56 protein-coding genes and 1 riboswitch are annotated in these 50,718 nt (G+C 73.3%); of the genes, 30 read left to right on the forward strand and 26 right to left on the reverse strand.

Annotated elements, in window-relative coordinates; genetic code table 11:
• Window positions 1-70: 70 nt before the first annotated feature.
• The 5 genes from UO65_RS22270 to hrcA form a co-directional block, all read right to left on the reverse strand.
• Window positions 71-418, reverse strand: coding sequence for a histidine triad nucleotide-binding protein (locus UO65_RS22270; protein ID WP_035285966.1), 348 nt, complete (start codon window positions 416-418; stop codon window positions 71-73).
• 17 nt (window positions 419-435) lie between these two features.
• Entirely contained in the window at window positions 436-1,386 is a 951-nt protein-coding gene (locus tag UO65_RS36900; protein ID WP_035285968.1) for a hypothetical protein, read from the reverse strand.
• A 100-nt stretch (window positions 1,387-1,486) separates the two neighbouring features.
• Complete coding sequence (locus tag UO65_RS22280; RefSeq protein WP_035285970.1) at window positions 1,487-2,221, reverse strand: 16S rRNA (uracil(1498)-N(3))-methyltransferase; 735 nt, start codon at window positions 2,219-2,221, stop codon at window positions 1,487-1,489.
• Window positions 2,218-3,375 (reverse strand): molecular chaperone DnaJ, encoded by a 1,158-nt coding sequence (gene dnaJ, locus UO65_RS22285; protein ID WP_035285972.1) that lies wholly within the window; start codon window positions 3,373-3,375, stop codon window positions 2,218-2,220. Before dnaJ ends, UO65_RS22280 begins: the two co-directional genes overlap by 4 nt.
• A gap of 83 nt (window positions 3,376-3,458) precedes the next feature.
• Window positions 3,459-4,481, reverse strand: a complete 1,023-nt coding sequence (hrcA, locus tag UO65_RS22290; RefSeq protein ID WP_035285974.1) for a heat-inducible transcriptional repressor HrcA — start codon at window positions 4,479-4,481, stop codon at window positions 3,459-3,461.
• A gap of 149 nt (window positions 4,482-4,630) precedes the next feature.
• On the opposite strand from hrcA, the gene UO65_RS22295 reads away from it, so the two are divergent.
• Window positions 4,631-5,527: a bile acid:sodium symporter family protein gene (locus tag UO65_RS22295; protein ID WP_052021577.1), complete on the forward strand. Its 897-nt coding sequence runs from the start codon at window positions 4,631-4,633 to the stop codon at window positions 5,525-5,527.
• Window positions 5,528-5,610: 83 nt separating this feature from the next.
• Here UO65_RS22295 and UO65_RS22300 read toward each other — a convergent pair whose 3' ends face one another.
• Entirely contained in the window at window positions 5,611-6,336 is a 726-nt protein-coding gene (locus tag UO65_RS22300) for an SDR family oxidoreductase (RefSeq protein ID WP_035285976.1), read from the reverse strand.
• Window positions 6,337-6,418: 82 nt separating this feature from the next.
• On the opposite strand from UO65_RS22300, the gene UO65_RS22305 reads away from it, so the two are divergent.
• Window positions 6,419-7,309, forward strand: a complete 891-nt coding sequence (locus UO65_RS22305) for a LysR family transcriptional regulator (RefSeq protein WP_035286056.1) — start codon at window positions 6,419-6,421, stop codon at window positions 7,307-7,309.
• A 39-nt stretch (window positions 7,310-7,348) separates the two neighbouring features.
• Here UO65_RS22305 and UO65_RS22310 read toward each other — a convergent pair whose 3' ends face one another.
• Window positions 7,349-8,554 carry a cytochrome P450 gene (locus UO65_RS22310; RefSeq protein WP_233427796.1) on the reverse strand — a complete coding sequence of 402 codons (1,206 nt, stop codon included), beginning with the start codon at window positions 8,552-8,554 and terminating at the stop codon, window positions 7,349-7,351.
• Between the two features lie 58 nt (window positions 8,555-8,612).
• Here UO65_RS22310 and UO65_RS22315 point away from each other — a divergent pair, with 58 nt between their 5' ends.
• A complete protein-coding gene (locus UO65_RS22315) occupies window positions 8,613-9,230 on the forward strand; it encodes a TetR/AcrR family transcriptional regulator (RefSeq protein ID WP_035285980.1) in 618 nt (205 codons plus the stop codon).
• A gap of 82 nt (window positions 9,231-9,312) precedes the next feature.
• Window positions 9,313-9,714, forward strand: coding sequence for a DUF3052 domain-containing protein (locus UO65_RS22320; protein WP_035285982.1), 402 nt, complete (start codon window positions 9,313-9,315; stop codon window positions 9,712-9,714).
• A 27-nt stretch (window positions 9,715-9,741) separates the two neighbouring features.
• Here the strand turns inward: UO65_RS22320 and hemW are convergent, their stop codons facing one another.
• Entirely contained in the window at window positions 9,742-10,956 is a 1,215-nt protein-coding gene (gene hemW / locus UO65_RS22325; protein WP_233427797.1) for a radical SAM family heme chaperone HemW, read from the reverse strand.
• A 79-nt stretch (window positions 10,957-11,035) separates the two neighbouring features.
• Here hemW and UO65_RS38715 point away from each other — a divergent pair, with 79 nt between their 5' ends.
• The 12 genes from UO65_RS38715 (at window position 11,036) to UO65_RS22385 (ending at window position 20,963) form a co-directional block, all read left to right on the forward strand.
• Window positions 11,036-11,161: a putative leader peptide gene (locus UO65_RS38715; RefSeq protein WP_267880610.1), complete on the forward strand. Its 126-nt coding sequence runs from the start codon at window positions 11,036-11,038 to the stop codon at window positions 11,159-11,161.
• 115 nt (window positions 11,162-11,276) lie between these two features.
• On the forward strand, window positions 11,277-12,971 hold the full coding sequence (locus tag UO65_RS22335; RefSeq protein ID WP_035285986.1) for a nitrite/sulfite reductase: 1,695 nt from the start codon (window positions 11,277-11,279) through the stop codon (window positions 12,969-12,971).
• Window positions 12,968-13,126, forward strand: a complete 159-nt coding sequence (locus tag UO65_RS22340) for a hypothetical protein (RefSeq protein ID WP_035285988.1) — start codon at window positions 12,968-12,970, stop codon at window positions 13,124-13,126. Before UO65_RS22335 ends, UO65_RS22340 begins: the two co-directional genes overlap by 4 nt.
• The gene (locus UO65_RS22345; protein ID WP_035285990.1) at window positions 13,123-13,821 is read left to right on the forward strand and encodes a phosphoadenylyl-sulfate reductase; all 699 of its coding nucleotides are present in this window, start codon (window positions 13,123-13,125) and stop codon (window positions 13,819-13,821) included. The genes UO65_RS22340 and UO65_RS22345 overlap by 4 nt, the downstream gene beginning before the upstream one ends.
• 7 nt (window positions 13,822-13,828) lie before the next feature.
• Entirely contained in the window at window positions 13,829-14,737 is a 909-nt protein-coding gene (cysD, locus tag UO65_RS22350; RefSeq protein WP_035285992.1) for a sulfate adenylyltransferase subunit CysD, read from the forward strand.
• Complete coding sequence (locus UO65_RS22355) at window positions 14,734-16,074, forward strand: sulfate adenylyltransferase subunit 1 (RefSeq protein WP_052021590.1); 1,341 nt, start codon at window positions 14,734-14,736, stop codon at window positions 16,072-16,074. Before cysD ends, UO65_RS22355 begins: the two co-directional genes overlap by 4 nt.
• Window positions 16,075-16,107: 33 nt before the next feature.
• Window positions 16,108-17,178: an ABC transporter substrate-binding protein gene (locus UO65_RS22360; RefSeq protein WP_200873429.1), complete on the forward strand. Its 1,071-nt coding sequence runs from the start codon at window positions 16,108-16,110 to the stop codon at window positions 17,176-17,178.
• A gap of 32 nt (window positions 17,179-17,210) precedes the next feature.
• On the forward strand, window positions 17,211-17,993 hold the full coding sequence (locus UO65_RS22365) for an ABC transporter ATP-binding protein (protein ID WP_035285994.1): 783 nt from the start codon (window positions 17,211-17,213) through the stop codon (window positions 17,991-17,993).
• Window positions 17,983-18,855, forward strand: a complete 873-nt coding sequence (locus UO65_RS22370; protein WP_052021579.1) for an ABC transporter permease — start codon at window positions 17,983-17,985, stop codon at window positions 18,853-18,855. The genes UO65_RS22365 and UO65_RS22370 overlap by 11 nt, the downstream gene beginning before the upstream one ends.
• Window positions 18,856-18,865: 10 nt before the next feature.
• Window positions 18,866-19,597, forward strand: coding sequence for a sirohydrochlorin chelatase (locus UO65_RS22375; RefSeq protein WP_035285996.1), 732 nt, complete (start codon window positions 18,866-18,868; stop codon window positions 19,595-19,597).
• 129 nt (window positions 19,598-19,726) lie between these two features.
• The gene (locus UO65_RS22380; protein ID WP_035285998.1) at window positions 19,727-20,176 is read left to right on the forward strand and encodes a DUF4396 domain-containing protein; all 450 of its coding nucleotides are present in this window, start codon (window positions 19,727-19,729) and stop codon (window positions 20,174-20,176) included.
• A 19-nt stretch (window positions 20,177-20,195) separates the two neighbouring features.
• A complete protein-coding gene (locus UO65_RS22385; protein ID WP_035286000.1) occupies window positions 20,196-20,963 on the forward strand; it encodes an enoyl-CoA hydratase-related protein in 768 nt (255 codons plus the stop codon).
• 286 nt (window positions 20,964-21,249) lie between these two features.
• Here UO65_RS22385 and UO65_RS22390 read toward each other — a convergent pair whose 3' ends face one another.
• Both UO65_RS22390 and UO65_RS22395 read right to left on the reverse strand, forming a co-directional pair.
• Window positions 21,250-22,305: a nitronate monooxygenase gene (locus tag UO65_RS22390; RefSeq protein ID WP_035286002.1), complete on the reverse strand. Its 1,056-nt coding sequence runs from the start codon at window positions 22,303-22,305 to the stop codon at window positions 21,250-21,252.
• A 37-nt stretch (window positions 22,306-22,342) separates the two neighbouring features.
• Window positions 22,343-23,308: a zinc-binding dehydrogenase gene (locus UO65_RS22395; RefSeq protein WP_035286004.1), complete on the reverse strand. Its 966-nt coding sequence runs from the start codon at window positions 23,306-23,308 to the stop codon at window positions 22,343-22,345.
• 67 nt (window positions 23,309-23,375) lie between these two features.
• Here UO65_RS22395 and UO65_RS22400 point away from each other — a divergent pair, with 67 nt between their 5' ends.
• The 3 genes from UO65_RS22400 to UO65_RS22410 are packed head-to-tail and all read left to right on the forward strand — an operon-like array spanning window position 23,376 to window position 24,409.
• The gene (locus UO65_RS22400; protein WP_035286006.1) at window positions 23,376-23,594 is read left to right on the forward strand and encodes a hypothetical protein; all 219 of its coding nucleotides are present in this window, start codon (window positions 23,376-23,378) and stop codon (window positions 23,592-23,594) included.
• Between the two features lie 9 nt (window positions 23,595-23,603).
• The gene (locus tag UO65_RS22405) at window positions 23,604-24,101 is read left to right on the forward strand and encodes a guanyl-specific ribonuclease (RefSeq protein ID WP_035286008.1); all 498 of its coding nucleotides are present in this window, start codon (window positions 23,604-23,606) and stop codon (window positions 24,099-24,101) included.
• Window positions 24,098-24,409, forward strand: a complete 312-nt coding sequence (locus UO65_RS22410; RefSeq protein ID WP_035286010.1) for a barstar family protein — start codon at window positions 24,098-24,100, stop codon at window positions 24,407-24,409. The genes UO65_RS22405 and UO65_RS22410 overlap by 4 nt, the downstream gene beginning before the upstream one ends.
• A gap of 156 nt (window positions 24,410-24,565) precedes the next feature.
• On the opposite strand, the gene UO65_RS22415 is transcribed toward UO65_RS22410, so the two are convergent.
• Both UO65_RS22415 and UO65_RS22420 read right to left on the reverse strand, forming a co-directional pair.
• Entirely contained in the window at window positions 24,566-25,504 is a 939-nt protein-coding gene (locus UO65_RS22415; RefSeq protein WP_035286011.1) for a TIGR04222 domain-containing membrane protein, read from the reverse strand.
• Between the two features lie 78 nt (window positions 25,505-25,582).
• Window positions 25,583-26,401 carry a TIGR04222 domain-containing membrane protein gene (locus UO65_RS22420; RefSeq protein WP_035286013.1) on the reverse strand — a complete coding sequence of 273 codons (819 nt, stop codon included), beginning with the start codon at window positions 26,399-26,401 and terminating at the stop codon, window positions 25,583-25,585.
• A 65-nt stretch (window positions 26,402-26,466) separates the two neighbouring features.
• Here UO65_RS22420 and UO65_RS22425 point away from each other — a divergent pair, with 65 nt between their 5' ends.
• Window positions 26,467-26,898, forward strand: coding sequence for a bifunctional (p)ppGpp synthetase/guanosine-3',5'-bis(diphosphate) 3'-pyrophosphohydrolase (locus UO65_RS22425; RefSeq protein ID WP_035286015.1), 432 nt, complete (start codon window positions 26,467-26,469; stop codon window positions 26,896-26,898).
• On the opposite strand, the gene UO65_RS22430 is transcribed toward UO65_RS22425, so the two are convergent.
• Window positions 26,895-27,263: an MmcQ/YjbR family DNA-binding protein gene (locus UO65_RS22430; protein ID WP_035286017.1), complete on the reverse strand. Its 369-nt coding sequence runs from the start codon at window positions 27,261-27,263 to the stop codon at window positions 26,895-26,897. The genes UO65_RS22425 and UO65_RS22430 overlap by 4 nt on opposite strands.
• A 149-nt stretch (window positions 27,264-27,412) precedes the next feature.
• Here UO65_RS22430 and UO65_RS22435 point away from each other — a divergent pair, with 149 nt between their 5' ends.
• Window positions 27,413-27,808, forward strand: coding sequence for a DUF3224 domain-containing protein (locus tag UO65_RS22435; RefSeq protein ID WP_035286019.1), 396 nt, complete (start codon window positions 27,413-27,415; stop codon window positions 27,806-27,808).
• A 39-nt stretch (window positions 27,809-27,847) separates the two neighbouring features.
• On the opposite strand, the gene lepA is transcribed toward UO65_RS22435, so the two are convergent.
• From lepA to UO65_RS22455, 4 genes are all read right to left on the reverse strand, one after another.
• A complete protein-coding gene (gene lepA, locus UO65_RS22440) occupies window positions 27,848-29,689 on the reverse strand; it encodes a translation elongation factor 4 (RefSeq protein WP_035286021.1) in 1,842 nt (613 codons plus the stop codon).
• A 60-nt stretch (window positions 29,690-29,749) separates the two neighbouring features.
• On the reverse strand, window positions 29,750-30,649 hold the full coding sequence (locus UO65_RS22445) for a transglutaminase family protein (RefSeq protein WP_052021581.1): 900 nt from the start codon (window positions 30,647-30,649) through the stop codon (window positions 29,750-29,752).
• Complete coding sequence (locus UO65_RS22450; RefSeq protein WP_035286023.1) at window positions 30,646-31,593, reverse strand: alpha-E domain-containing protein; 948 nt, start codon at window positions 31,591-31,593, stop codon at window positions 30,646-30,648. The genes UO65_RS22445 and UO65_RS22450 overlap by 4 nt, the downstream gene beginning before the upstream one ends.
• A 72-nt stretch (window positions 31,594-31,665) precedes the next feature.
• On the reverse strand, window positions 31,666-33,300 hold the full coding sequence (locus tag UO65_RS22455) for a circularly permuted type 2 ATP-grasp protein (protein ID WP_052021583.1): 1,635 nt from the start codon (window positions 33,298-33,300) through the stop codon (window positions 31,666-31,668).
• Window positions 33,301-33,399: 99 nt separating this feature from the next.
• Here UO65_RS22455 and UO65_RS22460 point away from each other — a divergent pair, with 99 nt between their 5' ends.
• Both UO65_RS22460 and UO65_RS36060 read left to right on the forward strand, forming a co-directional pair.
• Complete coding sequence (locus tag UO65_RS22460) at window positions 33,400-33,894, forward strand: SigE family RNA polymerase sigma factor (protein ID WP_035286025.1); 495 nt, start codon at window positions 33,400-33,402, stop codon at window positions 33,892-33,894.
• Window positions 33,891-34,844 carry a hypothetical protein gene (locus tag UO65_RS36060; protein ID WP_035286027.1) on the forward strand — a complete coding sequence of 318 codons (954 nt, stop codon included), beginning with the start codon at window positions 33,891-33,893 and terminating at the stop codon, window positions 34,842-34,844. Before UO65_RS22460 ends, UO65_RS36060 begins: the two co-directional genes overlap by 4 nt.
• Here UO65_RS36060 and UO65_RS22470 read toward each other — a convergent pair.
• Entirely contained in the window at window positions 34,841-35,212 is a 372-nt protein-coding gene (locus UO65_RS22470) for a VOC family protein (protein ID WP_035286064.1), read from the reverse strand. The two genes, UO65_RS36060 and UO65_RS22470, sit on opposite strands and share 4 nt — an antisense overlap.
• Before the next feature lie 51 nt (window positions 35,213-35,263).
• Between UO65_RS22470 and UO65_RS22475 the strand changes: the two genes are divergently transcribed.
• The 5 genes from UO65_RS22475 (at window position 35,264) to UO65_RS22495 (ending at window position 38,045) form a co-directional block, all read left to right on the forward strand.
• Complete coding sequence (locus UO65_RS22475) at window positions 35,264-35,695, forward strand: type II toxin-antitoxin system PemK/MazF family toxin (RefSeq protein ID WP_035286029.1); 432 nt, start codon at window positions 35,264-35,266, stop codon at window positions 35,693-35,695.
• 219 nt (window positions 35,696-35,914) lie between these two features.
• Window positions 35,915-36,850, forward strand: coding sequence for an SPFH domain-containing protein (locus UO65_RS22480; protein WP_035286031.1), 936 nt, complete (start codon window positions 35,915-35,917; stop codon window positions 36,848-36,850).
• A gap of 6 nt (window positions 36,851-36,856) precedes the next feature.
• On the forward strand, window positions 36,857-37,081 hold the full coding sequence (locus tag UO65_RS22485) for a type II toxin-antitoxin system antitoxin (protein WP_035286033.1): 225 nt from the start codon (window positions 36,857-36,859) through the stop codon (window positions 37,079-37,081).
• Window positions 37,082-37,205: 124 nt separating this feature from the next.
• On the forward strand, window positions 37,206-37,469 hold the full coding sequence (rpsT, locus tag UO65_RS22490) for a 30S ribosomal protein S20 (RefSeq protein WP_035286034.1): 264 nt from the start codon (window positions 37,206-37,208) through the stop codon (window positions 37,467-37,469).
• 75 nt (window positions 37,470-37,544) lie between these two features.
• Window positions 37,545-38,045 (forward strand): acyl-CoA thioesterase, encoded by a 501-nt coding sequence (locus UO65_RS22495; protein WP_035286036.1) that lies wholly within the window; start codon window positions 37,545-37,547, stop codon window positions 38,043-38,045.
• A 491-nt stretch (window positions 38,046-38,536) separates the two neighbouring features.
• Here UO65_RS22495 and holA read toward each other — a convergent pair whose 3' ends face one another.
• Complete coding sequence (gene holA, locus UO65_RS22500) at window positions 38,537-39,517, reverse strand: DNA polymerase III subunit delta (protein WP_035286038.1); 981 nt, start codon at window positions 39,515-39,517, stop codon at window positions 38,537-38,539.
• 163 nt (window positions 39,518-39,680) lie between these two features.
• Window positions 39,681-39,822, forward strand: a riboswitch (SAM riboswitch).
• A gap of 9 nt (window positions 39,823-39,831) precedes the next feature.
• Here holA and thrC point away from each other — a divergent pair.
• Window positions 39,832-41,103, forward strand: a complete 1,272-nt coding sequence (gene thrC / locus UO65_RS22505; protein ID WP_035286040.1) for a threonine synthase — start codon at window positions 39,832-39,834, stop codon at window positions 41,101-41,103.
• Between the two features lie 111 nt (window positions 41,104-41,214).
• On the opposite strand, the gene UO65_RS22510 is transcribed toward thrC, so the two are convergent.
• The 7 genes from UO65_RS22510 to nadD form a co-directional block, all read right to left on the reverse strand.
• Entirely contained in the window at window positions 41,215-43,542 is a 2,328-nt protein-coding gene (locus tag UO65_RS22510) for a ComEC/Rec2 family competence protein (protein ID WP_233427798.1), read from the reverse strand.
• Between the two features lie 319 nt (window positions 43,543-43,861).
• Window positions 43,862-44,851 (reverse strand): ComEA family DNA-binding protein, encoded by a 990-nt coding sequence (locus UO65_RS34840; RefSeq protein WP_233427799.1) that lies wholly within the window; start codon window positions 44,849-44,851, stop codon window positions 43,862-43,864.
• 144 nt (window positions 44,852-44,995) lie between these two features.
• Complete coding sequence (locus tag UO65_RS22520) at window positions 44,996-45,844, reverse strand: DegV family protein (protein ID WP_035286042.1); 849 nt, start codon at window positions 45,842-45,844, stop codon at window positions 44,996-44,998.
• A 34-nt stretch (window positions 45,845-45,878) separates the two neighbouring features.
• The gene (octT, locus tag UO65_RS22525; protein WP_035286044.1) at window positions 45,879-46,613 is read right to left on the reverse strand and encodes a diglucosylglycerate octanoyltransferase; all 735 of its coding nucleotides are present in this window, start codon (window positions 46,611-46,613) and stop codon (window positions 45,879-45,881) included.
• Window positions 46,614-46,618: 5 nt separating this feature from the next.
• On the reverse strand, window positions 46,619-47,233 hold the full coding sequence (locus UO65_RS22530; RefSeq protein ID WP_035286046.1) for a histidine phosphatase family protein: 615 nt from the start codon (window positions 47,231-47,233) through the stop codon (window positions 46,619-46,621).
• Window positions 47,230-47,613, reverse strand: coding sequence for a ribosome silencing factor (gene rsfS, locus UO65_RS22535; RefSeq protein WP_035286048.1), 384 nt, complete (start codon window positions 47,611-47,613; stop codon window positions 47,230-47,232). The genes UO65_RS22530 and rsfS overlap by 4 nt, the downstream gene beginning before the upstream one ends.
• A gap of 96 nt (window positions 47,614-47,709) precedes the next feature.
• A complete protein-coding gene (gene nadD / locus UO65_RS22540; RefSeq protein WP_035286050.1) occupies window positions 47,710-48,300 on the reverse strand; it encodes a nicotinate-nucleotide adenylyltransferase in 591 nt (196 codons plus the stop codon).
• 116 nt (window positions 48,301-48,416) lie between these two features.
• Here nadD and UO65_RS22545 point away from each other — a divergent pair, with 116 nt between their 5' ends.
• The gene (locus tag UO65_RS22545; protein ID WP_035286052.1) at window positions 48,417-50,507 is read left to right on the forward strand and encodes a RecQ family ATP-dependent DNA helicase; all 2,091 of its coding nucleotides are present in this window, start codon (window positions 48,417-48,419) and stop codon (window positions 50,505-50,507) included.
• The last annotated feature ends 211 nt before the right edge of the window (window positions 50,508-50,718 follow it).

The following is a 50,718-nucleotide window of genomic DNA, read 5'->3' on the forward strand; positions in this document are numbered from 1 at the left end:
TGTCCTCGTCCCGTGCCGCCAGGGGCCGCCTCGGCGCGGCTATCGCGAACACGGACTTTCGAAGCACGGCCTAGCGCCCGAACCCGGCGAGTTGTTCACCGCCGAGGACGTGCAGGTGGGCGTGGAAGACGGTGCGGCAGGCGTCGTCGCCGGTGTTGAAGACGAACCGGAAACCCGACCGGTCGATCCCCTCCACCCTGGCGACCTCGGCACCGGCCCGCAGCACCTCCGAGAGCAGCACCGGGTCGGTGGTGGCCAGTTCCTCGGCGTCCTCGTGGTGGGCCCGGGGCACGACCAGCACGTGCACCCGGGCCTGCGGGTTGATGTCGCGGAAGGCGTAGACGCTGTCATCGGAGTAGACCTCCGTGGAGGGCACCTCACCGGCGATGATCTTGCAGAACAGGCAGTCGGCACTCATGCGCGGCAGACTATCGGTCACCCCAGGAGGGCCTTCCTGGTCGCCAGGGCCACCCGCGCGGCGTCCGCGCAGGTGCTCGCCGACCCGGCCGCGCCCGGGTCCAGGAACGCCTCGACGACCTCGGCCTCGTCGGCGGCCCCCGGCACCGGCCGCACCACCGCGATCGCCGTGCAAAAGCCCTCCTCGGCGTCCTCGACGAGGAACACCTCCTGCCCATCGACCTGCTCCCGGCGCAACTCGGGGTCGTCGCCCAGGCCGAACTCCAGGTCGAGGGAGACGATCAGCAGCGGTCCCTGGGTGCGCCCGGTGTCCTCCCACACGCACAGGTGGGCCAGCGGGACCGACGCCGCCTCCACCCGGGCGAGGCCGGGCACCCCGGTGGCGGTCTCCTCCGGGGTGGCGGCGCAGGCGTCGGCGGTGCGCAGGGTCGCGGTGGGGACCCGGTGGTGCCGGGCGACCTGCCCGGAGGTGACGCGCTCGGCGAGCCCGGCCAGCACGGCGTCCACCGGGTCGCAGATGTCGGTGGCCGGGTCGCCCACCAGTGCCGCGGCCATGACCTGCACCCGCACCCCGTCGCTGAGCCGAAGCAGCTTGCGGCAGAAGTCGTCCTCGTCGAGCACGGTGGTCACCTGGAGCCCGCTGGGCAACTTCCGGACGTCGAAGGTGCCGTCCTCGGGGTAGACGTCGTCCGGGGCGCCGACCGACAGGCCGAACCCGTGCTCGGCGTCGGTGGTGACGTAGACGTAGCAGTTGTCGAAGCCCTCGTTCGACGGCCGTTCGGGCACCCCGTACTTCTTGATCGGGTCGAGGGAGACCAGCGAGCACCAGTCGACCGTCCTCTGGTCGCCGAAGAACGTGCTGCCCGCGAGCGGGTCGCGGTCGACGGGGACGGCGGTGCCCGCGACGGTCGTGGAACACCCCGCGGCCAGGGCGGCCGCGAGGGCGATCAGGGCATGGCGGAACCGCATGGACTACCCCCAGGTGTCTACGTCACCCCGCGCATCGCCGGTCACCGCCTCCGCGTAACAGAGATCTCCGGGCAGACCGCCGCGTTGTGGATTTCCGCCGTCAACCCCAGCGGCCGGTGCGCACGCCCAGGGCGCCGAGGGTGACCGCGGCGGCGGTGGAGGTGCGCAGGACCGACGGGCCCAGGCGGACCGGTCGGGCACCCACCGCCGACAGCGCGTCCAACTCGTCCGGGGTGATGCCGCCCTCGGGGCCGACGACCAGCACCACGTCACCCGAGTCCGGCAGCTCCACGTCGGCCAGGCGGGTGGACAGGCCCGCCTCCAGCACCAGGGTCAGCGCGCTGGAGCCGACCAGGGCCAGGAGCCCGCGCAGCGCGACCGGCTCGCGCACCGGCGGGACCCACGGGCGGCGGGCCTGCTTGGCGGCCTCGCGGGCGGTCTTGCGCCAGCGCTCCAGGGCCTTCGCCCCGCGCGGGCCGTCCTCCCACTTGGTGACGCAGCGGGTGGCCCGCCACGGGACGATGGCGTCGGCGCCCGCCTCGGTGGCCAGCTCGACCGCCAGTTCGCCGCGGTCGCCCTTGGGCAGGGCCTGCACGACGACCACGCGCGGGCTGGGTTGCGGTTCGGTCCAGCGCTCCTGCACGGCCAGGTCCAGGGTGTCGCGGCCCGCCGCCACCACGGTGCAGCGGGCCACGGCGCCCGCGCCGTCGGTGAGCAGCAGCGACTCCCCCGCCCGCAGCCTGCGGACGGCGGCGGCGTGCCTGCCCTCGGGGCCGTCGAGGGTGTGCGCGTCCGCCGCGGGCAGCGCGTCGACCAGGAACAGCGCGAGGGTCACCGGCGGCCGCGGAACTTGGAGAACAGACCGCCGCCCCGCCCGTTCGCCGAGGCCAGGGTGTGCTCCTCCTCGCCGCGCAGGGTCGCCAGCTCGCGCAGCAGCTCGGTCTGCCGGGCGTCGAGGCGGGTGGGGACCTCGACCTCGATGTGCACGTGCAGGTCGCCGCGGCCGTCGACGCGGCCGGTGGAGCGCAGCCGGGGCAGGCCGCGGCCGGGCATGACCAGTTCGGTGTCGGACTGGGTGCCCGGGTCCAGGTCGAGGTCGACGACCCCGTCGAGGGTGTCCAGCGGCAGCGACGCGCCCAAGGCCGCGGTGGTCATCGGGACGCGCAGCGTGCAGTGCAGGTGGGCGCCGTCGCGCTCGAAGGTGTTGTGCGCCAGCTCCTCGACCTCGACGTAGAGGTCACCGGCCGGGCCGCCGCCGGGGCCGACCTCGCCCTGCCCGGACAGCCGCACCCGCATCCCGTCGGCGACCCCGGCCGGGATCTTGACGGTGATGGTGCGCCGCGAGCGGACCCGGCCCTCACCGGCGCACTGGGTGCACGGCTCGGGGATGGTCTCGCCGAGGCCGCGGCAGGTGGGGCAGGCGCGCGCGGTGACGACCTGGCCGAGGAACGACCGCTGCACCGACTGCACCTCGCCGCGCCCGCCGCAGGTGTCGCAGGTGACCGGGGAGGTGCCCGCGACGCAGCCGGAGCCGCGGCACAGGTCGCACAGGATCGCGGTGTCCACGGTGATCTCGCGGCTGATGCCGGAGAAGCACTCCTCCAGCGTCATCTGGATGCGCAGCAGCGCGTCCGAACCCGGCTGCACCCGGCTGCGCGGGCCGCGCCCACCGCCACCGGGGCCGCCCGCCGCGCCGAAGAAGGCGTCCATGATGTCGCCCAGCCCGAAGCCGCCGCCGCCGAACGGGTCGCGCCCGCCGCCCCCGCCGCCGTTGCCCAGCGGGTCGCCGCCCATGTCGACGATCTTGCGCTTCTGCGGGTCGGACAGGACCTCGTAGGCCGCGGTGACCTCGCGGAACCGCGTCTGCGCCGCCTCGTCCGGGTTGACGTCCGGGTGCAGCTCGCGCGCGAGCTTGCGGTAGGCGCGCTTGATCTCGTCGGCGCCCGCGTCCTGGCGCACCCCGAGCGTGCCGTAGTAGTCCCTCGCCACCGTGTCCAGTCCTCCTGCCCCGGCCGATCCGGGGTCACCGTCGCAGTAATCAGTCGATAATCAGTCGAATGCCCGCGGTCCTCTTACTGGCCGAGGATCTCGCCGACGTAGTTGGCCACGGCGCGCACCGCGGCGATGTTCGAGGGGTAGTCCATCCTCGTCGGCCCCACCACGCCCATGCCGCCGAGCAGGGTGGCCCTGGTGCCGTAGCCGATGGACACCACCGAGGTGCTGCGCATCTCCGCGGCCTCGTTCTCCTCGCCGATGCGCACCGTGATGGTGCCGGGGTCGGCGGTCGCGGCCAGCAGCTTGAGCACGACCACCTGTTCCTCCAGGGCCTCCAGCACCTGGCGCAGCGAGTTGGGGAAGTCCGCGGCGTTGCGGGTCAGGTTGGCCGTCCCGCCGAGCACGAGCCGTTCCTCCGGGTGCTCGACGAGCGATTCGACGAGCACGGTGGCGATCCGCACGACCGCGTCGCGCAGCTCCTTCGGCGCCCCCTCGGGCAGCTCGGCGACCTTGGCCGCGGCGTCGGTGAGCTTGCGCCCGGCCAGCGCGGAGTTGACCAGGGCGCGCAGCCGGGCCACCGACTCGTCGGTGACCACGTCGCCCAGGTCGACCATGCGCTGGTCGACCCGGCCGCTGTCGGTGATCAGCACCAGCATCAGCCGGGCCGGGGTGATCGTCACCAGTTCGACGTGGCGCACCGTGGAGGTGGTCAGCGTCGGGTACTGGATCACCGCGACCTGGCGGGTGAGCTGGGCCAGCAGCCGCACGCTGCGCCGCATCACGTCGTCGAGGTCGATCGCGCCCTCGAGGAAGCTCTGGATGGCCTTGCGCTCGGCCGACGTCAGCGGCTTGACCTCGCTGAGCCGGTCGACGAAGAGCCGGTAGCCCTTGTCGGTGGGGATGCGGCCCGCACTGGTGTGCGGCTGGGTGATGTAGCCGTCCTCCTCCAGGGAGGCCATGTCGTTGCGCACCGTCGCGCTGGACACGCCCAGGTTGTGCCGGTCGACGATGGCCTTGGAGGCCACCGGTTCCTGGTGCTGCACGTAGTCGGCGACGATGGCCCGCAGCACCTCGAAGCGCCGCTCGTCCGAGCTGACCACCCGCCACCTCCCTCGTGCGTCCGGTGCGTGTCGGTTCGAGTTTACGGAGGCGGGCGGGGTCGTGGTGGAGTCGGTTGGCCCAAGCGCGATCAGGACCACCGCGCCGGGCACCTTGCGCGGCCGCCCGTTGTGTCTGGATCATCCCCGCCATGGCCTCGTCGACGCTGACCACGGTGTTCCTCCCGATCGCCCTGGCGGTGGTGATGCTGGGCCTGGGGCTGTCGCTGTCGTTGGCCGACTTCGCCAGGGTGGCGCGGGTGCCCAGGGCCGCGCTGCTGGCGCTGGCGGTGCAGGTCCTGCTGCTCCCGGCGCTGGCCCTGGGGCTGGCGGTGGCCTTCGACCTGGCACCGGAACTCGCGGTGGGGCTGATGCTGCTGGCGGCGTCACCGGGCGGGACGACGGCGAACATCTTCAGCCACCTGGCGGGCGGCGACGTGGCGCTCAACGTCACGCTGACGGCGGTGAACTCGGTGCTGGCCGTGGTGACGCTGCCGCTGGTGGTGAACCTGTCGATCGCGGGGTTCCTCGGCGCCGACAGCGCGATCGGCCTGCAACCGGCGAAGACGTTGCAGGTGTTCGCGCTGGTCCTGGTGCCGGTGGCGATCGGGATGGTGGTGAACCGGCGCTTCCCGGGGTTCGCGGCGCGGGCGCGCGGGCCGGTGAAGGTGGCGTCGGTGGTGGTGCTGGTCGGGGTGATCCTGGCCGCGGTGTTCGCCGACCGGGGCAACGTGGGCGGCTACCTGCGCTCGGTCGGGGTGGTCGTGGTGCTGCTGTGCCTGGTGAGCCTGGCCATCGGGTACGCGGTGCCGCTGCTGGCGGGGGTGGCGCGTCCGCAGGCGATCGCGTCGGCGTTCGAGATCGGGCTGCACAACAGCACGCTGGCGATCACCGTGGCGTTGAGCCCGGCGCTGCTGGACAACGCGGCGATGGCGGTGCCCGCGGCGGTGTACGGGGTGGCGATGTTCTTCCCGGCCGGGGCGTTGGCGTGGTGGTTCGCCCGGCGGGGGCGGGCGGTGGCCGCCCGGTCGGAGGAGCAGGGGAGGTGACGCCCCCGCGTTCGGGGTTGTCCCCTCCCCTGCTGCCGCCGGGTGGTCGACGCCGCCGGATCAGGGGCGGGCACCCGGGGTCGTCACCACGGGATCGGGCCGTTCTCGTCGACGTAGGTCCCGGTCGGGCCGTCGTCGGGGATGGTGGCCATCTCCACGGCGATGGCCGCGCCCTGCCGCGGCGTGCGGTGACCCGCGTGGCCGTTGAGGTCGGTGGCCACGTAGCCGGGGCAGACGTTGTTGATCAGGATGCCGGTGCCCGCCAGCTCCCGCACGTACTGCAGGGTGATGGCGTTGAGGTAGGTCTTGGTGGGGGAGTAGGCGGTGTCCGCCGGGCCGGTGCCGTCCTCGCGGCCCGTGGCCTGGAAGGTCAGCGAGCCGACGCTGCTCGACAGGTTGACGACGCGCGGTGACCGGGAGCGGCGCAGCAGCGGCAGCACGGCGTTGGTGACCCGGACGACCCCGTAGACGTTGGTCTCGACGCCGGAGCGCAGCACGTCGATGTCGGCCGCGGTGGCGGGCATGGGCCACGCCCCGGCGGTGGCGGCGTTGTTGACCAGCACGTCGAGGCCGCCCCGCTCGGCGAGCAGCGCCGCGGCGGCGGTGACCGACGCGTCGTCGGTGACGTCCAGCGGCACGCCGAACGCGTCCACCCCGGCCGCGCGCAGCCGCGCCACCGCTTCCTCGCGCCGCCCGGTGTCCCGCGCGCCGACACCGACGGTGAACCCGCGCGCGCCGAGCCCGGCCGCGATCTCGTACCCGATCCCCTTGTTGGCGCCGGTGACCAGCGCGGTCTTCTGTCCGTCCATGCGTTCCATCGTGCTCACGGGTCGTCATCGGACCAACACCGCCGGAGTGGGCCTTCGATACCCCAGGGGTATCGTCGTGGACGTGGACACGCGCGAGCTGCGCTACTTCGTCGCCGTCGCCGAGGAGCTGCACTTCGGCCGGGCCGCCGACCGGTTGGGCATCGCCCAGCCACCGCTGTCGCGGGCGATCTCCCGGCTCGAGCAGCGGCTCGGCGTCGCGCTGCTGGAGCGCACCAGCCGCCGGGTCGCGCTGACCGGCGCGGGCGCGGCGCTGCTGGCCGAGAGCAGGCCGATCCTCGGCGCGCTGGCCGCCGCCGAGCGCCGCACCCGCCAGGCCGCCGCCGAGCAACCGCGGATCACGCTCTCGGTCAAGGCCGGGACCACCGGCGAACTGCTGGCCAAGCTGCTCGACGCCTACGCGGGCGAGCCCGGCTCCGTGCCGGTCGACCTCCTCCTCGGCGACGCCCACCAGCAGGAGGCCCGGCTGCGCGGCGGCGAGGCCGACGTCGCCCTGCTGCACCTGCCCTTCGACGCCACGGCGGGCTTCGAGGTCGAGCCGTTGCTGACCGAGGGCCAGGTGCTCGTCCTGCCCACCTCCCACCCCCTGGCCCGGCGCACCCGGCTGCACATGTCCGAGATCGACGCCCGGACCGACCTGCCGCTGGCCCGCTGGCCCCGGGTCGACGGGACCTACCCCGACGGCCCCGGCGTGGAGATCCGGAACCTGACCCAGCTCTACCAGTTGATCGCGCTGGGCCGGGGCGCGGTGGTGCTCCCGGAGTCCTGCCGCAGCGACTTCACCCACGACCTGGCCACCGTCCCGGTCGTCGACGGCCAACCCGTGACCACGGTGATCGCGTGGCCGTCGATGAGCCGCTCCCGCCCGGTCGCCGACCTGGTGCGGTTGGCGACCGGGCTCTGGCCGCAGTCCGACCAGGACGCGGTCAGGAGCCGGGGGGTGCCGGGTCGGTGATCCGACCCACCGGCGAACGCCCCGGACCGGGACAGGTGCTCAGGGGGAAACCGGCACCGAGGTGGCGCCGCGCAGGTTGATCCGGCCGTTCCAGGTGACGTCACCGGCCAGGGCGAGGTCGGGGAAGCGGCGGACGAGGCGGTCGAAGGCCACCCGGCCCTCCAGGCGGGCCAGGGCCGCGCCCAGGCAGTGGTGGGGGCCCGCGCCGAAGGACACGTGGTGGCGGGCGTTGGGGCGGTCCACGCGGAACTCGTCGGCGTCGGGGCCCCAGAAGCGCTCGTCGCGGTTGGCGGAGGCGAGGCTGGCGATGGCGAAGGTGCCCGCGGGGATCTCCCGGCCGCCCACCTCGGCCGGGCGCAGGGTGACCCGCCTGCTGGACTGGACCGGGCTGTCGTAGCGCAGCATCTCCTCCACCGCGTTGCCGACCAGCCCGGGGTCGGCCTTGAGCGCGGCGTGCTGGGCGGGGTGGCGCAGGAGGGCGACGGCGCCGTTGGAGATCAGGTTGACGGTGGTCTCGTGGCCCGCGACGTAGAGCAGGACCACCTGGGCCACCAGCTCGTCCGGGCTGAGGACCCAGCCGCCGTGCTCGGCCCGGATCAGCGCGGTGAGCAGGTCGTCGCCGGGGTGGGCGCGCTTGTGCTCGATGGCCTCGGCGGTCAGCTCGCACAGCTCGCGGTCGGCCTCGCCGACGCGCTTGGCCAGCTCGGGGTCGGCCATCGGTTCCAGCGAGCGCACCAGCAGGCCGGTCAGCTCGCGCAGCCGGGGGGCGTCGGTGAGCGGCATCCCGAGCATGTCGTTGATCACGGTGAACGGCAGCGGGAAGGCCAGCGCCTCGACCAGGTCGCCCCCGCCGTCGGCGGCGAGCCCGTCCAGGGCGGTGTCGACCAGTTCGGTGATGCGGGGTTCCAGGGCGCCGATCGCCCGGGGGGTGAAGACCTTCTGCACCAGGCCGCGCAGCCGGGTGTGGTCGGGCGGGTCGCGGTCGAGCATGGACATGCCGCCCGCGCGGAAGTCGACCCCGCCCGCGGCCTCGCGCATGGCGTCGCGCACCGGGTGCGGCACGACGTTGCGCTGCTCGACGGACAGGTCGGCCCGCAGCAGGGCGGTGACGTCGCTGTGCCGCGACACCAGCCAGAACCCCATCGGGTGATCCTGGACCGGGTCCTGGTCGCGCAGCTCGCGGTAGTGCGGGTACGGGTCCTCCGCGAAACCGGGGGCGAACGGGTTGAACAGTGCGGTGGTCACCAATTCACCTACTTTGTGTTGGTCACATACACCGTGTATGTCAGTAGGGTCTCAGCGTATGTCGGATGTCAAGAGTCGGCGGGAGCAGTACTCCGACGCGACGCGCGCGGCGCTCATCGCCGCCGCCACCACCAGGTTCGCCACCGAGGGCTACTCCGCGACGGCCTTGGAGGACGTCGCCGCCGACATCCGGGCCACCCGGGGCGCGGTCTACCACCACTTCGGCAACAAGAGGGCCCTGTTCGAGGCGGTGATGGAGGAACTGGCCGCCGCGGCGTTCGAGCAGATCGTGCGCGCCCGCGCGGGCGCCGACTCGCCCTGGGCGGGGGCGGTGGCCGCGCTGGAGGCGTTCCTCGACCGGTGCATGGACCCGGTCTACAGCCGGGTCGTCTGGCAGGAGGGGCCGGTCGCCCTGGGCTGGCGGGCCTGGCAGGCCACCGAGCAGAAGTACGCCTACGGCCAGATCGAGGAGATCCTGCGCGACCTGGTCGGGGACGGGGAGATCGACCCGCTGCCGCTGGGGCCCGCCACCCGGGTCACCTTCTGGGCGCTGGGCGCGGCCGGGCTGGGCCTGGCCGAGGCGGACCCGGCGGAGCGGCCCGCGCTGCGCGCCGACTACGCCGAGGTCGCCCGCAGGCTGCTCGTCGGCCTGCGCTCCAGCGCCGACCCGGTGTGATCGGCCCGTCGTGGTCACCCGGGCCGCGCCCGGTGGCTACCCTCGACTCGGACGCGAACGGCGCGTCCAGGAGAAAGGACCCATGAGCGACGAACGCGCCCTGGCCGAACGCCTGGGCTTCACCCGGGACCAGCAGGCCCTGGAGATCGGCTTCGACGACGACACCGACGCCGCCCTGCGCGACTCCGTGGAGGAGGTGACCGGGCAGGAACTGCTCGACGAGGACTCCGACGAGGAGGCCGACGTGGTCCTGCTCTGGTTCCGCGAGGACGACGGCGACCTGACCGACACCCTGGTCGACGCGGGCTCCCGGCTGGTCGAGGGCGGCACCGTGTGGCTGTTGACGCCCAAGGTGGGCCGGGACGGCTACGTCGAGCCCGGCGACATCACCGAGGCCGCGGACACCGCCGGGTTCAACGCGATGAAGTCCGTCGCCGCCGGGCCCGACTGGTCCGGCACCAAGCTGGCCGCGGGCAGGCACTGAGGACCCCCGCACCCGGCCCCGGCCGGATCAGGTCAGCCTGCGCACCACCGCGTCGGCGAGCAGCCTGCCCCGGTCGGTGAGCACGCAGCGGCCCCCGGCGAGGGCGGTGGGGTCGAGGAGGCCGTCGACGGCGGCCACCCTCGCCTCCTCGGTCGCGGCCGCGTCCAGCGCGGCGACCGGCAGCCCGTCGGCGAGCCTCAGCTCCAGCAGCACGCGCTCGACGCGGCGGTCGTCGGCGGTGAGGACTTCGCGGCCCAGCGCCGGGGACAGCCCGCCCGCCAGCAGCTCCGCGTACCTGGCCGGGTGCTTGGCGTTCCACCAGCGCACCCCGCCGACGTGGCTGTGCGCGCCGGGGCCCGCGCCCCACCAGTCGCCGCCGCGCCAGTAGAGCATGTTGTGCGCGCAGCGGGCCTCCGCGTCGGCGGCCCAGTTGGAGACCTCGTACCAGCGCAGGCCCGCGGCCCCCAGGGCCGCGTCGACCTGCTCGTAGCGGTCGGCCAGCACGTCGTCGTCCGGGGCGGGCAGCTCGCCGCGGCGGATGCGGCGGGCCAGCGCGGTGCCCTCCTCGACGATCAGCGCGTAGGCCGACACGTGGTCGACACCGGACTCCAGCACCGCCTCCAACGACGCCGCGAGGTCCTCCGGGCGTTCGCCGGGGGTGCCGTAGATCAGGTCGAGGTTGACGTGGGCGATGCCCTCGGCGCGCGCCTCGCGGGCGGCGGCGACGGCGCGGCCGGGGGTGTGCGTGCGGTCGAGCACGGTCAGCACGTGCCGGGCGGCGGACTGCATCCCCAGCGACACCCGGGTGTATCCCGCGTCACGCAGCCCGGCGAAGAAGGCGGGCGAGGTGGACTCCGGATTGGACTCGGTGGTGACCTCCGCGCCGTCGGCGAGCCCGAAAGTGGCGCGGATCGCGTCCAGGACCTGAGACAACCCTGCGGCACCGAGCAGTGACGGTGTGCCACCGCCGACGAAGACGGTCTCCGCGCGCGGCGGGCTGCCCAAGATCGTCGCGGCCAGCTCCAGCTCGCGCCGCAGGCCCTCCATCCAGGAGGCGGGCGAGGCGGAAGTCCCCAGCTCACCGGGGGTGTAGGTGTTGAAGTCGCAGTAGCCGCAGCGGGTCGCGCAGAACGGCACGTGGACGTAGACGCCGAAGGGCCGGGCGCCCAGTCCGGCGAGGGCGGCGGGCGGGAGCGCGCCGTCGGGCGGGGCGGGGTCGCCGTCGGGGGGAGCGGAGGGCACGACACCCATCATCGCAGGGCGCGACGTGCGGTTTCGGCCGCCTCGGCGCAAGCACATCGTGCGCCGTCCCAGCATGCGGATGGCTGTGGACCACACCGTGGACGCGTGGCACGCTGAGGACATGTCAGCGACTGAGGTCTTCCTGGTGGTCCGCCGCCACGTGGACCTGCGTCGCGTGTCCAGCGCGCTGTGCCGGGCCACCTGACCTGTCGTCGCCCCAGTTCGCGTTCAGCTGGCGTCGGCGCGCAGGCTGCGTGATCCCAGGCACACACCGGGATTCGTCAGCGGGCGCGCGCGCCCCGACCCGGAGGACAAGCCCGGTGTCTCCCACCACACCGCCGGCCAGTGCCGGCAAGCGAGCACAAACCCGTCGCGGTGAGGGCCAATGGGCCCTCGGCTACCGCGAGCCGCTGAACCCGAACGAACGGTCCAAGAGGGACGACAACCCGCTGAACGTGCGCGAGCGGATCGAGAACATCTACGCGCACAACGGGTTCGACAGCATCGACCCGGGCGACCTGCGCGGCCGGTTCCGCTGGTACGGCCTCTACACCCAGCGCAAGCCCGGGATCGACGGCGGCCGCACGGCCACCCTCGAACCCGAGGAGCTCGACGACGAGTACTTCATGCTGCGCGTGCGCACCGACGGCGGCGCGGTCACCACCGACCAACTGCGCGTCCTCGGCGAGCTGTCCAAGGACTACGCGCGCGACACCGCCGACATCACCGACCGGCAGAACATCCAGTACCACTGGATTCGCGTCGAGGACATGCCGACCATCTGGGCCAGGCTCGAGGGCGCGGGCATGACCACCATGGAGGCCTGCGGCGACAGCCCCCGGGTGATCCTGGGCTCACCGGTCGCCGGGATCGCCGAGGCCGAGGTGCTCGACGGCAGCCCGGCCGTCGACGAGATCAAGCGCCGGTTCATCGGCAACCCGGAGTTCGCCAACCTGCCGCGCAAGTTCAAGTCGGCGGTGTCCGGGCTGCCGGACGTGGCGCACGAGATCCACGACGTCGCCTTCGTCGGCGTGGTCCACCCCGAGCACGGCCCCGGCTTCGACGTCTGGGTCGGCGGCGGCCTCTCGACCAACCCGATGATCGGCCAGCGCCTGGGCGCGTGGGTGCCGCTGGACGAGGTCGCCGACGTCTACGGCGCCGTCATCGGCGTCTTCCGCGACTACGGCTACCGGCGGCTGCGCCACCGCGCGCGCATCAAGTTCCTGGTCAAGGACTGGGGCGTGGAGAAGTTCCGCGAGGTCATGGAGGAGAAGTACCTGGGGCGCAAGCTGATCGACGGCCCCGCCCCGGAGGTCCCCGCCACCCCGTACGACCACGTGGGCGTGCACCGGCAGAAGGACGGCCTGTTCTACGTCGGCGCCGCGCCGGTCGCGGGCCGGGTGTCCGGGACGACGCTGCTGGAGGTCGCGGCGGCGGCCGAGCGGGCCGGGTCGCGGCGGGTGCGGTTCACCCCGCTGCAGAAGCTGGTGGTGCTGGACGTGCCCGAGGCCGAGGTGCCCGCGCTCCAGGCCGCGCTCGCCGACCTCGGCCTGCACACGGACCCCTCGCCGTGGCGGCGCGGGGTGATGGCCTGCACCGGCATCGAGTTCTGCAAGCTGGCGATCGTGGAGACCAAGGGCCGCGCGCTGGACCTGGTGACCAAGCTGGAGACCCGGCTCAAGGACGTCACCGACACCCAGTCGCTGGCGCCGCTCGCGGTGCACATCAACGGCTGCCCCAACTCCTGCGCCCGCATCCAGACCGCCGACATCGGCCTCAAGGGCCAGATCGTCACCGACGACGCGGGCAACCAGGTCGAGGGCTTCCAGGTGCACCTCGGCGGCGGCCTCGGCCTCGACACCGGGTTCGGCCGCAAGCTGCGCGGGCACAAGGTGACCGGCGACGAGCTGCCCGACTACGTCGAGCGGGTCGTGCGCAACTTCGTCGCCGGGCGCGAGCCGGACGAGCGGTTCGCCCAGTGGGTCGCCCGCGCCGACGACGGCGCCCTGAGGTGAGCGGGCGGGCAACCCCGTTCCACTGCCCGTACTGCGGCGAGGAAGACCTTCGGCCGCAGGAGGAACCGCGCTCGGCCTGGCTGTGCGCCGGGTGCCGCCGGGTGTTCGCGGTGGAGTTCCTCGGACTGAACCTGAGCAAGGAGGCCGGTCAGTGACCACCACCGACACGAAGGACCTGCGCGCGCTGGCCGAACGGGCCGAGCACGAGCTGGCCGGGGCGAGCGCCGCGGAAGCGCTTGCGTGGACCACGCAGACGTTCGGCGACCGGTTCATCGTCGCCTCCAACATGCAGGACGCGGTGCTGGTCCACCTGGCCTACCAGCACAAGCGCGACATCGACGTGCTGTTCCTGCAGACGGGCTACCACTTCGCCGAGACCATCGGCACCCGCGACGCGGTGGAGGCGGTCTACCCGGAGCTGCGGATCGTGAACGCCGAGGCCGCGCAGTCCGTGGCCGAGCAGGAGGCGGAGTTCGGGCCGCTGAACAAGACCGACCCCGGCCAGTGCTGCTTCCTGCGCAAGGTGGTGCCGCTGCGGGAGACGCTGTCGCGCTACGACGCGTGGGTGACCGGGGTGCGCCGGGTGGACGCGCCCACCCGGGCGAACACGCCGATCGTGCAGTGGGACGACCGCAACGGGTTGGTGAAGGTCAACCCGATCGCGGCCTGGTCCGACGACGAGTTCAACGGCTTCATCGCCGAGAACGCGATCCTGGAGAACCCGTTGGTGAGCACGGGTTACCTGTCCATCGGCTGCGCGCCGTGCACGGCGAAGCCGCTGCCGGGGCAGGACGCGCGCAGCGGCCGGTGGGCCGGGCAGAGCAAGACCGAGTGCGGATTGCACGGGTGAGGCGGGAATGACCAGCACACAGACACGGCTCGATTCCCTGGACCGGTTGGAGTCCGAGGCGATCCACATCTTCCGCGAGGTCGCGGGCGAGTTCGACCGGCCGGTGATCCTGTTCTCCGGCGGCAAGGACTCCACGGTGCTGCTGCACCTGGCGATCAAGGCGTTCTGGCCCGCGCCGGTGCCGTTCCCGCTGCTGCACGTGGACACCGGGCACAACCTCGCCGAGGTCATCGAGTTCCGCGACCGCACCGTCGAGCGCCACGGCCTGCGCCTGGTGGTGGCGAGCGTGCAGGACTACATCGACGACGGGCGGCTGGAGGAGCGCGCGGACGGCACCCGCAACCCGTTGCAGACCACGCCGCTGCTCGACTCGATCACCGGCAACAGGTTCGACGCGGTGTTCGGCGGCGGGCGCCGCGACGAGGAGCGCGCCCGGGCGAAGGAAAGAATTTTCAGCCTACGCAATTCCTTCGGCCAGTGGGACCCGCGGCGCCAGCGTCCCGAACTGTGGAACCTTTACAACGGCAGGCACCGCCCCGGCGAACATGTCCGCGTGTTCCCGCTGTCGAACTGGACCGAACTCGACGTCTGGCGCTACATCAAGCGCGAGGCGATCGAGCTGCCGTCCATCTACTACGCACACCGTCGCGAGGTGTTCCAGCGCGACGGCATGTGGTTGACCGCGGGCCCGTGGTTCGGTCCCCGGGCCGACGAACCGGTCCGGGAGCTGACCGTGCGCTACCGCACGGTCGGCGACGGCTCCTGCACCGGGGCCGTCGTGTCCGACGCCGCCGACATCGACACCGTCATCGCCGAGGTGTCGGCCAGCAGGCTCACCGAGCGCGGCGCGACCCGCGCCGACGACCGGATGTCGGAGGCGGCCATGGAAGACCGCAAGCGGGAGGGCTACTTCTGATGGACCTGTTGCGCCTGGCGACCGCCGGAAGCGTCGACGACGGCAAGTCCACCCTGGTGGGCCGCCTGCTCTACGACACCAAGTCCGTGCTCGCCGACACCCTCGACGCGGTGCACCGCGCCAGCGTCGACAAGGGACTGAGCACCCCCGACCTGTCGCTGCTGGTGGACGGCCTGCGCTCGGAGCGCGAGCAGGGCATCACCATCGATGTCGCCTACCGCTACTTCGCCACCCCGAACCGCTCGTTCGTCCTGGCCGACACCCCCGGGCACGTGCAGTACACCCGCAACACCGTCACCGGCGCCTCCACCGCGCAGCTTGCGGTGCTGCTGGTCGACGCGCGCAAGGGCGTGCTGGAGCAGACCCGCCGCCACGCCGCGGTGCTGGCGCTGCTGGGCGTGCCGCGGCTGGTGCTGGCGGTGAACAAGGTGGACCTGGTCGGCTACGACGAGGCGGTGTTCGAGGCCATCGCCGCCGAGTTCGCCGAGCACGCCACCGCCCTGGGCTACCCGCTGGGCTCGGTGCTGTCGATCCCGGTGTCGGCGCTGGTCGGCGACAACGTGGTGGACCGCTCCGCGCACACCCCCTGGTACGCCGGGCCGACGCTGCTGGAGCACCTGGAGACCGTCCCGGTGGAGCCGGACCCGCACGACGTGCCGTTCCGCTTCCCGGTGCAGTACGTCATCCGCACCAACACCCCCGAGTTCCCCGACTACCGCGGCTACGCGGGCCAGGTGGCGGCGGGCACGGTCCGCGTCGGCGACGAGGTCGTGGCGCTGCCAGCGGGCCTGCGCACCACCGTGGCGCGCATCGACACCCCGGGCGGTCCGCTGCCCGAGGCCGAGGCGGGCCGCTCGGTGACCCTGGTGCTGGCCGACGAGATCGACATCAGCCGCGGCGACCTGATCGCCCCCTCGGCCGACGCCCCGATCAGCGCCGACGAGTTCGGCGCGACCGTGGCCTGGCTGTCGGACAAGCCGCTGCGCCCCGGCGCCCGCGTGCTGGTCAAGCACGGCGCGCGGACGGTGCCCGCGCTCGTCGGTGGGCTCAGCGCCCGCTTCGACGAGCAGCAGCTGCTGAGCGTGCCGGACCCGGAGTCGTTGGCGCTCAACGAGATCGGCCGCGTCACCATCCGCACCGCCGAGCCCCTGCCGGTCGACGACTACGCCCTCAACCGGCGCACCGGCGCCTTCCTGGTGATCGACCCCGCCGACGGGTCGACCCTGGCGGCGGGCCTGGTCGGGGCACCGCTCCCCGAACTGGAGACCGGGAGCGGCTGTACCGGCGGCGGAGAGGCCGCCACCACAGCCGCAGACCTCGTCTCCCCCGGTCCCTGAACCCCCCCGCAGATCCCCGAAAGGCCCACCACCGTGAGAAGCACCCGCCGCGCTTTCGCAGCCGGTATCGCCGCCCTGTCCTTAGCGTCCCTGGTCGCCGGGTGCTCCCGCGCCGACCGCGGTGACACCTCGGCCGCGGACACCGCGACCGACCAGGGCCCGGCGGCCGAGCTGCGGCTGGGCTACTTCCCCAACGTCACGCACGCCTCCGCGCTGATCGGCCTGGAGAAGGGCTTCTTCGCCAAGGAACTGGGCGGCACCAAGCTGGTTCCGACGAAGTTCAACGACGGTCCCACCGAGGTGGCGGCGTTCCTCGGTGGTTCGCTCGACGCGGGCTTCATCGGCTCCGGCCCGGCCATCAACGCCTTCGCCAAGTCCGACGGCGAGGCCGTGCGGCTGGTGGCGGGCGGCACGTCGGCGGGCGCGCAGCTCGTCACCTCGGCCGACATCACCAAGCCCGAGGACCTCGTCGGCAAGACCGTGGTGACCCCGGCCCTGGGCAACACCCAGGACGTGGCGCTGAAGAAGTGGCTCGTCGACAAGGGCCTCAAGGACAGGGTGCAGGTCACCAACCGGGAGAACGCCCAGACCCTCGACGCGTTCAAGAAGGGCGAGGTGCAGGCCGCGTGGCTGCCCGAGCCGTGGTCGTCGCGGCTGGTGCTCGACGCGGGCGCGAAGGTCCTGCTCGACGAGAAGGAGCTGTGGGCCGACGGCAAGTTCCCGACCACGACCCTGCTGGTGCGCACCCAGTACCTCAAGGAGCACCCGCAGACGGTGCAGGCGCTGCTGCGCGGGCTGCTGACCGCCAACGCCTACGCGGGCAGTGACAGCGCGGACGCCAAGCTCGCGGTGAACAAGCAACTGGAGGCGTTGACCGGCAAGGGCCTCAACGCCGCCGTCATCGACCGCGCGTTCACCTCGATCAGCCTGGACACCGACCCGCTCGCCGCGACCTACCCGCGGCTGGCGAAGGACGCCGTCACCGCGGGCGTCGCCACCGAGGAGACCAAGCTCAACGGCTTCTTCGACCTGGGCGCGCTCAACACCGTCCTGAAAGCCGCGGGCAAGCCGGAGGCCGACGCCGCCGGTCTGGACACGAAGTAAGCCGCAGGACGACGAGGAAGGCAGGCGAACCGATGACCGCCACGCTCCCCACCCACCGCGGGACCGACACCGCCGTGCGGCTCACCGGGGTCCGCAAGACCTTCGGGCAGGGCACCCGCGCGGTGACCGCGCTCGACGGGATCGACCTGCGGGTCGCGCCCGGCGAGTTCGTCTGCCTCCTCGGCGCCTCCGGCTGCGGCAAGACCACCGTGCTCAACCTGATCGCGGGCCTGGACCAGCCCAGCGCGGGCACGATCGAGCTGTCCACCTCCCGGCCCGCGGTGATGTTCCAGGAGGCCGCGCTGATGCCGTGGCTGACCGCCGCGCGCAACGTGGAGCTGCCGCTGCGGCTGGCCGGGGTGAAGAAGGCCGAGCGGGAGACCCGCGCGGCCGAACTGCTCGACCTGGTCCGCCTCTCCGGGGCGGGCGACAAGCGCCCGCACGAGCTGTCCGGCGGGATGCGCCAGCGGGTCGCGCTGGCCAGGGCGCTGGCCTCGGCGCTCAACCGCGAGGGCGACGGCGCCGCGCTGCTGCTGATGGACGAGCCGTTCTCCGCCCTCGACGCCATCACCCGCGACTTCCTGCAGAGCGAGCTGCTGCGGGTGTGGCAGGCCACCGGCACCGCGGTCGTGTTCGTCACCCACGACGTGCGCGAGGCGGTGCGGCTGGGGCAGCGGGTGGTGCTGCTGTCGTCGAAGCCGGGCCGGGTGGTGCAGGAGTGGGCCGTGGCCGACCTCGACGCCCCGGAGGGCGCCCTGGTCACCGAGGAGATCAACGGGCGCCTGCGCGAGGTGATCAGCAGCCATGCCGCATGAGGCGACGGCCCCGGTGGCCGACCACGCCGTCGAGGGCCTCGACGCGCTCGACGCCCCGCCCGAGCAGCCGCGCAGGCGCACCGGGCTGGTCCGGTCGGTGCTCGCCCCGATCGGCGCGCTGGTGCTGTTCGTCGCGGTGTGGCAGGCGCTGTGGGCGGCGGCGATCTGGCCGGAGTACCAGTTGCCCGCCCCGATCGCCGTGTGGGACCAGGTCTGGAAGGTCACCCAGACCGGCCAGGTGTGGGAATTCCTCTGGGTCTCGGTGCACCGGGCGATCATCGGCTTCCTGATCTCGCTGGCCGTGGCGACGCCGCTGGGCCTGCTGCTGGCCAAGGTGGCGATCGTGCGGGCGGCGATCGGCCCGGTCATCTCCGGCCTGCAGAGCCTGCCGTCGGTGGCCTGGGTGCCCGCCGCCGTGCTGTGGTTCGGCACCACCGACGCGGCCATCTACACGGTGGTCCTGCTGGGCGCGGTGCCCTCCATCGCGAACGGGCTGGTGGCGGGCATCGACCAGATCCCGCCGATCCTGCCCCGGGTGGGCAAGGTGCTCGGCGCGGGCCGGGTCGACGCGGCCCGCTACATCCTGCTGCCCGCCGCCCTGCCCGGGTACCTGGCGGGGCTCAAGCAGGGGTGGGCGTTCTCCTGGCGGTCGCTGATGGCCGCCGAGCTGATCGCGACCTCCCCGCAGCTCGGCTTCGGCCTGGGGCAGTACCTGCACAACGGCATGTCGCTGTCGGACATGTCGATGGTGATGGCGGGCATCCTGCTGATCTTCCTGGTGGGCGTGGGCATCGAGCTGCTGCTGTTCCGGCCGCTGGAGCGGGCCGTGCTGCGCGCCCGCGGCCTGTCCGGGTCGCTGTGAGGAACCGGCGGTGAACACCCCCCTGGTCGCCGTGGCGCACGGCAGCCGCGACCCCCGCTCCGCCGCCGCGGTGGCCGAGCTGGTGGCGGTCGTGCGCGCGCGACGGCCCGGGCTGGACGTGCGGACCGCGTTCCTGGACCTGTCCGCCCCGCTGCTCTCCGACGTCCTGGCGACGCTGCACGGGCCCGTCGTGGTGGCCCCCCTGCTGCTGGGGCGGGCGTTCCACGCGCGGGTCGACCTGCCGGGCCTGGTCGCCGAGGCCGAGCGCGACCGGCCGCGGCTGTCGGTGACCGTGACCGACGTGCTGGGCCCGGACGACCGGCTGGAGGCGGCGGTGCTGCGCAGGCTCGCCGAGGCCGGGGTGCGGCCGGGGGACCCGTCGCTGGGGGTGGTGCTGGCGGCCACCGGGTCCTCGCACGCGCCCGCGAACGCGCGGGTGCACGAGATCGCCCGCCGCTGGTCGGCGCGGCTCGGGTGGGCGGGGGTGCGGGTGGCGTTCGCCACGGCCGAACCGGGGGTCGCCGCGGCCGCGGCGGCGCTGCGGGCCCGCGGCGCGCGGCGGATCGCGGTGGCGTCGTACTTCCTGGCGCCCGGCCTGCTGCCGGACCGGGTGGCGGCCCGGGCGGCGGAGGTCGAGGGGGTCGTGGCGGTGGCCGAACCGCTCGGCGCGGCCGTCGAGGTGGCCGATCTGGTGCTGGCCCGCTACGACGAGAGCCTGCTCGTCCGCGTCCGCTCGGCCTGACCGGGCAACACCCGGCTGTCGTGCTTCCGGTGCCCGGCGTCGGAACACACGACCCCTCTGGTCGGCGAATGCCCGCCGAACCGATCCCCCGGACGGAATAGATACCCCCAGGGGGTAGTTGAGCGGGGAATGGAGCACTCCACCTCGACTTGGCGCACCGCTGTCTCGGCCACGCTGCACTGCCTCACCGGCTGCGCCGTCGGCGAGGTCCTCGGCATGGTGCTGGGCACCGCCCTGGGCTGGTCGACGGCCACCACGGTCGCCGTGTCGGTCGCGCTGGCGTTCCTGTTCGGCTACGCGCTGACCGCCCGCTCGGTCCTGGCGGCCGGGGTGGCCCTGAGCACGGCGTTCGGCGTGGCCCTGGCCGCCGACACGGTGTCCATCGCCACCATGGAGGTCGTCGACAACCTGGTTATGGTCGCCGTCCCCGGCGCGATGACCGCGGGCCTGGCCGACTGGCTGTTCTGGGCGTCGCTGGCGGGCTCCCTGGCCGTCGCGTTCGCCGTCGCGGTCCCGGTCAACCGGTGGCTGATCACCCGCGGCAGGGGTCACGCGGTCGTGCACCGGTACCACCACTGATCCCGGCTAGGGTGACCCCATGGCCGAAGAGCTGGTGCACTACGACGTGTCCGCGGGCATCGCCCGGATCACCCTGGACTCCCCGCACAACCGCAACGCGCTCTCCGCGCGCCTGCGGGCGGACCTGCGGACCCACCTGAGCACGGCGATCGCGGACGACGCGGTCCGGGTCATCGTCCTGGACCACACCGGCCCCGTCTTCTGCTCTGGCATGGACCTCAAGGAAGCGGGCGGCGCCTCGTCGTCGGCGCAGGGCGTGCAGGAGTTCCCGGCCATCCTCGAGCAGATCTGGACCAGCCCCAAGCCGGTCGTGGCCCGCCTGGCGGGCCCGGCCCGCGCGGGCGGCGTCGGCATCGTGGCCGCCGCCGACATCGCCATCGCCTCCGACTCGGCGACGTTCGCCTTCACCGAGGTCCGCATCGGCGTCGTCCCCGCGGTCATCTCGGTCACGGTCCTCCCCCGCCTCCTGCCCCGCGCGGCCCACGAACTCTTCCTCACCGGCGAAACCTTCGACGCCCCCCGAGCGGTCCGCATCGGCCTCCTCAACTCCGCGGTCCCCCTCACCACCCTGGACGACGAGGTCGACCGCTACACCACCATGCTCAGCCTCGGCGGCCCGAAGGCCCTGGCCGCCACCAAGGACCTCCTCCGCCGCACCCCCGCCGACACGATGTCCGCGGACTTCGCCGAGATGCTGTCGCTGTCGGCGGGCTTCTTCGCGGGCGAGGAAGGCCAAGAGGGCATCACCGCCTTCACCCAGAAGCGCAAGGCCAACTGGGTCCCCTGACCTGTGGACAACCCCACGCGCACACCACTTCCCGTCACCCCCCACCGGTAAAGTTGACACCGGGGGGACCCCGGGTCGCTTCTGCGTCCCCTGTGGACAACCACCTGCGGCACACCTTTTCTGTCGGTCCCCCCGAATAGAATGGAAATCGGGGGGGGACCCCGCGTCGCCTGTGGGCGAAGTCGCGATCTCGTGGACGGAGTCGCGATCCTGTGGACGTCGCGATGTTGTGGACAGAGGCGCGCTGACGAACCGGGCGAACCGGCACTCCGAGCAGAACAGGGAGTCAGGCCGGGAAGCGGGCGGTGAGGGCGGCGACGGCTTCCCGCGCCTGGGCCATGAGGGTCGCCAGGATCTCGGCGGTGGGTGCTTCCCTGGCCAGGGGGTAGGACTGGCCCGCCCACAGCGACATCGACTCCGGGTCGTCGGCGGCGGTGGAGGCGGCGCGGAGGGGCTTGGTGAGGTTGTTGACGTTGGGGTAGGCGGCGGGGGCCGCTGCGCCGTGGTCGGTGATGAACTGGTTGACCAGGCCCCGGGCGGGGCGGCCGGAGAAGGCCCTGGTGACCGTCGTCTCGCGGTCGGCGGCGGCGAGGGCGGTGCGGTGGGCCCGGGAGGTTCCCGCCTCGGGGCTGCGGAGGAAGGCCGTGCCCAGTTGGGCGGCGACGGCCCCGGCGGCGAGGACGGCGGCGATGTCGGCGCCGTGGACGAGGCCGCCCGCGGCGATCAGGGGCAGGTCGGTCTCGGCGGCGACCAGGCGGAGCAGGGGCAGCAGGTCGTAGGCGGGGGCGCCGCTGGGGTGGGCCGGGTCGTCGGTGAAGACGCTGCGGTGGCCGCCCGCGGCCGGGCCCTGCACGCAGAGGACGTCGGCGCCCGCTGCCGCCGCGGCCCGGGCTTCCGCAGGTGTCGTCACGGTGATGACGACCTGGGTGCCCGCCGCCCTGAGGCGTTCCACGTCGGTCGGGCGGGGGAGGCCGAAGGTGAACGACACCACCGGCACCCGCTCCTCGACGACCACGTCGACCTTGGCGGCGTAGTGGTCGTCGTCCCAGTCCGGGTCGCCGAGGAGGACCCCGTAGCGCTCGGCGTCGGCGAGGACGCGGTCGCGGTAGGAGTCGACGTCGGCGGCGGACTCGCGGCTGAGGGTGAAGATGTTGACCCCGAAGGGGCCGGTGGTGCCCCGGCGGGTCTCGGCGATCAGCGCGCGGAGCCGGTCCGGGGTGACCAGGGCCGCGGCGAGGAAGCCGAACGCCCCCGCCTCCGCCGCCGCCACCACCAGTTCCGGGGTGGTGGGCCCACCCGCCATCGGAGCCACCACGACCGGGATGCGCGTCTCGGCGATCATGCCTCCGACGCTAGTGCACCCGGGCGCCGGGCGCGGGTCAGCGGGTGAAGACGATCTTCCCCGCGGTCTCGCCCGCCAGCATGTCCTCGATGCCCGCCTTGGCCTGCTCCATCGGCAGCTCGGCGCCGATGGTCGGCCTGATGCCCGCGATGTCGCAGAACCGGATCAGGTCGCCCAGTTCCTCGCGGGTGCCCATGGTGGAACCGATGACGCGCAGTTGCAGGAAGAACAGCCGCTGCAGGTCGGCGCTGGGGTCCGGGCCGCTGGTGGAGCCGGAGACGACGATGACGCCGCCGGGCTTGAGGGCGCGCATCGAGTGCGACCAGGTGGCCTTGCCGACGGTCTCGAACACGCCGTCGACCTTCTCCGGCAGCCGGGCGCCGGACTCGAAGACCTGGTGGGCGCCGAGTGAGGTGGCCAGCGCGCGCTTGTCCTCGGTGCGGCCGGTGACCCACACCCGCAGGCCCGCCGCCCTGCCGAGCACGATCAGCGCGGTGGACACCCCACCGGAGGCGCCCTGCACCAGCATGGTCTGGCCGGGCAGCAGCCCCGACTTCACGAAGATCATCCGGTAGGCGGTGAGCCAGGCGGTGCCCAGGCAGGCGGCCTCGGCGAAGCTCAGGCCCGGGGGCTTGGGCAGCGCGTTGCGGGCGGGCACGACCACGGTGTCGGCGAAGGTGCCCTGGTGCTTCTCGGTGAGCAGGGTCCTGGTCGGGTCGAGGGTCTCGTCGCCGCTCCAGGCCGGGTCGCCGATGACCGAGTGCAGCACGACCTCGGTGCCGTCGGGCAGCACACCGGCGCCGTCGCAGCCCAGGATCATCGGGAAGCGCTCGGGCTTGATGCCGACGCCGCGCAGCGTCCACAGGTCGTGCATGTTGAGGCTCGCGGCCTTGACCGTGACCCGCACCCACCCGTCGGGCGCCTCCGGCTCGGGCCGCTCACCGATGGTGAGCGAGGCCAGCGGGTCGTCCGGGTTGGGCTCGGCGGCGTAGACAGCGAACATGCCTGAAACATAGCGACGCGCGGCGCCCGCCGCCCCACGGAAGTGGCCCAGGTCTAGTCTCGGTGGTGTGCAGGGGCTCTCCGACTGGTGGGACGACGTCGAGCTGTGGCTCAGCAGCGCGCCGTTCCTGGTCCAGTTCGCCCTGGTCATGGCTGTGCTGCTGCCGTTGTGCGTGGTCGTGGCGTGGCTCATCGACCGGGTGGTGGACTACGCGTCGGCCCGGTTCGGGCACGCCCCGGAGGAGACACCGCTGGGGTCGCGGTCGAGCACCGACGCCGATTCGTAGGCTGGCCGAGTGGGTTCCCGCAAACGCATCACCGGCGCACTCGTCGGCCTGGTCCTGATCGTCCTGCTGGGTTGGCTGACCCAGGTGGCGAACGACTCCGACAGCACGTCCGCCCCACCGACCGGCTCGACGACGACCGGGGTGCACAACGGGTCAGGCAGCGGGTCGGACAGTGGGTCTGGCTCGGCGGGGGTGCCGAGCAAGGGCCGCGCGGTCGAGGGCATGGTCGTGCGGGCGCTGTCGGAGCTGCCACCGCAGGCCGGGCAGACCTGGGCGCTGATCGAGAAGGGCGGCCCGTTCCCGTACCCGCGCAACGACGGCGTCACCTTCCAGAACCGGGAGGGCAGGCTGCCCAAGCAGGCCTCCGGCTACTACAAGGAGTACACCGTGCCCACTCCGGGCAGCCCAGACCGCGGTGCGCGGCGCCTGATCACCGGCTCCGGCAGCGAGGTCTTCTACACCGAGGACCACTACGACTCGTTCGTCTCCGTGGACACCGGCCGATGACCACCACCGAGCACCGCCTCGACGGTGCCGCGGTGCGCAGCAAGCGCGGCATGATGACCGCGCTGGCCCGGCTGCTGCGCTTCCCCGACTGGTTCGGCCACAACCTGGACGCGCTCTACGACTGCCTCACCGACCTGTCGTGGCTGCCCGCGGGCGAGCACGTGCTGGTGTGGACGCACCCGGAGGTGCTGGCCACCGCCGACCCGGCGGGCTACCGCGGCATCCGCGAGGTCCTGGCCGACGCCGTCGAGGGCGCCGCCGACAGCGACCGGCCGCTCAAGGTCGTCCTCGTCGCACCGGAGAACTGACCCTCCCACCCGGAAGGGGCAACCAGCCAGGCTCCAACCAGGCAGGTCCCGCCAAGCTGGCCCCGCTCGGCAGGTCCGGCCTGGCAGGTCCCACCGGGCATGATCAGCGCACATCCAGCCGGGCACAGCCAGCCAGGCAGAGCCCGCCGAGCGGGGTCAGCCCCCGCACCCGCCACCACCACCGCAGCTACTGCCGCCCCCGCACGAGCTGCTGCTGCTGGAGCTGCAACTGCTGCTCGAACTCGAGCAGCCGTACGAGCTGCCACCGCCGTCGCCGCCGCCTGCCCCGGTGGGCCGGGCGTTCATCGCGAACACCTGGCTCAGCTCCTCGTCCGGGTACGCGGTGAGCCCGTAGAGCGCGACCGGGGCCAGCACCGCCGCACCGACCAGGGCACCCGCGCCCAGCGGCGAGGGCTCCGGGATCGAACCCCGGCGAGTGGTGGTGTGCCCCCGGGCCTGGTTGAGCGCGGCGCGGCCCTTGGCGGCGGGGCGCTGGCGGATGTTGAGCAGGGCGAAGCGGACGAGCAGCCAGAGGGCGACCGTGCCGACCAGCGAGAACACCAGGTTGCCGACCGGGCGGTCCAGGCTGATCCCGTTGACCAGTCGCACCACCCCGACAGCCATGATCAACACGAACAGCCAGTGCACCCGCTTGGCCGCCCGCGCCCGCCCGACGGAGGTCAGGTAGCCGCGCGCGACCAGGTCGCGGGCCATGTCCTGCCCGATCCGGGTCTGCGCCAGTCCCAGGGGCTTGGCCTTGGACAGCCGGTGGGAGCTGCCGAGGAGCCGCCGCACCTGGGCCTGCACCGGGTCGTCGGCCCGCGTCGCGCCGCGGCTGGGGGTGAGCACGCCGGAGCGGCTGACCCGCACGACGTCCCTGGCGACCAGGCCCGCGATCGCGGTCTGCTCGACCCGCACCGGCCCACCCGCCAGCCAGGCGAGCTGGTACTCGTCCAGCCGCCCGGTGTCGGGCCTGCCTCCCCCTGAGCCGGACCGGCCGACGACCGCGGCCACCACCGAGATCACGAAGGCGGCCAGCACCGCCACCCAGTACGCGGAGAGGAACTCCGGTCCGGTCATGCCCCACGGTTCCATCGGACCTCCTGCCGGTTCGCGCGACCGCCGTCCCCTCCGGGGCCGACCGGCGGCGCTTTCCACATCAGACGATCCGCATCACCTCCCGGTTGCGTTCAGCGGCCAAGTCAGGGGTCCCGGTCGGGTGTGCGCGGCGACCAGCTCCGCGACCGCCGGGTCCGGGTGGGCCGCGATGCCCTCGACCGCCACCGCGGCGGGCAGCCAGTCGGGCTGGGCCCGCAGGTCCTCGACCTGGGCCACCCGCACCGACACCGCGGCGAGCGCGGCCCGACCCCGGTCCGACGGCCGGTCCTCCCCCGCCCGCAGGGCGAACGCGACCGCGAGCCAGACGGCCCCGCTGAGCACCAGGCTGATCGACAGCACGCCGACCTGCCACTCCCAGTCCAGTTCGGCGAACAGCCGCGCCACCCCGACGCCCAGGACCACGCCGAGCAGCCAGTGCCCCTGGTGGCCGGGGGACTCGGCGCCACCGCGGCGCAGGTGGCCGCGTCGGGTGAGGTCGCCGACCAGCTCCCGGCCCACCTGGCTGTCCCCGAACCGCAGCGAGCCCGCGCCGCGCAGCGTCCGGCCCGTGCCGATCGACCGGAACAGCCAGCGCTCCACCGGGTCGGACGGCTCGGCGCCCGGTAGGGGCGCCAGCACGCCGCGGTCATCGATGCGGGCCCGGCCCGACGCCAGCAGCACCGCGATCACGACCTCCTCGACCCGCGGCGCGCCACCGGCGAGCCAGGCGAGGTGGTAGTGGCCCAACGGCCGGGTGTCGGCGTCGCCCACCGCCGCCTCCCGCCGGAGGTAGGCCGCGGCGGCCAGGACCACGACCAGTGCCAGCGCGAACGCGATCCAGTACAGCCAGAGGAACTGCCCGGCGCCGATCCCCCAGGGTGCTCCGTCCTCCACACGTCCCCCCAATCCCAAGGCGGAGACCGTACCGATCCCCACCTGTCGGTTCTAGAGTCCTCACCATGTTCACCGTGGACGACGCGATCCGGATCGCCAGGGACGCCCACACCGGTCAGGTCGACAAGTCCGGCCTGCCCTACATCGGTCACCCGCTGCGCGTGCTGGCCGCGGTCGAGGGCGAGTACGAGAAGATGACCGCCGCGCTGCACGACGTCGTCGAGGACACCCCGGTCACCCCGGACGACCTGCTGGCCGCGGGCTGCCCGCCGGAGGTGGTCGCCGCCGTCGAGGCCGTCAGCAAGCGGCCGGGCGAGTCCCAGCCCGACTACCTCGACCGGGTCGCCGCCAACTCGCTCGCCCTCGCCGTGAAGCGCGCCGACATCGCCGACAACTCCTCCCCGGCGCGGTTGGCCCGATTGGACGAACCGACCCGGGAACGCCTGCGCGCCAAGTACTCCGCCGCCCTCGCCCACCTCGACGGCCGCGCGGTCTAGGTTCGGGCCTCCAGTTCGGCGACGAGCTTCTTCGGCGCCACCACCCGGTACGCCTCCTCCAGCACCTCCGATAACTCGTCCCAGTCCACTGAGCCGTCGAGGTACACCCCGAGCCAGCCGCGGTGGCCGACGTACGGCGGGCGGTAGAAGCGGTCCGGCTCCTGGCCGACCATCTCCTCCTGCGCCCCCGGCGGGGCCGCGCACCACAGCGACTCCCGCCCGTCACCGTGGTGCCGGTCGTCGGTGAAGGTGTGCGAGGCGAACATCTTCTTCACGAACCACGACGGGGAGCCGTGGCTCAGCTTCTCGGTGGCGCCGGGCAGTGCCAGGCAGACGGCGCGGAGGCGGTCGAGCGTTGCGGACATCGGATTCCCCTTTCCGCGACCAAGAATCCCGGGCCGGGGCGGTGCTGTCCAACGGTTGTCCACAGGCCGCGCGGAATGCGCAATAGTGGCTCCCCCGGCCCGCCCCGGCGGTCCAGAATCCGCACCAGCAGCCGCGGAGAGGACCCCACATGAGCGAGCAGGCGACCGGAACCTTCGACATCGACGAGTGGCGCCCGGAGGAGAGCGACGAGCAGCACGGCACGGTCATCGGCCGCAACACCGCCCGCAAGAGCTACACCGGCGACCTGACCGGCACCAGCGTCGTCACCATGTTCACCGTGCAGACCCCGGTCGCGGGCTCGCAGTCCTACGTCGCCGTGGAGCGGATCACCGGCACCCTGCACGGGCGGACCGGCACGTTCGTGCTCCAGCACAGCGCCACGGCGAGCCCGGAGCGCCAGGCCATGGACATCACCGTGGTGGCCGACTCGGCGACCGGTGAGCTGGCGGGCCTGACCGGCGAGATGGTGATCACCATGGTGGGCGACACCCACCACTTCACCATCGACTACAAGTTCGACTGAGCCGGGTGGGGAGGCCCGCGACCGGGCCTCCCCGCGGGCTCACTTCTTGCCCTTGCCGGTGGGCTCGTCGGTGGACAGCGCGGCGACGAACGCCTCCTGGGGGACCTCGACGCGGCCGACCATCTTCATCCGCTTCTTGCCCTCCTTCTGCTTCTCCAGCAGCTTGCGCTTGCGGCTGATGTCACCGCCGTAGCACTTGGCGAGCACGTCCTTGCGGATGGCGCGGATGGTCTCGCGGGCGATCACCCTGGCGCCGATCGCGGCCTGGATCGGCACCTCGAACTGCTGGCGCGGGATCAGCTCGCGCAGCTTGGTGGTCATCCGGGTGCCGTAGCCGTAGGCGGAGTCGCGGTGCACGATCGCGCTGAACGCGTCCACCGCCTCGCCCTGCAGCAGGATGTCGACCTTGACCAGCTCGGAGGCCTGCTCGCCGGACTCCTCGTAGTCCAGCGAGGCGTAGCCGCGGGTGCGCGACTTGAGCGAGTCGAAGAAGTCGAAGATGATCTCGCCGAGCGGGATGGTGTAGCGCAGCTCGACGCGGTCCTCGGACAGGTAGTCCATGCCGCCGAGCTGGCCGCGCTTGCCCTGGCACAGCTCCATGATCGTGCCGACGAAGTCGCTCGGGGCGATGACCGTGCACTTGGCGACCGGCTCGAAGACCTCGCCGATCTTGCCGACCGGCCAGTCCGACGGGTTGGTGACGACCAGCTCCTTGCCGTCGTCGAGCACCACCCGGTACACCACGTTGGGCGCGGTGGAGATCAGGTCGAGGCCGAACTCGCGCTCCAGCCGGTCGCGGGTGATCTCCAAGTGCAGCAGGCCGAGGAAGCCGCAGCGGAAGCCGAAGCCCAGCGCCGCGGAGGTCTCCGGCTCGTAGGTGAGCGCGGCGTCGTTGAGCTGGAGCTTGTCGAGCGCCTCGCGCAGGTCCGGGTAGTCCGAGCCGTCCACCGGGTAGAGCCCGGAGTAGACCATCGGCTGCGGTTCGCGGTAGCCGGCGAGGGCATCGGTGGCGCCCTTGCGCTCGGAGGTCACCGTGTCGCCGACCCGGGACTGGCGGACGTCCTTCACCCCGGTGATCAGGTAGCCCACCTCGCCGACGCCGAGGCCGCTGCTGGCCTTGGGCTCCGGGGAGATGATGCCCACCTCCAGCAGCTCGTGCGTGGCGTTGGTGGACATCATCCGAATCCGCTCGCGCGGGGTGATCCTGCCGTCGACCACGCGGATGTAGGTGACCACGCCGCGGTAGGTGTCGTAGACCGAGTCGAAGATCATCGCCCGGGCGGGGGCGTCGGCGTCGCCGACCGGGGCGGGCACCTGCTCGACCACCTTGTCGAGCAGCTCGGAGACCCCCACGCCGGTCTTGGCCGACACGCGCAGCACGTCGTCGGGCTCGCAGCCGATGATGTGCGCGATCTCGGCGGCGTACTTGTCCGGGTCGGCCGCGGGCAGGTCGATCTTGTTGAGCACCGGGATGATGGTCAGGTCGCGGTCGAGGGCCATGTACAGGTTGGCCAGCGTCTGCGCCTCGATCCCCTGCGCGGCGTCGACCAGCAGGATCGCGCCCTCGCAGGCGTCCAGCGCCCGGGACACCTCGTAGGTGAAGTCGACGTGCCCGGGGGTGTCGATCATGTGCAGGACGTGCTCGTCGCCGTCGACCACCCAGGGCAGGCGGACGTTCTGCGCCTTGATGGTGATGCCGCGCTCGCGCTCGATGTCCATCCGGTCGAGGTACTGCGCGCGCATGGCCCGCGCCTCGACGACACCGGTGATCTGCAGCATCCGGTCGGCCAGGGTCGACTTGCCGTGGTCGATGTGGGCGATGATGCAGAAGTTCCGGATGCGCTCCGGCGCGGTGAAGGTCGTGTCAGCGAACGTAGCCACTCAAGGTCCTCGCATGGTCTCCGGGTACACCCCATCGTCCCATGCCGGGCGGTGGGGCTCTCACGCCAGCCGGGTCACCTCCACCGAGACCTCGATCGCCGCCGCCGGACCGCCGCTGTAGGTGCCCTTCACCGGGGACACGTCGGCGTAGTCGCGGCCGGTGGCGACCCAGATGTGGCGGGGGCTGATCTCGATGTCGTTGGTGGGGTCGAACCCCCACCAGCCCCCGGTCCAGGCCTCCACCCAGGCGTGCGACTCCCCCACGACCGTCTCCCCCACCACGCCGTCGGGCTTGGTGTGCAGGTAGCCGGAGACGTACCGCGACGGGATGCCCACCGCGCGCAGCATGGCCAGGGTGAGGTGCGCGTAGTCCTGGCAGACGCCCTCGCGGGCCTCCCAGGCGTCGACGGCGGAGCTGTGCACCCCGGTGGTGCCGCGCTTGTAGGTGAGCCGGTCGTGCACCAGTTCGGCGATGGCCAGCACGGTCTCGTGCGGCTTGCGGCCCTTGCGCAGCTCGCGGGCCAACTGGCCCAGCTCCTTGTGCCTGGGCACGTACCGGGTCCACTCCAGGTACTCGCCGTAGCGGTCGACCAGCCGGTCCGCGCGCAGGTCGGCCCAGGTGGCGCCGTCGAGCGGCAGCACCGTCTCGCCGGTCTCCACCACCGAGGACGCGACGATCTTGAGTTCGGTGTGCGGGGCGTGCAGGTCGAAGGCGGTGACCTCGGTGCCCCAGTAGTCGGTGTAGCGGAACGACCGGGTGGGCGGGGTGGTCTCGATCCGGGTCACCACCAGGTTCTGCCACCGGTCGCTGCGCGGGGTGAGCCGGGCCTCGTTGAACGACTGCACCACCGGGGCCTGGTACCGGTAGCCGGTGGTGTGCACCACCCGCAACCGCCAGGTCCCGGTGCCGTTGGGCCCCGTCGTGTCCGTCGTCGACGGGGTCGTGCTCGCCGCGGTCACAGGCTCACCTCCGCGTTCGTCCAGGCCACCCACGGTACGGAGTGGAAGTACTGCTGCGACACGGCCTCGCCGACCTCGCGGACGGTCTCCTGGAGCTGGGCCAGTCGGTCGGTCAGGTTCTCCAGCAGCTCGTCCGGGCGCAGGAACTCCAGGTCGCTGCGCGCCTTGCCGAGCAGCCGGATGGCCTCGGCCTTGGAGCCGACCCGGTTGGTCGGGCGGTTGTCGAGGTGCTCCAGGCAGCGCTCGGCCTGGCTCAGCGCGTGGAACACCGAGCGCGGGAACAGCCGGTCGAGCAGCAGGAACTGCACCACCCGGCGGGCGTCGAGGGCACCGCGGTAGGTGCGCAGGTAGGTGTCGTGGGCGCCCGCCGAGCGCAGCACGGTGACCCACCCCGGGGACGACGGCTTGTCGCCCACCCGCGACATCAGCAGCCGGACGATCATGTCCACGCGTTCCACCGAACGGCCCAGGACGAGGAACCGCCAGCCGTCGTCGCGCGACATCGTGGAGTCGGCCAGCCCGGCGAACATCGCCGCCCGCTCCTCGACGAAGGCGAAGAACGAGTGCGGGCCGGTGCGCCGGGACGCCCTCTGCCGCTCGGGCAGGGCGTTCCACATCGCGTTGATGCACTCCCACAGCTCCGTGGAGACCACCTCGCGGGCGACGCGGGTGTTCTCCCTGGCGCTGGAGACCGAGGACACGATCGACCCGGCGTGCTCCCGGGAGAACGCGACCAGGTCGGTCAGCGAGCGCATCTCCAGCTCGGTGCCCTCCGGCGGGGTCATGCCCAGCACGGCCAGCAACTGGCGGCTGGTGGCGTCGGCGTCGACGGTCGCGTCCTCCAGCAGGTGGTGGACGGACACGTCGAGGATGCGGGCGGTGTCGTCGGCGCGCTCGACGTACCTGCCGATCCAGTAGAGCGACTCAGCGTTGCGTGCGAGCATCCCTGCCTCCTCGCCGTGGCGTGCGCGGTCCGCACCTGTCTAGCCGCTGGTCGTGACGGCCACGTTGCGCGGTCACTGCTGCTGCTGTTGCTGTTGCTGCGCGGAGGTCAGCTCCGGCCCCTGCTCCGGGGCGAACTCGTCGAGCGCGGCGGCCCCGACGAGCCCCTGACCGCTGAGTTCGGCGTCCGCGGTGGACGAACGGGCGGCCAGCACCCAGGTGTCCTTGGAGCCACCGCCCTGCGAGGAGTTCACCACCAGCGAACCCTCCGGCAGGGCCACCCTGGTCAGGCCGCCGGGGAGCACGAAGACGGACTTGCCGTCGTTGACCGCGAACGGGCGCAGGTCCACGTGGCGCGGCTTGAGCCGCTGACCGACCTTCGTGGGCACGGTCGACAACTGCACCACGGGTTGGGCGATCCACCCGCGCGGGTGCGCCCGGATCTTCTTGCGCAGGGCGTTCAACTCCTTGGGGTCGGAGTCGGGGCCGAAGACGATGCCGTAGCCACCGGAACCCTCCACCGGCTTGACCACCAACTGGTCGATGCGGTCGAGCACCTGCTCCTGCTCCTGCGGCAGCCAGCAGCGGAACGTGTCCACATTGGGCAGCAGCGGGGACTCGCCCAGGTAGTACTCGAGGATCTCGGGCAGGTAGGTGTAGACCAGCTTGTCGTCGCCCACCCCGTTGCCCACGGCGTTGGCGATGACGACGTTGCCCGCGCGGGCGGCGTTGAGGATGCCCGCCACGCCCAGCACCGAGTCCGGCCGGAACTGCACCGGGTCCAGGTAGTCGTCGTCGATGCGCCGGTAGATGACGTCGACCTGCCGCTCGCCCTCGGTGGTGCGCAGGTAGATGACGTTGTCGCGGCAGAACAGGTCGCGCCCCTCCACCAGCTCAACCCCCATCTGCCTGGCCAGCAGGGAGTGCTCGAAGTAGGCGGAGTTGTGCACCCCCGGGGTCAGCACGACGACGTTCGGGTCCGCCACGTTCGCCGCCGCCGCCGCGCGCAGCGACCGCAGCAGGTGCACGGCGTAGTCGCCCACCGCGCGCACCCGGTGCTTGGCGAACAGGTCGGGGAACACCCGGGCCATGGTGCGCCGGTTCTCCATCACGTAGGACACGCCGGAGGGGTTGCGCAGGTTGTCCTCCAGGACGCGGAACGTGCCCTCCTCGTCGCGGACCACGTCGATGCCGGACACGTGGATGCGCACGCCGTTGGGCGGCAGCACCCCGGCGGCGGAGCGGTGGAAGTGGTCGCAGGAGGTGATCAGCCTGCGCGGGAGCACACCGTCGCGGACGATCTGCTGGTCGCCGTAGATGTCGGCGAGGAACATCTCCAGCGCCCTGACCCGCTGCACGATGCCCTTCTCCAACCGCGCCCACTCCTGCGCGGTGATGACCCTGGGCACCAGGTCGAGCGGGAACGGCCGCTCCTGCCCGGACAGCGAGAACGTGATGCCCTGGTCGACCAGCGCCCGGTCGAGGGCCTCGGAGCGGGCGGTCAGGTCACCGGGCTGGGAGGCGGCCAACTGCTCGTGCAGCCGCCGGTAGGCCTGGCGCACGGCGGCGTCGTCCTGGGCGAACATCTCGTCGTAGGCCCCGGCGTGCGGGCGCCGCGGGTCGAGGTAGCCCTCGAACAACCCGCCGAGGTCGGGCCCGGTGTCCCGGGCCCCGCGCTTGGGCCGGGCTGCTGTCGCTGAACGCTCCATCCTGGCATCTTCACCCAACCGGAGGTCGTTGCGCACTACCCGCTCAACACATCAGGGGCTCCACCGCGTGTGAGGTGCACTGGAGACGGGGGACGCGCCGTGACGATCGAGGAGTTCGTGGACAGCCGGGGGCGGGCGCTGCTGCGCTTCGCCACCGCGCTCACCTGCGATCCGCACCTCGCGGAGGACATCGTGCAAGAGGTTCTGCTGCGCGCACAACGCCGCTGGTCGCGCATCGTGTCGGTGGGTTCGCCGGATGGGTACCTGCGCAAGATGGTGGTCAACGAGTACCTGAGCCTGCGCAGGCGGAAGTCGTTCGGCGACCTCCCGGCGGGCCCGGAGGTGCTGGCGGGGCTCTCCCCCGCTGTGGAGGACCCGGACTACGGCGAACGCGAAGAGATGCTGAGCCGGATCAGGGCGCTGCCGCCGAAGCAGCGGGCGGTTCTGGCCCTGAGGTACTACAGCGGGCTCACCGACGCGGAGATCGCCGAGGTCCTGGGGTCCCGCCCCGGGACCGTCCGCAGCCACGCGTCCCGGGCGCTGGCGGCGCTGCGCGTGGACGAGTTCGCCGGGACACCGGGAGGTGCGCGATGACAGACCTGATCAGGGCCGTGTTCGAGGAGCAGGCCGACCGCGCGCCGGACGTGGCGGGCCTGCGGGCGGCGCTCGCCCCCGGGCTGCGGACCCCGCGGCGGTGGGCGGTCCCGGCGGTGGCGGCGGCCGTGGTGGCCGTCGTGCTGGGCTTTGCCGTGTGGACCCGGCCGGAGGCGGTGCCACCTGCCGGGTACGCCCCACCGGACGCACCCGACCTGACGGTGGCCATGGAGTACCGACCGACCGACCTGCCCCACGGGTTCACCGAGCGGCACCGGCTGATCGAGCTCGCCGACGGGCACTGGTCGCGCACCTGGCTGAACGGCACGGGGCGGATCACACTGGGTGGCCGGACAGTCGAGCCGTCCGCGACCGCCCACACCGATCCTGCGACCGCGCCGGTGGAAGACCCGCAGGGCAGCCCCTGGATAACCTGGCGACCCAGGCCCGACCTCGAGTTGGGGGTCAGGGTCACTGACGTGCCGGACGCGCTCCTGGTGGCCAGGGCCGCCGCGGTGTCGGTGGTGGCTGCCCCGGGGACCGGGCTGACGGTCCCGGCCCAGTTCGGGTGGCTTCCGGACAACCTCATGCGCGGCACGGTGCAGGCGGGCCCCGGCCCGCTGGGGAGCGGGCAAGGCCCGTTCAGCGGCGAGACGGTCTACGTCACCTCGACCAGCGTGGGCACCCAGGACCCCGGTGACCACCCGATCACCGCCGAGATCACCCGGCTCTCCCCCACCCTGCACGGCGAGCGGACGGAGGTCACCGTGCGCGGCCTGCCCGGCGTGCTCACCCCCGGGGTTCCCCAGGGTGCTCGAACCCTGACCGCGCGGCTCGCCGACGGCCGGTGGTTGCGGATCAGGGGCGGCACGGCGGACACCGACCTGATCCGGATCGCCGACGGGATGCGGATCGGACCGGACCGGCCGTGGAACTGGTTCGGGCGCTAGCGGGTGTCGAGGCGCATGGGGTGGTCGGCGGGGACCTCCACCAGGTGGATGCGGGTGCCGTCGGGGTCGGAGGTCCAAGCCTCGCGCAGGCCCCACGGTTCGAGCCGGGGCTCGCGGTCGACCGGGGCGCCGCGGCCGCGCAGCTCCTCGACGGTCGCGGCGAGGTCGCGCACCTGCAACCACAGGGCGACCCCGGCCGACCCGCCCGGCCCCTCCCCGGACACCTCCAGGAAGCCGCCGCCCAGGAAGAACACCGTGCCGCCGGGGAACTCGCGGAAGGTGGCGAGGCCGAGGACGTCGCGGTAGAAGGCCAGGGACCGCTCGCGGTCGGCGGGACGGATGAGGACTCGACTGCTGAGAAACTCCACGCTGACCGTCTTACCGGTCCGCGCGGCCATCCGCGACTAAGGTCACCCTCCGTGACTTCCACCGATGACCCCCGCCCCGCCCGCGGCGCGGTGTGGCAGGCGCCCGCGCACGACCGCCCCGAGTCGTTCGCCTACTCCCCCGACGCCGACGGCAACGCCGATCCCGGGGAGATCGTCTGGGCGTGGGTGCCCTACGAGGACGACCCCGAGCGCGGCAAGGACCGCCCGCTGCTGGTGATCGGCCGGGGTGGCGGCACCCTGCGCGCGCTGATGCTCTCCAGCAAGGCCCCGCACGACAACGAGCGCGACGACTGGCTGGAGCTGGGCAGCGGCCGCTGGGACCGCGACGGCAGGGTGTCCTACGTGCGCCTGGACCGCCTCTTCGAACTGGGCGAGGGTGACATCCGCCGCGAGGGCGCCGTCCTGGAGGAAGACCGCTTCGACCTGGTGGCCGCCACGCTGCGCGCCCGTTGCGGCTGGTGAGCTGACGCGGGCGCCGCAGGGCGCCCGCGGTTCGATCGGCATCCCGCGCCGCCGCCGAACCGCCCCCTGGCCGTCCACTTCGCACCGGACGACCAGGGGTCGCCTGTTCCCCGGCGGTGCCCGCAGCCGGGTTCGGCACCCACTGGACGCCCCTCCTGGCACCCGCGCCGAAAAAGTGATATCACTTTGCTAGGAAAAAGCCTCAGTCGAGGGGGAGTCATGAGCGTGGACATCGATCGACCGGCACTGCCCGCCCCGCACGTGCGGGAGCGGGTCGCGTTCGGCGTCGCCGGGCTGCCGTTGCTGGCGGTGGCGGTCGTCGGCGGCCTGGCGGGGGTGGCGCTGGTCGTCGTCGGCGTGATCGGCCTGGCGGAACTGGTCGGCCTGGGGCGTGGTTCGGCGATCGCCTCCCTCGCCGTCGGCGTGCTGGCCGTGGTCGGCGCGGGCCTGGTCGGCGGCGGGCTGACGATGGTCGCGCCCGGGGAGGCGCGCGTCCTGCAGTTCCTGGGCCGCTACACCGGGACCGTGCGGCTCGACGGGCTGCGGTGGGTGAACCCGTTCACCACCCGGCAGAAGGTCTCCACCCGCATCCGCAACCACGAGACGGCCGTCATGAAGGTCAACGACGCCGACGGCAACCCGATCGAGATCGCCGCGGTGGTCGTCTGGCAGGTGCAGGACACCGCGCGGGCGGTGTTCGAAGTGGACGACTTCCTCGCCTTCGTCATCACCCAGACCGAGACCGCCGTGCGGCACATCGCCACCACCTACCCGTACGACTCCCACGAGAACGGCCTGTCGCTGCGCGAGAACGCCGACGAGATCACCCAGCGGCTCTGCGCGGAGATCGCCGCCAGGGTGGAGGCGGCCGGGGTCGGGGTCATCGAGTCCCGGATCACCCACCTCGCCTACGCCGCCGAGATCGCCGGGGCGATGCTGCGCCGCCAGCAGGCGGGCGCGGTGGTCGCCGCGCGGCAGCGGATCGTCGAGGGCGCGGTGGGCATGGTGGAATCCGCTCTCGACCGACTCGCGGCCCGCGAGGTGGTGGACCTGGACGAGGAGCGCAAGGCGGCGATGGTGAGCAACCTGCTGGTGGTGCTGTGCAGCGACCGGGAGGCCAGCCCCGTGGTGAACGCCGGGTCCCTCTACCACTGACGCGCCGTGGCCGAACGCAAGAAGGTCCTCCTCCGCCTCGACCCCGCCGTCCACGACGCGGTGGCCCGCTGGGCGGGCGACGAGCTGCGCAGCACCAACGCGCAGATCGAGTTCCTGCTGCGCCGGGCCCTGGCCGAGGCGGGCAGGCTCCCCGGCGGCGCGGGCGGCCCACCCCGGCGCGGGCGACCGCCGAAGCAGCCCCCGGCGGAGCCGCCGCCGGACAGCCCGTGACCGGCTGTTACCCTTCTCGTCCGACGCGCCCGTGCGGCACTCCGCCCAGGAGGAGACCCGCTCAGCGGGGCCACCGTTCCACAGCACGGCGCGCCACCCGGACACGACACTGAGGAGAGCCGCCATGGCCAACATCAAGTCCCAGATGAAGCGCATCAAGACCAACGAGAAGGCCCGGCTGCGCAACAAGTCCGTCAAGTCATCGGTGAAGACCGCGATCCGCAAGTTCCGCGAGGCCGCCGACGCCGGGGACGCCGCCAAGGCGCAGGAGCTGCTCAAGTCCGCCAGCCGCGCGCTGGACAAGGCCGCGGGCAAGGGCGTCATCCACGCCAACCAGGCCGCGAACAAGAAGTCGGCCATGGCGCAGCGCGCCAACAAGATCGGCTGACCGAAGCCCGTTCCGCGGCGGCGCCGTCCACCCCCGGGTGGGCGGCGCCGCTGTCGTTCTTGCACACTCGGGCGCATGGACCCCAAGCCGCCGTCCGCCGCCCGCACGTCGCTGTCGCACATCATGACCGCGGTCGACACCAACCTGCTGGGCACGGTGCACGGCGGCGTGGTCATGAAGCTGGTCGACGACGCGGCGGGCGCGGTCGCGCAGCGGCACTCCGGCGGCCCGGCGGTCACCGCGGCCATGGACGGCATGACCTTCCTGCACCCGGTCCGGGTGGGCGACCTGGTCCACGCGCACGCCCAGGTGAACTGGGCGGGCCGCTCCTCCATGGAGGTCGGCGTCCGGGTCGTCGCCGAACCCTGGGACCGCGCCGGGGTCGCCCCCACCCGGGTCGCCACGGCCTACCTGGTCTTCGTCGCCGTGGACGCCCACGGCAACCCCCGCGAGGTCCCGCCCCTGCTCCCGGAGACCCCGGAGGACGAACGCCGCCTCCGCGAAGCCGAGATCCCCCGCCGCCACCGCCTCACCCGCCGCGACGAAATCCTCGCCAGCCGCGACCCGAAGCCCTGACCCACCAACGGTAGTCGCTTCCCGGACTCCCCGCCCCCGTCCATCCACAGCCCAGGGGGACCCCCGAATTCCACATTACCGAAGGGGTCCGACAGTTTTCGAAGGGTGACGGAGGTTGTCCACAGGCCCGGCGCGGCGGTGACCACCCGCGCGGCGGGACCGGGGAGCCGGCCCCGAACAGGGCAAGTGCGCCACCTGCTGCCGCACCGGGTGGCCTGCGGTCCGCGCGGACTCGGGCGAGTGGCAGGCCGTCGGAGCGCCGGACACGGACCGATGGCCGGTCGTTCCAGGTGCTGAGCGCACAAATCAGAACGCCGGGAGCGGGCCGGTGATCGGCGAGTCCAACGCGGGCGAGGCCGGTGATCGGCAACCCGAACGCGGGCGGGGGTCGGTGATCGGCAAGCCGAACGCGGGCAGGGGCCGGTGATCAGCAACCCGAACGCGGGTACGGGCCAGTGGTCAGCAAGCCAAACGCGGGCGCGGGCCGGTGGTCAGTGGTCGGAGCGCTGGGCGCGGGCGATCCCGAGGACGGCGCGCTCCAGGGCGTAGTCGGCGTCGGCGGCCATGCCCTTGACGTCGGCGTTGACCTGGGCGGTGATGCGGATGGCCTCGCCGAGGGCGCGCGGCTTCCAGCCGCGGGCCTGGGCCAACGCCTTCTTGACCTTCCAGGCGGGCATGCCGAGTTCGCCCGCCAACCGGAACGGGTCGGCGCGGCCCGCGCCCGCGACCCTGGCGACCGTGCGGACCGCGTCGGCGAGGGCGTCGGCCACCAGGACGTGCGGGACGCCGGTCTGCATGGCCCAGCGCAGGGCCTCCAGGGCGCCCGCGGTGTCGCCGGTGACGGCCTTCTCGGCGACGGCGAAGCCGGTGACGTCGGCGCGGCCGCGGTGGTAGCGGCGGACGGCCTCCTCGGTGACCGCCCCGGCGGTGTCGGCGACCAACTGCTGGGCGGCGGCGGCGAGTTCGCGCAGGTCGGAGCCGACCGAGTCGATCAGCGCGGCGACCGCGGCCGGATCGGTCCTGCCGCCCGCCTGGCGGATCTCGTTGCGGACGAAGCCCTCCCGCTCGGCGGCCTTGGTGATCTTGGCGCACTCGGTGACCACCGCGCCCGCCTTGCGCATCGCCGCGACGACATCCTTGCCCGGCTTGCGGCCACCGCCGTTGTGCACGACGGCCAGCACGATGCCCTCGGCGGGCTGCTTGGCGTAGGAGATGACCAGGGCGGCGATGTCCTGGGTGGCCTCGTGCGCGGCGTCGAGGACGATCACCCTGCCCTCGGCGAACAGCGAGGGGCTGACCAGTTCGGCCAGCTCAGGAGCTGTGAGTTCGGACACCCGGATGCGGGTGAGGTCGGCGGAGGCGTCGGCGAGCCGGGCGGTCTCCAGCGCCGCGCGCACGGCGCGCTCGACCAGCAACTCCTCCTCGCCGAGCACGAGTTGCAGCGGCGCGGGTGTGACCGAGGGTGAGCTCACCCCGGCAATCCTGCCACGGCGGCGGTGCGCAGGATTGCGCAGACGCGGCGGGCGCGCTCTCGGATTCTGGAAACGGGATTGGCCGACGGCGCGTTCGTTGCCGTAGCGTTGCGGGCGTGCCGAGGGCAGCCTCGGTCCTTGTGTGCGCCAGACAACTGAATACCGCTCATCCAGAGGGGCAGAGGGAACGGCCCGACGAAGCCCCGGCAACCGGCACCCACCACTTTCCACCGCGACGAATCCGCGGCCGGGAGGTCGGCGGGCCACGGTGCCAATTCCGACCCGCCACGCGGGAGAGATGAGGAGTGTCCTCGATGACATCGACCGTCGACATCCAGCAGGCCGTCACCACCGACGCCTTCGACCTCGGCCCCGCCCGCGCCCTGTCGTGCCGGGAGTGCGGCCACCGCATCCCGCTCGCCGCCGAGTTCGCCTGCGCCGAGTGCTTCGGCCCCCTCGAGGTCTCCTACGACTTCGGCGACATCACCCGCGAGAGCATCGAGGCCGGGCCCCGGTCGATCTGGCGCTACCGCGGCCTGCTCCCCGTGCCGTCGAACGTGCGGGAGCACCCCAACACCGAGCCCGGCATGACCCGCCTGGTCAAGGCCGACCGGCTCGCCGCCGCCCTGGGCCTCAAGTCGCTCTGGGTCAAGGACGACACCGGCAACCCCACGCACTCGTTCAAGGACCGGGTCGTCGCCGTGGCGCTCGCCGCCGCCCGCGAACTCGGCTTCCGGGTGCTGGCCTGTCCGTCGACCGGCAACCTGGCCAACGCCGTCGCCGCCGCGGCGGCGCGGGCGGGCTGGGAGTCGGTCGTGCTGATCCCCTCCAACCTGGAGCGGGCCAAGATCCTCACCACCGCGGTCTACGACGGCGCCCTGATCGCCGTCGACGGCAACTACGACGACGTGAACCGGCTCGCCACCGAGCTGGCCGCGGAGCACGAGGACTGGGCGTTCGTGAACGTCAACGTCCGCCCGTACTATGCCGAGGGCTCCAAGACCCTGGGCTACGAGGTGGCCGAGCAGCTCGGCTGGCGGCTGCCCGAGCAGATCGTGATCCCGGTCGCCTCCGGCTCCCAGTTGACCAAGGTCGACAAGGCGTTCCGCGAGTTCGGCGAGCTGGGCTTGGTCGAGGCCACCCCGTACAAGGTGTTCGGCGCCCAGGCCACCGGCTGCTCGCCGGTGTCGACGGCGTTCAAGGGCGGCCACGACGTGGTGCGCCCGGTCAAGCCGGACACCATCGCCCGCTCCCTGGCCATCGGCGCCCCCGCCGACGGGCCGTACGTGCTCGACGCCGTCCGCCGGACCGGTGGTGCGGTCGAGGACGTCACCGACGCCGAGGTCGTCGAGGGCATCCGCCTGCTGGCCCGCACCGAGGGCATCTTCGCCGAGACCGCGGGTGGGGTCACCGTCGCCACGGCCAGGAAGCTCATCGCGGCGGGCAAGATCGACCCCGACGCCGAGACCGTCCTGCTCATCACCGGCGACGGCCTCAAGACCCTGGACGCGGTCCAGGACCAGATCGGTCCCAAGGCCACGATCCCGCCGTCGGCCGCCGCCGTCCGCGAGGTCCTCGGCCACTGAGCCACCCGGCTCGCGGCCACCGCGAGCCACGCCCCGCCCGACCGGTGCCGCCGTGGTCCCACGGCGGCACCGGTTTTCGCGCGCCACCTGCCTGGCCCGGGTCGCCGCCGCTCAGGGCTTCGGCGGTGAGCGGGCGCCGCCGCGACCGATTAGAGCGGGTACTCCCGCGTCAACGACCACCGCGCTGTCGCCGTCGCGGTCGGTGCGCCCGACCAGGGTGTGCTCGCGGGTGAGGACGTCGAGCGTGCGCGGGCTCGGGTGGCCGTAGCGGTTGTCCGCGCCGACGCTGAGCAGGGCGATGCGGGCCCCGACAGCGGTGAGGAACTCCGGGGCGGTGTAGCCGGAGCCGTGGTGGGGCACCTTGATCACCTCCGCGCGCAGGTCCGCTCCCGAGGTCAGCAGTTCCGCCTGGGCGCCCAGTTCCACGTCACCCGCCAGCAGCACCCGCCCGGCGCGGGTCGACGCGCGCAGCACGACCGAGCGGTTGTTGATCTCCGTGCCGTCCGGTGCCCTGCCTTCCTCCTTCCGCCGTGGTGCCAGTACGTCCAGGGTCAGACCCGGCCAGCCCAGCCGCTGCCCGGGCAGCAGCCCCACGACCGGCACCCCGGCGTCGGCCGCCTCGTCGCGGACCTGGTCCCACGCCCAGGCGGGCGAACGACCCACACCGACCGCGATCCCGCCGACGGCGCGTCCGGCGAGGACCCCGGCGAGGCCGCCGACGTGGTCGGCGTGCAGGTGGCTGAGCACCACCAGCGGCACCCTGTCCACTCCCAGCCGGTCGAGGCAGCCGTCGACCGGACTCGCCTCCGGTCCGGCGTCCACCACCACCGCCCGCCCCGGCTCGTCGGTGGCCAGCACCAGCGCGTCCCCCTGCCCGACGTCGCAGGCGACCACCGCCCACCCGGCGGGCGGCCACCCGGGGGCGAGCACCCGCACCGGCACGACCACCAGCAGCACGGCGACCAACCCGACCGCGACGGCGCTCCCCCGGCCGCGCAGGGCCACCACGAGCACCAGCAGGACGACCACCGCCACCAGCCCGCCCCACCACCCCGAGGGCCAGTCGATCGCCGCTCCCGGCACGTCCGCCGCCCACCGGGCCACGGCGACGAGCCAGTCGACCTCGGGCCCGGCCAGGCGCACGCACCACACCGCGGCCCAGGTCCACAGCGGCGCGAGCACGGCGGCCAGCACCCCGAACACGGTCGCGGGCGCGACCACCGGCGCCGCCACCAGGTTGGCCACCACGGCGACGACGCTGACCTGCCCGTTCAGCCCGGCCACCACCGGTGCCGTGGCGAGGTGGGCGGCGGCGGGGACGGCCAACGCCTCCGCCAGCACCCTGGGCACGCGGCGCCGGGTCATCCGGTCCACCCACCTCGGCGCCAGCAGCACCAGCGCCCCGGTGGCCAGCACCGACAGCACGAACCCCGGTGCCACGGCCAACCCCGGGTCGACCGCGACCAGCAGCAGGACCGTCCCGGCCAGCGCCGGGATCGCCGACCGCTCCCGGCCCAGCGCCAACGCCAGCAGGCCGACCGCGCCCATCACCCCGGCCCGCAACACGCTCGGCTCCGGTCCGACCAGGACGACGAAGCCGACCAGCGCCGCCAACGCCCCGGCCGCCGACCCGCGCGGTCCGAACCCCAGCAACCGCAGGAGGAACAGCACGGCCACGCAGATGATCGCCAGGTTCGAGCCGCTGACCGCCAGCAGGTGGGACATGCCCGCCACCCGGAACTCGTCCTCGACCACGTCGGGCAGGCCGTCCGTGTCGCCGACGACCAGCGCGGGCAGCAGTCCCGCCGAATCCGGGTCGAGCACCCCGGCCGCGTCCCGCAGGCCGACCCGCAGGTCCCGGGCGAGCCGCTGCAGGCCCGGCGCCTCCCCCGCCGACAGCGGCGGACCGCGCACGCGCAGCAGGGCCACGGTCAGGGTGCCGGGGTCGGCGGGGGCGAGTGCGCCGCGTGCCCGCACCGGTTGCCCGGGCAGGACGTCCGCCCACGCCTGGACCGGGGCGAGGAGCGCGACCCGGGCACCGTCGGGGGTGTCGGCGGGGACGACCACGGACCGCGGGCCGGTCGGGGTGGCGCCGAACCCGGCCGACCGCACCGGTCGAGGCCGCTCGGCGACGACCAGGTCCAGCTCGCGGGAGACCTGGCGGGCGGCTGCTTCGCGCAGGGGGTGGGTCACCGCGTCGTGCACGGCCACCGAGACGGGCCAGGCCGCGACGAGCCCGGAGACCAGCAGGGGCCAGGCACGCCGCCCGGTGCGGAGGAGGAGGCAGGCGACCACGACGGCCACCGCACCGGTGACCAGGGCGGACGACCAGTGCACGAGCAGCGCGAGGAGGGCGGCGGCCCACACCGCGAGCGCACCGGGGACCAGGCGCCAGTCGTGTCGGACCGGGGCATCGGTCAGGTGGCCCGCGCCGATCACGACGGACTCACCGGGTGGTCACCCGTTCCCCGTTGGACGCAGCGCACGGCACGCGCTCGCTGCGACCGACCAAGACGGGCGGCGCATGACACCGGCCGGCGCGTCCGGGCGGGCAGGCGAGCCGCTCGCACACCAACCGCCGAAACGGTGAGCCCGTGTGGGTCCCGTGCGGGCAGCGGTGCTCCGCATGGAACCCGGGATCGGGATCGAGCGCCCGATGTGGCGGCTGGAGCAGCGACCACACCGCGGAAGCGGCAGGAATCAGGTTTCGAACCGACTCGAGGAGGGCGGTGGGCGGGCGGAGGTGGTGTCGATGCGCTCATCGGGCGGTCACCAGTTCGCGCAGTTTGGCGAAGCGGGACGGGCCGATGCCGTCGACCTCTTGGAGTTGGGTGACGTCGGAGTAGCGGCCGTGGCGGGTGCGCCAGTCGAGGATTCGTTGGGCGGTCACGGTTCCGACGCCGGGCAGGGAGTCGAGTTGTTGCACGGTGGCGGTGTTGAGGTCGACGGGTGCGGTGGTGGGCGGGTTCTGGGGGTCGGCGGCGGAGGGGATGGCAGCGGGGAGGCCGACGCGGACCTGTTCGCCGTCCACCAGGGGGCGGGCGAGGTTGAGGGTGCTCAGGTCGGCGTCGGGGGTGGGGCCGCCCGCGGCGGTGAGGGCGTCGCGGACCCGGGAGCCGCTGGGCAGGGTGCGCACACCCGGGGCGTTGACCTTGCCCACGACGTCGATGACGACCTGGGATGGGGCGGTCGATGACGGGCGGGGGTGGTCGACGGTGGCGGCGGCGAGGTCGGGGGCCGGTTCCGGGGTCGGGTTGGTGGAGAGCGCGCAGTAGGTGACGACGGCCAGCAGGGCCAGGGCACCGACGACGAGGGCGATGGGGGTGCGGCGGGGCGGTGTGACGCGGCGGAGCAGGCCCGCGGCGGGGTGGTCGTGCCACCACCGGGGTGTTCGTTCGCGGTCGGGCCGCGTCTGGGAGTCGACGACGAAGGGCTCCTCCTGGGCGGGGTCGGCGGCGCGCGGGTCGGGTGGGGAGGCGGGGTCGGGTTGATCTGCCTCGGCAGTCGTGGGCGAACCGTTGTCGGTGGTGCGGCGCGGGGGATCGTCGGGGGTCGGAGGGGGATCGATGCCGGGTGGCGTGCGGGGTGTGCCTGCGCCGGGTGGCGGGTCGGCGTGGGACCGGCTCGTGCTGCGCCACCGTTGTCCGCGGGACTCGGGTGCGGGGACGTCCCAGGGGCGGCCCGCCACGGTGGCCAGGCGGGTGAGGACGGTGTCCATCTGCGCGGTGCGTGCGGTGCGATCGGTCATGAGATCGACGCTAGGGGTGGCGCGGGGCGGGATCGAGGGGAGTTCGTCGCCTGTGGATGGATTCGACCCATGTGGACAACCCAGGCGGGATGTCCCTGTGGACAAGCAAGAACGTCGGGGTCAGGTGGGACGCTGAGGGGTTGGTCAGAGGCGGCCGGGGCAGACCACGACGCCGATGACGCCGGGGCCGGTGTGGGCGCCGATCACCGACCCCAGTTCCGAGACGACGCAACCGGAGGAGTTCGGGACGCGCTCGTCCAGGCGGGCGGCAACCTCGGCGGCGCGGTCGGGGGCGGCGAGGTGGTGCACGGCCAGCTCGACCCGACCGTCCCCCGCAGCCTCGACCGCCAGGTCGACCAGCCTGCCCAGCGCCCTGCTGGTCGTGCGCACCTTCTCCAGGGGCACGATCCGGCCGTCGTGCACGTGCAGCAGCGGTTTGACCGCCAGCGCCGAACCCATCAGCGCCGCCGCGGCGCCGATGCGCCCGCCGCGGCGGAGGTGGTCGAGGGTTTCCACCACGAAGAAGCTCCTGGTGTGCTCCGCCGCCGCCACCGCCACCGCCTCGACCTCCGCTCCCCCGGCACCCGTGGCGGCCGCGGCCGCCGCCCGCAGCGCGGCGAAGCCCAAGCCCATCGCGGTGGTGCGGGAGTCGACCACGCGCACCCGGTCCGAGCCGACCTCCTCGGCCGCCAACCGGGCCGACTCCCAGGTGCCCGACAGCTCGCGGGACAGGTGGACCGACAGCACGCCGTCGGCACCCGCGTCCAGCAGCGAGCGGTACTCGGCGATGAACTCGCCCGGGTTGGGCCGGGACGTGGTGACCGCGCGGTGCTGGGTCAGCGCCTCGGCCAGTTCGCCGGGACCGAGGTCGACGCCGTCGCGGAACTCGCGGCCGTCGAGGTGGACCAGCAGCGGCACGACGCGGACGGCGTGCCGGTCGGCGAAGCCCTGCGGCAGGTACGCGGTCGAGTCGGTGACTACGGCGAACGGCACGGGGCGGGAGCCTAGTTGCCGACCCGCCGGGAACCTACGACACGCGGTTCGTGCGCGGGTCGAGCAGCGGGGCGACGAGTTCGGCCAGGGCCTTGCCCGCCAGCGCGTGCCCCTCCCAGCCCCAGTGCAGGCCGTCGACGTTGCCGTGACCGCCCAGGACGTGGTCGCCGATGGTGGCGCGCAGGTCCAGGGCGGGCACCCCGGACTCCTCGGCCCACGCCTCGATGGCGGCCACGGCGGTGTCGCGGGCGGTGTGGACGTAGCCGTACGAGGCGGCGCGGTGGACACCGGGCAGGGCGATGACGACGGGCAGGGTGGGGCGCAGGGCGCGCACGGCGACCACGACGTCGTCCAGGTAGCGCACGGTCTGGGCGGCGGGCAGCACCACCGGCCAACCGCGGGTGAGCCGGGCCAGGTGCGGTTGCGCGGCCAGGTAGGCGCTCCGGACGCGGCGGCGCAGGCCGTCCGGGCGCAGGTAGCGGATGCCCTGGCGCAGGTAGGTCGGCAGCGGCGAGGGCAGCGTGTCCATCCCGCCGACGGCCAGCACCAGCACGTCGATGTCGGGCAGCACGGCCCACACCCGCGGGTCGCCGGTCAGCGACCAGTAGGCGTCGCGGGCGGTCCAGCCGAACCCGGCGAACAGCTCGGCGCGGCCGCCGACCGCCGCGGCGGCCAGGTTGGGCCACAGCCGGGGGTCGTCGGCGGGCATCGGTCCCCGCGGCCCGTGGAAGCACAGCGAGTCGCCGAACACGAGCAGGGTCGGGGACATGCGGTTCAGCTGGTCGTCCCGGCGTTGTACGCGACCAGCCGCCAGGTCGGGCCGCTGTTCGGGCGGCGGGCCAACACGGTCCAGTGGCAGTTGCTGATGCCGCCGAGCTGCGACCAGTTCTCCACCGGCAGGTCCAGCATCCGCCCGGTCAGCGCGGTGATGAGGCCGCCGTGCGCGCACAGCAGCGCGGTCTCGTCGGTGCCCTCGTCGAGGTCGGCGACCACCTCGACGGCCCGGGCGGCGACCTCGACGCGGGTCTCGCCGTCCGGCGGCGCCCAGGTGGCGTCGGTCTGCCAGCGGGCCCGGTCACCGGGCCACTCCAGGTCGATCTCGGCACCGGTGCGGCCCTGCCACTGCCCGAGGTGCGTCTCGCGCAAGCGCTTGTCCAGCCGCAGCGGCACCCCGATGGCGTCGCTGAACACGGTGGCGGTGTCGGTGGCGCGGCGCAGGTCGGAGGCGACGATGACGTCCGGGGAGAACCGGGCCAGGCCGGGAACGGCGAACCGCGCCTGGTTCCAGCCCGTCTCGGTCAGGTGCGAGTCGATGTGACCCTGCATCCGGCCGGTGGCGTTGTAGTCGGTCTCCCCGTGGCGCCAGAGCACCACCCTGCGCAGGGTCACTCGGCGCCGTCCTCGGCCGGGGGCTCGGGGTCGAACTCGATCCGGGGGCAGTCCTTCCACAGCCGCTCCAGGCTGTAGAACGTGCGCTCCTCGGCGTGCTGGACGTGCACCACCACGTCGACGAAGTCCAGCAGGACCCAGCGGCCCTCGCGGGTGCCCTCGCGGCGGACCGGCTTGCTCCCGGCCTCGCGCATCTTCTCCTCGACGCCGTCGACGATCGCGTTCACCTGGCGCTCGTTGCTCGCGGAGGCGATGACGAAGCAGTCGGTGATCACCAACTGATCGGAGACGTCCAGGACGAGCACGTCACTGGCCTTCTTGTCGGCAGCCGCGTTGGCGGCTACCAGGGCCAGCTCGCGGGCGTCGGGCGTCGCGGTCACAGTTCTCCTCGGTATCCTGCTGGGGACTCAACCAGGCGAGGGTACCCGGGCGCGCGCGGCGCCCGACGGGGAAGCACCGGTACGGGGCCTTGCCGGTCAGTCGCCATCGGCGTAGAGGCCGCGTTTGGAGATGTACTGCACGACCCCGTCGGGCACCAGGTACCAGACCGGCTCGCCCTTGGCGACCCGCGCGCGGCAGTCGGTGGAGGAGATCGCCATGGCCGGGACCTCGACCAGGGTGACCGAGCCGCTGGGCAGGTGCTGGTCGCCCAGGGTGTACCCCGGGCGGGTGACACCGACGAAGTGGGCGAGGGTGAACAGCTCCTCGACCCGGTGCCAGGACAGGATCTGCTCCAGGGCGTCGGCGCCGGTGATGAAGAACAGTTCCGCGTCCGGGAGGCGTTCGCGCAGGTCGCGCAGGGTGTCGACGGTGTAGGTGGCGCCCGCGCGGTCGATGTCGACCCGGCTGACGGAGAACCGCGGGTTGGAGGCGGTCGCCACGACCGTCATCAGGTAGCGGTCCTCGGCGGCGCTGACCCCGTGCGCGGTCTTCTGCCAGGGCTGGCCGGTCGGCACGAACACGACCTCGTCCAGCCCGAACCGGACCTGCACCTCGCTGGCGGCCACGAGGTGGCCGTGGTGCACCGGGTCGAAGGTGCCGCCCATGATCCCCACGCGACGCCGCATGGGGGTGAGCCTACGTCCGGTTCGGCACCCCGTCGCGGCGTGTGGCCCAGCTCATCGCGGGGCGGACCTGTGGACAACGAGTTGGCCGTGTCGTACGGGTCCGGTACCAAGGGGGCATGAACACGACCACGACCGCACTGCGCGCCACCGCCGAGGAACGGCTGCGGGCCCTCGCCGGTCCTGGCGCGCGGCTGCGCGAGGACCAGTGGACGGCCATCGAGGCGCTGGTGGCCGGGCGCGGCCGGGCGCTGGTGGTGCAGCGGACCGGGTGGGGCAAGTCCGCTGTGTACTTCGTGGCGACGGCGCTGCTGCGGGAGCGGGGCGAGGGACCGACGGTGATCGTGTCGCCGCTGCTGGCGCTGATGCGCAACCAGGTGGAGGCGGCCGCGCGGGCGGGGGTGCGGGCGCGGACGATCAACTCGGCGAACGTCGAGGAGTGGGACGACGTGCAGGACGCGGTGGCCTCGGGCGAGGTCGACGTGCTGCTGGTGAGCCCGGAACGGTTGAACAACCCGGACTTCCGCGACACCGTGCTGCCGAAGCTGACCGCCTCGGCGGGGATGCTGGTGGTCGACGAGGCGCACTGCATCTCCGACTGGGGCCACGACTTCCGGCCGGACTACCGGCGGCTGCGGACGCTGCTGGGCGAGCTGCCCGAGGGGGTGCCGGTGCTGGCGACCACGGCCACCGCCAACGACCGGGTGGTGCGGGACGTGGCCCAGCAACTGCGGCTGGCCGAGGACGACGCGCTGGTGCTGCGCGGGCCGCTGGACCGGGAGAGCCTGCGGCTGGCGGTGCTGCGGCTGCCCACCGCGCGCGCCCGGCTGGCGTGGCTGGCCGACCACCTCGGGGAGTTCACCGGATCGGGGATCATCTACACGCTGACCGTCGCCGCCGCCGACGAGCTGGCGTCGTTCCTGCGCGAGCGCGGGTTCGAGGTCGCCTCGTACACCGGGCGCACCGACACCGCCGAGCGGCAGCGGGCCGAGGACGACCTGCTGGCCAACCGGGTCAAGGCGCTGGTGGCGACGTCGGCGCTGGGCATGGGCTTCGACAAGCCGGACCTGGGTTTCGTGGTGCACGTGGGGGCGCCGCAGTCGCCGATCTCCTACTACCAGCAGATCGGGCGCGCGGGCCGCGGCGTCGAGCGGGCGGACGTGCTGCTGCTGCCGGGGACCGAGGACCGCGACATCTGGTCGTACTTCGCTTCGCTGGCGTTCCCGCCGGAGCCGGTGGTGCGGGAGGTGCTGGCCGCGCTGGAGGGGGCCGGGCGGGTGCTGTCGACGCAGGCGCTGGAACCGATGGTCGACCTGGCCCGGGGCAGGCTGGAGATGGTGCTCAAGGTGCTCGACGTGGACGGGGCGGTCCGGCGGGTGCGCGGCGGCTGGGAGGCCACCGGGGCGGCGTGGGAGTACGACGGGGAGCGGTACGGGCGGATCGCGGAGGCGCGCACCGCCGAGCAGCGGGCCATCCTGGAGTACCAGCGCACCGACGGCTGCCGGATGGAGTTCCTGCTGCGGCAGCTCGACGACCCGCACGCGGCCCCGTGCGGCCGCTGCGACAACTGCACCGGGCAGCGGTGGAGCGACGCGGTGTCGGAAGCCGGGTCCGCGGCGGCGGAGGAGCGGCTGGCCCGGCCGGGCGTGGAGGTCGCGCCGAAGAAGATGTGGCCCACCGGGATGTCGGCGTTGGACGTCCCGCTGAGCGGCAAGATCGCCACCGGGCGGGTGGCCGAGGTGGGGCGGGCGCTCGGGCGGCTGACCGACATCGGGTGGGGCAACCGGTTGCGGGCGCTGTTCGCCGAGGGGGCCACGTCGGTGCCGGACGACGTCATGCGCGGGTGCGTGCAGGTGCTGGCGGGCTGGGGGTGGGAGCAGCGACCGGTCGGCGTGGTGACGGTGGGGTCGTCGGACCTGGCGGTGGACTTCGGCGCGCGGATCGCCTCGATCGGGCGGCTGCCGGTGTTGGGGATGGTTGAGGTGCCGGGGGCCGTGGCGCCGGGCAACAGCGCGCACCGGGTGGCGCGGCTGTGGGAGGCGCTGCGGGTGCCGGAGGAGTTGGCCGCGCGGGTGGCGGAGGCGGACGGGCCGGTTCTGCTGGTCGATGAGCGGGTGGACAGTGGGTGGACGGTCACTCTCGCCGCTTACCTGCTGCGCGGGGCTGGGGCGAAGGGGGTGTTGCCGTTTGTGTTGGCAGCGACCAGTTGATGCGGGGCGGGCACGTCGGGGTGCGGGGTGATGTGCCTGTTGGGCTGTGGCCAGGTTTAAGGGCTCGGTCGTTTGTTGGGGGTGCCCGGGTGGGTGGATCTGCTCGGCCGTGCCGTTGGTTTACAAGCCCGGGATTTTTGGGGGCGTGCCCGGGTGCGTGGATCTGCTTGGGCGGGGCCCCTACGCCGATCATGCGCCCAGTGTGACCGAG

This window comes from Actinokineospora spheciospongiae, from assembly GCF_000564855.1.
Lineage (GTDB): Bacteria > Actinomycetota > Actinomycetes > Mycobacteriales > Pseudonocardiaceae > Actinokineospora > Actinokineospora spheciospongiae.

Excerpts from the sequence above, each read along its gene's own strand:
- UO65_RS22270 (WP_035285966.1), bottom strand. The coding sequence starts at position 418 with ATGAGTGCCGACTGCCTGTTCTGCAAGATCATCGCCGGTGAGGTGCCC.
- rpsT (WP_035286034.1), top strand. The coding sequence starts at position 37,206 with ATGGCCAACATCAAGTCCCAGATGAAGCGCATCAAGACCAACGAGAAG.
- UO65_RS22410 (WP_035286010.1), top strand. The coding sequence starts at position 24,098 with ATGACCACCACCGAGCACCGCCTCGACGGTGCCGCGGTGCGCAGCAAG.
- UO65_RS38715 (WP_267880610.1), top strand. The coding sequence starts at position 11,036 with ATGGCTGTGGACCACACCGTGGACGCGTGGCACGCTGAGGACATGTCA.
- UO65_RS22385 (WP_035286000.1), top strand. The coding sequence starts at position 20,196 with ATGGCCGAAGAGCTGGTGCACTACGACGTGTCCGCGGGCATCGCCCGG.
- UO65_RS22495 (WP_035286036.1), top strand. The coding sequence starts at position 37,545 with ATGGACCCCAAGCCGCCGTCCGCCGCCCGCACGTCGCTGTCGCACATC.
- UO65_RS22435 (WP_035286019.1), top strand. The coding sequence starts at position 27,413 with ATGAGCGAGCAGGCGACCGGAACCTTCGACATCGACGAGTGGCGCCCG.
- UO65_RS22395 (WP_035286004.1), bottom strand. The coding sequence starts at position 23,308 with ATGTTCGCTGTCTACGCCGCCGAGCCCAACCCGGACGACCCGCTGGCC.
- UO65_RS22415 (WP_035286011.1), bottom strand. The coding sequence starts at position 25,504 with ATGGAACCGTGGGGCATGACCGGACCGGAGTTCCTCTCCGCGTACTGG.
- UO65_RS34840 (WP_233427799.1), bottom strand. The coding sequence starts at position 44,851 with ATGACCGATCGCACCGCACGCACCGCGCAGATGGACACCGTCCTCACC.
- UO65_RS36900 (WP_035285968.1), bottom strand. The coding sequence starts at position 1,386 with ATGCGGTTCCGCCATGCCCTGATCGCCCTCGCGGCCGCCCTGGCCGCG.
- cysD (WP_035285992.1), top strand. The coding sequence starts at position 13,829 with ATGACCAGCACACAGACACGGCTCGATTCCCTGGACCGGTTGGAGTCC.
- octT (WP_035286044.1), bottom strand. The coding sequence starts at position 46,613 with ATGTCCCCGACCCTGCTCGTGTTCGGCGACTCGCTGTGCTTCCACGGG.
- nadD (WP_035286050.1), bottom strand. The coding sequence starts at position 48,300 with ATGCGGCGTCGCGTGGGGATCATGGGCGGCACCTTCGACCCGGTGCAC.
- UO65_RS22380 (WP_035285998.1), top strand. The coding sequence starts at position 19,727 with ATGGAGCACTCCACCTCGACTTGGCGCACCGCTGTCTCGGCCACGCTG.
- UO65_RS22430 (WP_035286017.1), bottom strand. The coding sequence starts at position 27,263 with ATGTCCGCAACGCTCGACCGCCTCCGCGCCGTCTGCCTGGCACTGCCC.
- UO65_RS22390 (WP_035286002.1), bottom strand. The coding sequence starts at position 22,305 with ATGATCGCCGAGACGCGCATCCCGGTCGTGGTGGCTCCGATGGCGGGT.
- UO65_RS22315 (WP_035285980.1), top strand. The coding sequence starts at position 8,613 with ATGTCGGATGTCAAGAGTCGGCGGGAGCAGTACTCCGACGCGACGCGC.
- UO65_RS22295 (WP_052021577.1), top strand. The coding sequence starts at position 4,631 with ATGGCCTCGTCGACGCTGACCACGGTGTTCCTCCCGATCGCCCTGGCG.
- UO65_RS22365 (WP_035285994.1), top strand. The coding sequence starts at position 17,211 with ATGACCGCCACGCTCCCCACCCACCGCGGGACCGACACCGCCGTGCGG.
- UO65_RS22370 (WP_052021579.1), top strand. The coding sequence starts at position 17,983 with ATGCCGCATGAGGCGACGGCCCCGGTGGCCGACCACGCCGTCGAGGGC.
- UO65_RS22320 (WP_035285982.1), top strand. The coding sequence starts at position 9,313 with ATGAGCGACGAACGCGCCCTGGCCGAACGCCTGGGCTTCACCCGGGAC.
- UO65_RS22455 (WP_052021583.1), bottom strand. The coding sequence starts at position 33,300 with ATGGAGCGTTCAGCGACAGCAGCCCGGCCCAAGCGCGGGGCCCGGGAC.
- UO65_RS22450 (WP_035286023.1), bottom strand. The coding sequence starts at position 31,593 with ATGCTCGCACGCAACGCTGAGTCGCTCTACTGGATCGGCAGGTACGTC.
- UO65_RS36060 (WP_035286027.1), top strand. The coding sequence starts at position 33,891 with ATGACAGACCTGATCAGGGCCGTGTTCGAGGAGCAGGCCGACCGCGCG.
- UO65_RS22425 (WP_035286015.1), top strand. The coding sequence starts at position 26,467 with ATGTTCACCGTGGACGACGCGATCCGGATCGCCAGGGACGCCCACACC.
- UO65_RS22545 (WP_035286052.1), top strand. The coding sequence starts at position 48,417 with ATGAACACGACCACGACCGCACTGCGCGCCACCGCCGAGGAACGGCTG.
- UO65_RS22300 (WP_035285976.1), bottom strand. The coding sequence starts at position 6,336 with ATGGACGGACAGAAGACCGCGCTGGTCACCGGCGCCAACAAGGGGATC.
- UO65_RS22480 (WP_035286031.1), top strand. The coding sequence starts at position 35,915 with ATGAGCGTGGACATCGATCGACCGGCACTGCCCGCCCCGCACGTGCGG.
- thrC (WP_035286040.1), top strand. The coding sequence starts at position 39,832 with ATGACATCGACCGTCGACATCCAGCAGGCCGTCACCACCGACGCCTTC.